At 35.6% G+C, this 57,671-nt stretch carries 50 protein-coding genes (2 of these 50 running past the window's edge); 28 read left to right on the forward strand and 22 right to left on the reverse strand.

Annotated elements, in window-relative coordinates; all coding sequences use genetic code 11:
* Window positions 1–551, forward strand: partial view of a type IX secretion/gliding motility protein PorT/SprT gene (gene porT / locus K350_RS0123480; protein ID WP_051313565.1) — the 3' portion only. The gene continues 172 nt to the left of window position 1, outside the view; the window shows 551 of its 723 coding nt (coding positions 173–723); the start codon falls outside the window, past its left edge; its stop codon occupies window positions 549–551.
* 219 nt (window positions 552–770) lie between these two features.
* Complete coding sequence (locus tag K350_RS0123485) at window positions 771–1,715, forward strand: T9SS type A sorting domain-containing protein (RefSeq protein ID WP_028982001.1); 945 nt, start codon at window positions 771–773, stop codon at window positions 1,713–1,715.
* 57 nt (window positions 1,716–1,772) lie between these two features.
* On the opposite strand, the gene K350_RS0123490 is transcribed toward K350_RS0123485, so the two are convergent.
* The 4 genes from K350_RS0123490 to K350_RS0123510 form a co-directional block, all read right to left on the reverse strand.
* A complete protein-coding gene (locus K350_RS0123490) occupies window positions 1,773–2,036 on the reverse strand; it encodes an alpha/beta hydrolase (protein WP_028982002.1) in 264 nt (87 codons plus the stop codon).
* Window positions 2,037–2,305: 269 nt separating this feature from the next.
* Entirely contained in the window at window positions 2,306–3,964 is a 1,659-nt protein-coding gene (locus K350_RS0123500) for a zinc-dependent metalloprotease (RefSeq protein ID WP_028982003.1), read from the reverse strand.
* Between the two features lie 5 nt (window positions 3,965–3,969).
* Window positions 3,970–4,812 (reverse strand): hypothetical protein, encoded by an 843-nt coding sequence (locus K350_RS31625; protein WP_051313566.1) that lies wholly within the window; start codon window positions 4,810–4,812, stop codon window positions 3,970–3,972.
* A gap of 327 nt (window positions 4,813–5,139) precedes the next feature.
* Complete coding sequence (locus K350_RS0123510; protein WP_028982004.1) at window positions 5,140–5,787, reverse strand: alpha/beta hydrolase; 648 nt, start codon at window positions 5,785–5,787, stop codon at window positions 5,140–5,142.
* Between the two features lie 356 nt (window positions 5,788–6,143).
* Between K350_RS0123510 and K350_RS0123520 the strand changes: the two genes are divergently transcribed.
* On the forward strand, window positions 6,144–7,472 hold the full coding sequence (locus K350_RS0123520; RefSeq protein WP_028982006.1) for a saccharopine dehydrogenase family protein: 1,329 nt from the start codon (window positions 6,144–6,146) through the stop codon (window positions 7,470–7,472).
* 8 nt (window positions 7,473–7,480) lie between these two features.
* Here K350_RS0123520 and K350_RS0123525 read toward each other — a convergent pair whose 3' ends face one another.
* From K350_RS0123525 to K350_RS0123540, 4 genes are all read right to left on the reverse strand, one after another.
* The gene (locus K350_RS0123525; RefSeq protein ID WP_156027166.1) at window positions 7,481–8,134 is read right to left on the reverse strand and encodes a tRNA1(Val) (adenine(37)-N6)-methyltransferase; all 654 of its coding nucleotides are present in this window, start codon (window positions 8,132–8,134) and stop codon (window positions 7,481–7,483) included.
* 77 nt (window positions 8,135–8,211) lie between these two features.
* On the reverse strand, window positions 8,212–8,685 hold the full coding sequence (gene rnhA, locus K350_RS0123530) for a ribonuclease HI (protein ID WP_028982008.1): 474 nt from the start codon (window positions 8,683–8,685) through the stop codon (window positions 8,212–8,214).
* Window positions 8,686–8,687: 2 nt separating this feature from the next.
* Window positions 8,688–9,749 carry an aminotransferase class V-fold PLP-dependent enzyme gene (locus K350_RS0123535; protein WP_028982009.1) on the reverse strand — a complete coding sequence of 354 codons (1,062 nt, stop codon included), beginning with the start codon at window positions 9,747–9,749 and terminating at the stop codon, window positions 8,688–8,690.
* Window positions 9,749–10,174, reverse strand: coding sequence for a type II 3-dehydroquinate dehydratase (locus K350_RS0123540; RefSeq protein WP_028982010.1), 426 nt, complete (start codon window positions 10,172–10,174; stop codon window positions 9,749–9,751). Before K350_RS0123540 ends, K350_RS0123535 begins: the two co-directional genes overlap by 1 nt.
* Before the next feature lie 29 nt (window positions 10,175–10,203).
* Here K350_RS0123540 and xerD point away from each other — a divergent pair, with 29 nt between their 5' ends.
* Entirely contained in the window at window positions 10,204–11,103 is a 900-nt protein-coding gene (gene xerD / locus K350_RS0123545; protein ID WP_028982011.1) for a site-specific tyrosine recombinase XerD, read from the forward strand.
* A gap of 51 nt (window positions 11,104–11,154) precedes the next feature.
* Here xerD and K350_RS0123550 read toward each other — a convergent pair whose 3' ends face one another.
* The 4 genes from K350_RS0123550 to K350_RS0123565 all read right to left on the reverse strand — a co-directional run bounded on the left by K350_RS0123550 (window position 11,155) and on the right by K350_RS0123565 (window position 14,065).
* Window positions 11,155–11,529, reverse strand: coding sequence for a hypothetical protein (locus K350_RS0123550; RefSeq protein ID WP_028982012.1), 375 nt, complete (start codon window positions 11,527–11,529; stop codon window positions 11,155–11,157).
* 72 nt (window positions 11,530–11,601) lie between these two features.
* Complete coding sequence (locus K350_RS31630; RefSeq protein WP_051313568.1) at window positions 11,602–12,036, reverse strand: helix-turn-helix transcriptional regulator; 435 nt, start codon at window positions 12,034–12,036, stop codon at window positions 11,602–11,604.
* Window positions 12,037–12,386: 350 nt separating this feature from the next.
* Window positions 12,387–13,274 carry a hypothetical protein gene (locus tag K350_RS0123560; protein ID WP_028982013.1) on the reverse strand — a complete coding sequence of 296 codons (888 nt, stop codon included), beginning with the start codon at window positions 13,272–13,274 and terminating at the stop codon, window positions 12,387–12,389.
* A gap of 77 nt (window positions 13,275–13,351) precedes the next feature.
* Window positions 13,352–14,065, reverse strand: a complete 714-nt coding sequence (locus K350_RS0123565) for a YqjF family protein (protein WP_028982014.1) — start codon at window positions 14,063–14,065, stop codon at window positions 13,352–13,354.
* 145 nt (window positions 14,066–14,210) lie between these two features.
* Between K350_RS0123565 and K350_RS0123570 the strand changes: the two genes are divergently transcribed.
* The 7 genes from K350_RS0123570 (at window position 14,211) to K350_RS0123605 (ending at window position 22,804) form a co-directional block, all read left to right on the forward strand.
* Entirely contained in the window at window positions 14,211–15,248 is a 1,038-nt protein-coding gene (locus K350_RS0123570; RefSeq protein ID WP_028982015.1) for a quinone-dependent dihydroorotate dehydrogenase, read from the forward strand.
* An 85-nt stretch (window positions 15,249–15,333) separates the two neighbouring features.
* Window positions 15,334–17,856: an FtsK/SpoIIIE family DNA translocase gene (locus tag K350_RS0123580; RefSeq protein WP_028982016.1), complete on the forward strand. Its 2,523-nt coding sequence runs from the start codon at window positions 15,334–15,336 to the stop codon at window positions 17,854–17,856.
* 20 nt (window positions 17,857–17,876) lie between these two features.
* Entirely contained in the window at window positions 17,877–18,521 is a 645-nt protein-coding gene (gene lolA1, locus K350_RS0123585) for an outer membrane lipoprotein periplasmic chaperone LolA1 (protein WP_028982017.1), read from the forward strand.
* An 18-nt stretch (window positions 18,522–18,539) separates the two neighbouring features.
* Window positions 18,540–19,184 (forward strand): outer membrane lipoprotein periplasmic chaperone LolA1, encoded by a 645-nt coding sequence (gene lolA1, locus K350_RS0123590; protein WP_028982018.1) that lies wholly within the window; start codon window positions 18,540–18,542, stop codon window positions 19,182–19,184.
* A gap of 194 nt (window positions 19,185–19,378) precedes the next feature.
* Complete coding sequence (pyrF, locus tag K350_RS0123595; RefSeq protein WP_028982019.1) at window positions 19,379–20,194, forward strand: orotidine-5'-phosphate decarboxylase; 816 nt, start codon at window positions 19,379–19,381, stop codon at window positions 20,192–20,194.
* Between the two features lie 76 nt (window positions 20,195–20,270).
* Window positions 20,271–21,569 (forward strand): DUF2851 family protein, encoded by a 1,299-nt coding sequence (locus K350_RS0123600; protein ID WP_028982020.1) that lies wholly within the window; start codon window positions 20,271–20,273, stop codon window positions 21,567–21,569.
* Window positions 21,545–22,804, forward strand: coding sequence for a hypothetical protein (locus K350_RS0123605; protein WP_028982021.1), 1,260 nt, complete (start codon window positions 21,545–21,547; stop codon window positions 22,802–22,804). Before K350_RS0123600 ends, K350_RS0123605 begins: the two co-directional genes overlap by 25 nt.
* On the opposite strand, the gene K350_RS0123610 is transcribed toward K350_RS0123605, so the two are convergent.
* Both K350_RS0123610 and K350_RS0123615 read right to left on the reverse strand, forming a co-directional pair.
* The gene (locus K350_RS0123610) at window positions 22,751–23,902 is read right to left on the reverse strand and encodes a hypothetical protein (RefSeq protein ID WP_028982022.1); all 1,152 of its coding nucleotides are present in this window, start codon (window positions 23,900–23,902) and stop codon (window positions 22,751–22,753) included. The two genes, K350_RS0123605 and K350_RS0123610, sit on opposite strands and share 54 nt — an antisense overlap.
* On the reverse strand, window positions 23,899–24,297 hold the full coding sequence (locus K350_RS0123615) for a hypothetical protein (protein WP_028982023.1): 399 nt from the start codon (window positions 24,295–24,297) through the stop codon (window positions 23,899–23,901). The genes K350_RS0123610 and K350_RS0123615 overlap by 4 nt, the downstream gene beginning before the upstream one ends.
* Before the next feature lie 28 nt (window positions 24,298–24,325).
* On the opposite strand from K350_RS0123615, the gene K350_RS0123620 reads away from it, so the two are divergent.
* Together K350_RS0123620 and K350_RS0123625 are read left to right on the forward strand one after the other, a co-directional pair.
* On the forward strand, window positions 24,326–26,014 hold the full coding sequence (locus K350_RS0123620; protein WP_028982024.1) for a hypothetical protein: 1,689 nt from the start codon (window positions 24,326–24,328) through the stop codon (window positions 26,012–26,014).
* 90 nt (window positions 26,015–26,104) lie between these two features.
* On the forward strand, window positions 26,105–26,740 hold the full coding sequence (locus K350_RS0123625) for an acetyltransferase (RefSeq protein WP_028982025.1): 636 nt from the start codon (window positions 26,105–26,107) through the stop codon (window positions 26,738–26,740).
* 55 nt (window positions 26,741–26,795) lie between these two features.
* On the opposite strand, the gene K350_RS0123630 is transcribed toward K350_RS0123625, so the two are convergent.
* A complete protein-coding gene (locus tag K350_RS0123630; RefSeq protein ID WP_028982026.1) occupies window positions 26,796–27,203 on the reverse strand; it encodes a response regulator in 408 nt (135 codons plus the stop codon).
* A gap of 367 nt (window positions 27,204–27,570) precedes the next feature.
* Between K350_RS0123630 and K350_RS0123635 the strand changes: the two genes are divergently transcribed.
* The 8 genes from K350_RS0123635 to K350_RS0123670 all read left to right on the forward strand — a co-directional run bounded on the left by K350_RS0123635 (window position 27,571) and on the right by K350_RS0123670 (window position 38,164).
* On the forward strand, window positions 27,571–28,671 hold the full coding sequence (locus K350_RS0123635) for a complex I subunit 1/NuoH family protein (RefSeq protein WP_028982027.1): 1,101 nt from the start codon (window positions 27,571–27,573) through the stop codon (window positions 28,669–28,671).
* Window positions 28,672–28,684: 13 nt separating this feature from the next.
* A complete protein-coding gene (locus K350_RS32140; RefSeq protein WP_081671118.1) occupies window positions 28,685–29,974 on the forward strand; it encodes a NuoI/complex I 23 kDa subunit family protein in 1,290 nt (429 codons plus the stop codon).
* Window positions 29,964–30,488 carry an NADH-quinone oxidoreductase subunit J family protein gene (locus K350_RS0123645; RefSeq protein ID WP_081671119.1) on the forward strand — a complete coding sequence of 175 codons (525 nt, stop codon included), beginning with the start codon at window positions 29,964–29,966 and terminating at the stop codon, window positions 30,486–30,488. Before K350_RS32140 ends, K350_RS0123645 begins: the two co-directional genes overlap by 11 nt.
* Window positions 30,485–30,787, forward strand: coding sequence for an NADH-quinone oxidoreductase subunit NuoK (gene nuoK, locus K350_RS0123650; RefSeq protein ID WP_028982029.1), 303 nt, complete (start codon window positions 30,485–30,487; stop codon window positions 30,785–30,787). Before K350_RS0123645 ends, nuoK begins: the two co-directional genes overlap by 4 nt.
* Window positions 30,788–30,794: 7 nt before the next feature.
* Window positions 30,795–32,849, forward strand: a complete 2,055-nt coding sequence (gene nuoL, locus K350_RS0123655; RefSeq protein ID WP_028982030.1) for an NADH-quinone oxidoreductase subunit L — start codon at window positions 30,795–30,797, stop codon at window positions 32,847–32,849.
* Between the two features lie 52 nt (window positions 32,850–32,901).
* Window positions 32,902–34,656: a complex I subunit 4 family protein gene (locus tag K350_RS30145; protein WP_081671120.1), complete on the forward strand. Its 1,755-nt coding sequence runs from the start codon at window positions 32,902–32,904 to the stop codon at window positions 34,654–34,656.
* Between the two features lie 91 nt (window positions 34,657–34,747).
* The gene (locus K350_RS0123665; RefSeq protein WP_028982031.1) at window positions 34,748–36,241 is read left to right on the forward strand and encodes an NADH-quinone oxidoreductase subunit N; all 1,494 of its coding nucleotides are present in this window, start codon (window positions 34,748–34,750) and stop codon (window positions 36,239–36,241) included.
* Between the two features lie 30 nt (window positions 36,242–36,271).
* A complete protein-coding gene (locus K350_RS0123670; protein WP_028982032.1) occupies window positions 36,272–38,164 on the forward strand; it encodes an amidophosphoribosyltransferase in 1,893 nt (630 codons plus the stop codon).
* A gap of 88 nt (window positions 38,165–38,252) precedes the next feature.
* Here K350_RS0123670 and K350_RS0123675 read toward each other — a convergent pair whose 3' ends face one another.
* Window positions 38,253–38,579, reverse strand: coding sequence for a HesB/IscA family protein (locus K350_RS0123675; protein WP_028982033.1), 327 nt, complete (start codon window positions 38,577–38,579; stop codon window positions 38,253–38,255).
* 121 nt (window positions 38,580–38,700) lie between these two features.
* Between K350_RS0123675 and mce the strand changes: the two genes are divergently transcribed.
* The 4 genes from mce to K350_RS0123705 all read left to right on the forward strand — a co-directional run bounded on the left by mce (window position 38,701) and on the right by K350_RS0123705 (window position 48,322).
* Window positions 38,701–39,111 carry a methylmalonyl-CoA epimerase gene (gene mce, locus K350_RS0123680; RefSeq protein ID WP_028982034.1) on the forward strand — a complete coding sequence of 137 codons (411 nt, stop codon included), beginning with the start codon at window positions 38,701–38,703 and terminating at the stop codon, window positions 39,109–39,111.
* A 339-nt stretch (window positions 39,112–39,450) separates the two neighbouring features.
* A complete protein-coding gene (thiL, locus tag K350_RS0123690; protein WP_028982036.1) occupies window positions 39,451–40,482 on the forward strand; it encodes a thiamine-phosphate kinase in 1,032 nt (343 codons plus the stop codon).
* A gap of 286 nt (window positions 40,483–40,768) precedes the next feature.
* Window positions 40,769–47,062 (forward strand): HAMP domain-containing protein, encoded by a 6,294-nt coding sequence (locus K350_RS0123700; RefSeq protein WP_028982037.1) that lies wholly within the window; start codon window positions 40,769–40,771, stop codon window positions 47,060–47,062.
* Between the two features lie 30 nt (window positions 47,063–47,092).
* Window positions 47,093–48,322, forward strand: coding sequence for a sensor histidine kinase (locus K350_RS0123705; protein ID WP_156027167.1), 1,230 nt, complete (start codon window positions 47,093–47,095; stop codon window positions 48,320–48,322).
* 12 nt (window positions 48,323–48,334) lie between these two features.
* Here the strand turns inward: K350_RS0123705 and K350_RS0123710 are convergent, their stop codons facing one another.
* Together K350_RS0123710 and K350_RS0123715 are read right to left on the reverse strand one after the other, a co-directional pair.
* Entirely contained in the window at window positions 48,335–48,721 is a 387-nt protein-coding gene (locus K350_RS0123710) for a response regulator (RefSeq protein WP_028982039.1), read from the reverse strand.
* Between the two features lie 90 nt (window positions 48,722–48,811).
* Window positions 48,812–49,720, reverse strand: a complete 909-nt coding sequence (locus tag K350_RS0123715; RefSeq protein WP_028982040.1) for a T9SS type A sorting domain-containing protein — start codon at window positions 49,718–49,720, stop codon at window positions 48,812–48,814.
* Between the two features lie 114 nt (window positions 49,721–49,834).
* On the opposite strand from K350_RS0123715, the gene K350_RS0123720 reads away from it, so the two are divergent.
* The 3 genes from K350_RS0123720 to K350_RS31650 all read left to right on the forward strand — a co-directional run bounded on the left by K350_RS0123720 (window position 49,835) and on the right by K350_RS31650 (window position 54,042).
* Window positions 49,835–50,875, forward strand: coding sequence for a cytochrome-c peroxidase (locus K350_RS0123720; protein WP_037576726.1), 1,041 nt, complete (start codon window positions 49,835–49,837; stop codon window positions 50,873–50,875).
* Between the two features lie 12 nt (window positions 50,876–50,887).
* Window positions 50,888–51,679: an MbnP family protein gene (locus K350_RS31645; protein ID WP_028982042.1), complete on the forward strand. Its 792-nt coding sequence runs from the start codon at window positions 50,888–50,890 to the stop codon at window positions 51,677–51,679.
* Between the two features lie 179 nt (window positions 51,680–51,858).
* The gene (locus tag K350_RS31650; RefSeq protein ID WP_051313578.1) at window positions 51,859–54,042 is read left to right on the forward strand and encodes a PAS domain-containing sensor histidine kinase; all 2,184 of its coding nucleotides are present in this window, start codon (window positions 51,859–51,861) and stop codon (window positions 54,040–54,042) included.
* Here the strand turns inward: K350_RS31650 and K350_RS32145 are convergent.
* The 4 genes from K350_RS32145 to K350_RS0123745 form a co-directional block, all read right to left on the reverse strand.
* Complete coding sequence (locus K350_RS32145) at window positions 54,021–54,650, reverse strand: sensor histidine kinase (RefSeq protein WP_081671131.1); 630 nt, start codon at window positions 54,648–54,650, stop codon at window positions 54,021–54,023. The genes K350_RS31650 and K350_RS32145 overlap by 22 nt on opposite strands.
* A gap of 230 nt (window positions 54,651–54,880) precedes the next feature.
* Complete coding sequence (locus K350_RS32930; protein ID WP_245598691.1) at window positions 54,881–55,132, reverse strand: response regulator; 252 nt, start codon at window positions 55,130–55,132, stop codon at window positions 54,881–54,883.
* A 262-nt stretch (window positions 55,133–55,394) separates the two neighbouring features.
* The gene (locus K350_RS30165) at window positions 55,395–57,545 is read right to left on the reverse strand and encodes a sensor histidine kinase (protein WP_037577129.1); all 2,151 of its coding nucleotides are present in this window, start codon (window positions 57,543–57,545) and stop codon (window positions 55,395–55,397) included.
* 4 nt (window positions 57,546–57,549) lie between these two features.
* On the reverse strand, window positions 57,550–57,671 hold the end of the coding sequence (locus K350_RS0123745) for a hypothetical protein (RefSeq protein ID WP_028982043.1). It continues 568 nt past the right edge of the window; 122 of the gene's 690 nt are visible here — the last part of the coding sequence; its start codon lies beyond the right edge, outside the window; the stop codon is at window positions 57,550–57,552.

Here is a 57,671-nt window from a genome sequence, read left to right on the forward strand (position 1 = left end):
TTACCAAGTTTGATGTGGTACATTCCGACTATTATTTTCAGCTGGATTCCATTACACAGGCAGCTCCTGGAAATAACGGAGCCCTAACAATAGGATTTATTGTTAATTTAAAATTGCATGATCACTGGGATTTAAGACTTTTACCTAATTTTTCTCTGTACACAAGGAATGTGGCATATGAATTCAGGAACAAGTACAAATCAGATCAGATTACCGAATCTTCGTACATTAACTTACCACTTCTTGTGAAATTCAAGTCACAAAGAAGAAAAAATGCCAGAATGTACATACTCGGAGGGATAAACCCAGGTATAGAGGCAGGGGCAAAGAAAAAAGAAAAGAAAGAAACGGATCTTCGGGTTCAGAACACAGATTTGAGAATAGATTATGGATTTGGTTTTGACATTTATTATCCGCTGTTTAAATTTTCACCGGAATTAAGATTCTCTCATGGTATAAAGAATATGTTGATCCATGACGACAATATTTATAGTAAAAGTTTAAAAAAGGTATTTACTCATACGGTTACTTTATATCTTAATTTTGAATAAATAATGTTAAATATTCTTGAAATTGTACTATAATAGGTGTTATTACACTGAAATTTAATTACTTCTGGAAATATGTAATTTTTCTAATTTAAAATTTATACAAGAGCTAAAATATTATTTCAAACTATTGTTATTGTCAGGCTTTTATTATTACATTTGTATAGTTTGATAATAAAAAATTAAACTTAATCTAAAAAAAATTCAATTAAACTTAATTCTATGAAAAAACTATTACTTTCAGGACTTTTAGTTGCAAGTCTTTTTTCTGCGAAAGCACAAACTATCACTGGTGCTACTGATAATTTCAACACTGTTAAAGAAGTTGGAGATATCAATGGTGGTGTTTACTGGTTTAAAGATGATGCATATCCAGATAGCTATACTTTAACAAGAACTGGTTCTGCATTAGAAATTGCTGTTAACAAGGCGGCTGGAGAATATTCAGTAATCGGAATCGGTTTTGGTGATTCTAATGGCGAAGAAGCAGGTGGAGTACCTACAACACTTGATATCTCTGAAAATCCAATCTTTTCTCTTAATGCAGTAGCTACGGAAGCAACTACTGTTGATCTTCAGTTAGAGGATTTAGACGGAACAAAAATTGAATTAGCTGCTCAGAATAACGCAGAAGGAGGAGCTCCTAAATTAACTATGTATGTTGGTACAACTGCTGAAACTTTTACGTTTGATTTAGAAGGTGCAAGAGTTGTTGCAAACTGGAATTGTACTCCTGAGCTATATCCTGCTGATTGTCCTACTGTAGATACAGAGGCAGACTTTGATTATACTAAAGTTGCTAAAATTGTATTCTTAATTGCTGGTGGACAAGAGTATGTTGGAACAGTTACTTTTGATGATTTCAAAATCGGTGGTGGAGCATATGTTCTTTCAACAACTTCTGCAAAAGGAGCTATCTCTTCTTCTAAACTTTATCCAAACCCTGCAACTGAGTCAGCTTCTATCGAGCTTTCTCTAAAAGAGTCTTCTGATGTTAAAGTAACTCTTTCTGACCTAATGGGTAGAGAAGTTGCAGTTATCGCTAACGAAAACAATGTTGCTGTTAACAAATCTTTCAGCACTTCAAACCTTGCAAAAGGAATGTATACTGTAAATTACTTCATCAACGGATCTCCTGCAAAAGCAGAACTTCTAATGGTTAAATAATTTCAGATCACATAAATCTGATTATAAAAAAGCTCCCCGATTTTCGGGGAGCTTTTTTTATTGTTGCAATTCTTTTAACACCTGCTCATTAATCTCATGTCTTCCATTAAAAATGATCACTTTTAAATTCTCAAACTTAGAACCAAGTAATTCAATTTCCTTTATATGCCCTTCTTTTAAAAGTGGATCTCTGTCACCATAAACAATATAAACTTCCTTTTCCTGAAAGGTTTCCATACTAAACTGAAAGGCAATATTCAGATCCGGGGGAAAGATACCGGCCCAAAATACCAGCTTATCAAAGTTGTTTTTTTTACTCACTGCCTATCTGCATACCATTGCTACATTTTGTTTAAAGCTCAATATGAGAAGTTTAAATTGGTTTGCAGGATAACTTTTCATATGGTATTGTGACCAGCGACCAACACATTTTAATGATTGATAATCAGTTCGAAAGAGCAGCCATCTTGGGAACTCATAGTGCTGGTTGCTCTCACTCTAAAAAACATGAATCTAAAAAGAATGGAAAAAAAAGTGGCTGCCTTTTGAGACAGCCACTTTAAATCTATTTCCCTTAAGGAGTTTTGAGATCAGTATTTAACAACCTTTTTGAATTGTTTGCTTTGGTTAGAGTTTATGATGAATACATAGGATCCAGCTTTTAATTTTGAAAGATCAATATTGAAAGCTTCATTATTTCCAACATGTTTATCTGTTTTTAAAACTTCTTCTCCCATATTGTTAAATACCTGAATCTGAATATCTCCTTCTTGTTGAGACAACACAGAAACATAATCTGATGCAGGATTGGGATATAAAGTAAACCCATTAGCTGCTTCATTTACCAGACTTTTCCCTTCCTCATGAAATACATAGTTACTCTCTCTGGTTAAACTTCTGCCAGGATCACAGCTAAAGGCTGGATTTGTAAATGCTCTGCAAGATGATCCGGAAGCTAGTTTTGTACCTGGCTTAAATGAAATAGATTCTCCTGCTGTAAAATAGGCTTTTTTGCCTGAAGGAACTACAAAATCTCCTTGAGTTTGAGACAGATTTACAGCTTTGCCTACTTCAATAAAGCTTGAGGTTTGATATGTTTGGTTGGATGTTAAAGTAGTGTTTTGGAGATATAATGGATTTGAGTTAAGATAATAGATGTAATAAGTTTCATCATAGAAATTTCCACAAGTAGAGGTACCAAAGGAAAGTTTTACCCTATATAATTTTCCATTAGTTCCAGTACTAAAACTATAAAGGGTTGACAAATTAATATCACCTATCTGTCCAGTGAAGTTTTGAGTCCAGTATCCGGAAAGTATATTGGTACTATTAATTTGGTCTGTTTCATAAATTTCAATAGAATAGGTATTTTCCAGTTTATTGGTTCGATAATTACCATATAACCAAACAGATTCCCCTGCACAATAATTAGGCTGGTGCATTTTAGGCAGAACAACATATTTTTTAAATTCTGGTAAGGTTAAATTGGTTGTTATTTTACTCAACTGGCAAGGGGTATAAGCATTTGCGGCGCAGTTATAATCCATTACGTTATTGCTTCCAGTTGCAGAGCACCATTCATTACTGTTATTTGGGGTATCAGAACATCCGTCATCAGGGTTAGGATTAGTGCTAGTCCAAGTATGTTCTAATCCAAGAATATGCCCCATTTCATGATTCAGCTCATTATATCCAACATCCACAGATCCTAAAGTATATCGATACCAATGGCCACCTAAAGCTACTGCCATTACCATCCTATCAGTTACTCCCACTATCGTAGGATTATTCGTAATAAAAACATTTACTTCTGAAGCTACATTAACTTTATATTCATTATATAATTCATCAGTATATTCTTTATCAAATTCGTATAGTGAGCTATTATTGTGAAAGTATACACCTTTAAGCTCATATCTAAAATTGGTTGAACATACAGGGGTTGTATTTCCTAGTGGAAGAATCATAGCAGTATTATTAGCTAATTTAGTATTTGTTGCACTAATCATATCCTGTGCATATAAATAACCATTGTAGGAAGAATTGCCATTGCCATCATCTGTTTCTCTGAAATTTCCTGTATGATCATCCTTAAGAATAAAGTGTATATTTAATCTGATATATTTTGGAAAAGCACAAGAGGGTAAAGGACAGCCGGTTTGCGCACTACTATTTGTTATTATGGCAAAGAATAATAAAATGAATAGTAGTGAAGGCTTTTTAGGAATTTGAATAATAAAATTTCTCATGCCGATTAATTAATTTTTTTCTTCAATTCCAAGTATAATTTTTCTAAAGCTTCATTCTTCTTTTCAAGCTCATCATTCTTTTCTTTTAATTGGAATAGATATAAAGTCAGCTCTTCAATTTTGGCCATTTGGAGGCGACTCATTTCAGCCAAAGAAATTCCATTATTTTCAACTTCTTTCGCCGATGGGATTTCTGGTAGGTGGCGCTCCGACTCTACAAAAAGCTTTAGGCTATCAAGAGGTCTTAAATTGTATGTTTTGTCAAATACATAGTCAGGCCAGTCTTCTGACATTTTAACATCGATTTCCTCACAAATAATTTTTCCATCGACTGCTAATTTATAGCCAGAAGGGATTGTATTTGATGTCCCTACACTAAGCCCAGTTAAAAAATATCCAGTATAAGTTCCGAAATTATAACTTCCAGCAACAGGCGAAATAGATACTCCTAATTTTGCTAATGTACTTGTAGAATATCCATCAATAATATTTATTTCTGGGGAGATAAATTTAAGTACAGAGTTGGCATAAATAAATGATCCATAAGTTCCACTTCCGATACCAATATTAAGCTTTGAAGTTTGTCCATCGCTTGAAATAGATACAATTGGGGAAGGTTCATAACCACCTGTGATATTATTTCCACTTATCCCTTTGATTTGAAGAACAGAAGTTTTGTTAATTCCAGAATTTTGAACAGGAATTAAGCCAATGCCAACTTTTCCTGCCGGAGAAAGGCTGTAATTAGTGTTGTAAATGTCATTGCTGTTTGTACTCCATTGGCTAAAAGCAAACTGACTTGATAAACTAAATAAAAGCAAAAAGCTTGATTTGAAGATTTTTTTCATAAAATGATGTTTAGGTTTAGTAGGACTAATTTAGGTATTTTGTCTAAACTTTCACATGTTTAATGCTTAAATTGTTACTTTTGTAGATGAAAAATAAGGCATTGTGAGTTAAATTGTTGATTTATAGTGTAAAACTTATTTTTGTATTCCGTAAAAAAAAATGATAATACAAGATATGAATGGAGTGGATTATTAAAACTTAAGAGTTAGATTTTTTGGAGAAATAGGTTTTATGAAACAGTCGGTTGGTTTATACAAATTTATACCTTTGCTTAGGCAAAAAGATACATAGTTTAATGATTCACAGATAAAAAAGTTTAATGATATTTAAATATTTATCTGCTTTAACACCTGCTCATTAATCTCATGTTTACCATTAAAAATGATCACTTTTAAATTCTTAAACTTAGAGCCAAGTAATTCTATTTCCTTTAAATGCTCTTCTTTTAACAGTGGATCTCTGTCGCCATAAACAATAAAAACATTCCTTTCCTGAAAGGTTTCCATGCTAAACTGAAAATCCGTATTCAGATCCGGAGGAAAGATTCCCGCCCATAAGACCAGCTTGTCAAAGTTCTTTTTCTTACCCACTGCCCATCTGCATACCGTTGCTACTCCTTGTGAAAAGCCTAATATGTTAAGTTTAAATTGACTTGCAGGAAAACCTTGGGTTATTTCAATATATAGCTTTTCAAGATACTCCACATAATCTTCAATATCTCTTTCACGCTCTTCTTTAGTCATCCAGGTTGCACCAACTCTTCCGCTGAAACCTTCAAGATAAAACCTTGATAAGGCTTCTGGAGCTACTATCAAAGTTTTACCGTCATCCAATGCTTTAAATTTATCAATAAAGTAAGGAGCCAGCTGACCATAACCATGGCATACAATCCAGATACTTTTGGTTTGCTCATTCATCTCTCCGAGTGTACAATAGCGAGCAGTTTTTTCAACTTTAAGAAAATGCGTTTTCATAGAATTCCTTCCCTGTCCAAACAAAAACTGAAGATTAATCTGAACTGGGATTTATGGGATAATAGGATCGACAGGATTATCTTGCAAATAATCCTGCATCACCCTCAACCTTTAAATCCAGGATCATACATTGCTCCTGATATAGGTTTAAACAATGTCAATTCTCAAACATGATTAATAGAAAAAAGTATATTTTCAAGGAGCTTGAATAAACTGTCAATCATTTCAAGTAATCCTGTCTATCATTTAATCCCCCAAATCCCAGTTCAGACAATTTTTTAACTGTCCAAACATAAAAATTTATTTTCTATTTTTAGAGCAGACTCGTATATCCGAGCTAGGCAAATCTGTCAGATATGAAAAAAATATTGGTACTAGGAGCTGGAAGATCATCTTCTGCATTGATCGCTTATCTTTTAAAAGTCTCTGCAACAAATGGCTGGAAGTTAACAGTAGCAGATGCTGATGAAAAACTGATCAATGGGAAATTAAAGAATCATCCCTCTGGCATTTCTTTAATTTTTGATATCAATAATGAAGAGCAGAGGAAAAAGGAGATAGGAAGTCATCATCTTGTGATATCACTACTTCCTCCGCACCTACATATCCTTGCGGCCAGGGAATGTCTAAATATGTCGGTTCCGTTTATGACAGCTTCTTATGTATCTCAGGAAATACAAGCGCTTGATAAAGAAGCAAAAGAAAGGGGTTTGTTAATACTGATGGAAAGTGGTCTTGACCCAGGCATTGATCATATGTCTGCAATGGAAGAGATTGATAAAATTAAAGCTGAGGGTGGGTCACTTATTAGTTTTAAGTCCTATACAGGTGGCCTGGTTGCTCCTGAATCTGATACCAATCCGTGGCACTATAAAATAAGCTGGAACCCGCGCAATGTTGTCCTTGCCGGACAAGGTACTGTAAAATATCTGGAAAACGGAATCTATAAATATGTCCCCTATCATCGTCTTTTTTCAAGAATTGACAATATTGAAGTGGATGATGCCGGAAGGTTTGAGGGGTACCTGAACAGGGATTCGTTAAAATATATAGAGCTCTATGGCTTAAGCGGAATAGATACTTTTATCAGAGGTACACTCAGGGGAGAAGGGTATTGCAGCGCCTGGGATTGCCTTGTTCAGCTTGGTCTTACGGAGGATTCATATACAATTGATCTGCCGTCAGACGCTGCTTTTACAAATCTGATGGAGTCATATTTGCCGGCAGGAACAGGTAGCGTAATAGACAGAACAATCAAGTACCTTGGTTTGCCTCTGCAAAGTAATGAGATACAACTAATGAAATGGCTTGGTTTGTTTGATCCGGGTAATAAAATCAAACTTTCAAATGCTACACCTGCTCAGCACCTACAGAGCCTGCTTGAAGAGAAGTGGAAGTTGGAAACAAATGATAAAGACAGAATCGTTATGATTCATTATTTTGAATATAAAATAGGAGGTGAAATATTCCGTAAATCTTCTTCTTTGGTGGTAAATGGAGATGATCAGATAAATACTGCGATGGCCAAAACTGTAGGTTTACCTCTTGGTATAGCGGCTAAACTTTTAATGGAAGGGAAGATCAAACTTGCCGGAGTGCATGTACCTACAAGTAAAGAATTATATTATCCCATCCTTCGGGAATTGGAACAGGAAGGAATCAAATTTAAAATGAAAGAATTGTAAAACTATCTTTAAAGAAAAAGATAATAGGGACGAAGCAGGTCAGAAAATTCAGAGGTGTACTGGCCTTCAGAATTTTTGATAATGAAGGATTTATTAGATGCAGTTGCAGGTGTACTGCTATAACAATCAATTACCCGTATTATTTTTCCTTCACTCTTATCTTTAATCTCAAGTCTATGTTGAAGAAAAAGTTTTACCTCTTTAAGAATCTCTTCAAATAGAGAGGCCTCATAAGGTGGAAGTAAAACATAAAATTTCCCTTGAAATGACAAAAGACTAGCAACAGATTCCGAAAGGTCCGTCAAAGAAAGGGTTGTATTGTGGATAGCTTTATTTAGTTTAGGATTGGGCGATAATAAATGATTGGTGAAAAAGGGGGGATTTGAAACAATGAGATCATATTTCTTCATTGCAGATGCACTGAAGTTTTGAATAGACGAAGAGAATATGTGAAGCCTGTTATTCCATTGGCTGTTTTTGAAATTTTCTTCGGATTGCAAAGCTGCATCTACATCTATTTCAACTGCGTCAATTTCTGCAGATGATTTTTGCGCAAGCATTAGTGAAAGTAAACCTGTACCGCTTCCTATGTCCAGTATGTTTTTAGCATCACCAGGATCAATATAAGCACCGAAAATGCATGAGTCGGTGCAGACTTTCATACCTGTTTTCTCCTGGTTGACTTGAAACTGCTTGAATCTGAAATAAGAATTCCCCACTTTAAATAAAATAAATTATATTAAAATAAGCTATCCCTGCTGTTAGCACTTCTTTCGTAGCCTTCGTCAATTAATAGCTTCGGACCTTCTGCGCTTTTTACTGCAAGTCTGTCACAGATTTCATTTTCTACATTCCCTGCATGACCTTTCACCCATTGAAATTTGACTTCATGTTTCTTGTAGACTTCAATGAACTTTCGCCACAGGTCTTCATTCTTTTTGTCCTTAAAATTCTTTTTTACCCAACCCCATATCCAGCCTTTTTCCACAGCATCAACAACATACTTAGAGTCTGAGTATATTGTTACCTGTTGCCCCGGTTCCTTTAAAGCCTCAAGTCCTTTTATCACGGCAAGAAGCTCCATTCTATTGTTAGTTGTAAGTCTGAATCCTTCAGAAAGCTCTTTTCTATGTTGCTTGTATTTAAGCACAGTGCCATAGCCTCCTGGTCCAGGATTTCCTTTTGCAGCGCCGTCAGTATAAATGACAATCATGTTTATCGCAATGTGTTTTTGAGGAAAGTTTTCAATTGTCTTATCTCCTGTTCTTCAATAGCAGGAAAATTGGCAATCCTGAAAGTGTCGGATTTCCATGTTCCATAGCCATTGCCAAGAGTGATGCCGGCTTTTAACGACTGCTCTTTTATATTTTTTATAAATGAAGGATCACCCTTTACGGTTATAACTGTATCTGAACGCAATTGATTTTCTGTTACCAATGGTTTCACAGACTGAAACCCACGCAGAAAATTATACCATTCGTCTGATTGCATTTTTATTCTTTGATTAATATTGCCGATAGGAGGTACACATTCCAATACTTTCTTTAATAAAACTATATCAAGGATGTTAGGCGTATGCGTTGTCTGATACTTCAGCATATTTTCGTGAAGATTCACAAAGCTGTTGTAATGTTTGTTGTGGCCAAGCTCCAGACCTTTGGTAACAGCTTTTGGAGAGCATATCAATAGTGCGAGACCTGAGGGGAGGCCAAAACACTTTTGTACTGAAGCATACCAAATGTCAGCAATAGAGAAGTCCAGATAGACACCACCCATAGATGAAGTTGCATCTACAGCTATTAGCTTTTCGGGAAAAGAAGATCTGATTTCAGAGAGTTGGTCATTCCGGATTTGAGTTCCATTTGACGTCTCGTTTTGGGTTAAAGCTATCAAATCACATACTAAACCGTCTTTCAACATTTCAGCATGAACAACTTCATTTATATTAAATCTATAGCCAATTGTTTTTAGACCCAATTTACGGTTAGTATCCAGCCATTTTTCACCAAATGCTCCATTGTATAAATGGAAAGACTGTTCTTTGATAAAAGATTGCGCAATAATTTCCCAGCATTCTGTCGCGGAAGAAACAAAATAAACAAAGTAATCTTCCGGCAACAAAAGTTTGTTCCTGATCAGTTGAGCACAGTCTCTATAAAGTTCCATAAATCCGGAACTTCTGTGGTTCATACTTAATATTCCCGAATCAAAAGCTTCATTCAGAAAGTCTTTTACCTGTTTGTAAATTTTCGAAGGTCCGGGATAAAAGGTAATCATTATTTTTTGAGTGAAAGGAATTGATAAACAGCAAGACGATAGCTGTCCATTCCAAAACCAGAAATCACGCCTTTACAGTTCTTTGCCAGCATACTTTTATGTCTGTAATCTTCTCTTGAATATACATTAGAGAGATGTACCTCATATACTGGCGTTTTAATACCTGCAATTGCGTCAGAGATGGCAATAGAGGTATGAGTATAAGCGCCTGCATTCAATACGATTCCGTCATAGGAGAATCCAGTTTCATGAAGTTTATTAATGATTTCTCCTTCAACATTTGATTGATAATATTCCAATCCAGCTTGAGGAAATTCAGCAGTTAATTTTTTAAAATAGTCTGCAAATGATTCGGAACCGTATATGGAAGTCTCGCGGATGCCTAGCAAATTTAAATTTGGTCCGTTTATAATAATGATTTTCATGAATCCTTTATTGCTGTTAAATTTATAATATGAATTGGGATCTCCTGCTAAAGCAATTTAAAAATTACCTTAAGTTAGAGAAGTCGTTATCGATAAATTCTATTGATGCGTACGTGCATGATGTTGTAAAACTAAGACAGTTTTTAGAAATCTCCAATAAGGAATGTAACCCTGCCCGGCTTACTTATAATGATCTGGTAGACTTCCTTGTTTTTCTCTCGGAACTTGGGATGTCTCCTAATTCACAGGCGAGAATTATTTCAGGAATAAAAGGTTTTTACAGGTTTCTGATGATAGAAGAGATTGTCACAAATGATCCATCCGCACTTCTTGAAAGTCCCAAACTAGGAAGGAAACTGCCAGATACATTGAGCTTTCCGGAGATAGAAGAATTACTTAATTCTATCGATATGTCAACCATGGAAGGAACAAGAAATCGAGCAATGCTGGAGACTTTGTACAGCTCAGGTCTTAGAGTTTCTGAGCTTGTAGAGCTCCGGCTTAATAATGTATATGCAGATCAGGGTTTTTTAAGGGTAATAGGTAAAGGAAGCAAGGAAAGACTGGTGCCAGTAGGCAGAGAGGCGTTAAAATTCATCAATATTTATGTAAAAGAGGTACGCTGCCACCTGGTAGCTAAACCGGGTTCAGAAAACCATGTATTTTTAAACAGGAGAGGAGCAGGCCTTACCAGAGTAATGGTATTTACCATTATAAAAAAACTGGCGAAAGATTTAGGAATGAAAAAAAGTATTAGTCCCCATACTTTCAGACATTCTTTCGCAACCCATTTGATTGAAGGGGGGGCCGATTTAAGAGCAGTCCAGGAAATGCTCGGTCATGAGTCCATCACAACTACAGAGATTTATACCCACCTGGACAGAGATTATCTAAAACAAATTATTAAAGATTTTCACCCTAGAAGTTAACCACCCAAAGACTAACGCAAAGATTTGTTTGCAGGAAAGCAGTTATAATTATTAGTTGAGACATTGCATACTTAAAACTATTTCCATAGGAACTATAGAGAAAGACATCTTTTCTACAAGATGTAATTCATTATAGTCAGATTTCAGCATAAACTGAACCTGATGCGAATCCCTGTCTACCACTAATAGATAGAGGAAATTAGCTTTTAATAAATTGTGAAATGCCTGAAGAAAATTATCCGCGTGAGTAGGCATTTTTTCTCTTACCAAATCATACAATGTGGTAAACTGAAATAATGGCTTTTGCGTCTTTATTGTAGAGCTCAAATGGGAAATCACCTTGGATTTTACCAGTATTGAAAACATATTTTCATGAATCTGATCCTGAATCGCTCTGAGGTTTTCAATATTCTCCTGTCTTCTCATATTAAAATAATAGAGAAGCGATTCACAATGTTTTCAAGAAATATATTTCAATAAGAGAATTTCCGTAAGTTCCTATTTTCTAACCTTTTTGGCAGTTTTTTTAGCGGATACTTTTAAGGCAGGCTTAGCTGATTTTTTACCAATCTTATTCTCTAATAATGTGTTAATTTTTTCAAGATATGAGATCTCCCTCCGGGCAATGTCCAATTGCTTTTTAATGTCTTCAGAACCACCATTTACCTTATCCCCTTTTTGCTTTTTCTTGTACATTACTCCGTCTTCATGTACTTCTGCTTTTGCAAGCTCCTCATTTGCTGCAAGTAAAGTGAAGAAGTTGAAGTTTAATACCTTTGAAATTTGCAGGAGAAGATCTGTGTCCACACTTTCTCTCTTAAATATATCCTGCACATTCTGTCGCGATTTGTTTATTCGCCTTGCGAATTCGCTCTTATTCATTCCAAGCTCAGCAAGTCTCGAAAGAATCAATTTTCCAATATGTTTTGCCATTTAGCAAATTTTATTAATTAAATAATTTCTTGTACAAATCCCTGTATCAAAAAATTTTAAGTTTTTATTATTTTTTTGAATATAAAGTAAAATAATAGGAGATTAAAATTTTCTAACCTCAGTTTTTTTGAGGGTTTTCCCCTATTTTTTAATTAGTTACGAAATGAACTCCGTTGGTTTTACCTGATAAACAACGGAATTTATAAATACCCCTAGAAATGATGAATTGCAGTTTGCTAAAATAACTAACGTATGTAATACTTTAGTGTATTTTGTATAAAATTTAACAATTTTTTAATAAAAAATATAACTGAGTTGTCAAAAAAAATAAAAAAAATACAATCGAGAGATCAATCAAGAGTATAAACAGGCATGATCCACCTCTTCTTTTTAAGTTTTTGGATGGTCTTAGGAAAAAAGCTAAGACTTTCATAATGCATTTTAGGCTTTATAAGCATTTTAGGATTTATGATATCAATTTTAGTTAATATAAATTGATAAGGTTTGCCAGAATAATAAGTAAAAAAGTTATCAAGCACCGCTCTGAATTCCTTAAAATTCCAATAATGGAAAATGTCTGATTCCGCCTCAATGATTTTTTCTTTTGAATGTTGATTCAGTTTATAAGAAAAAGACAGTTGTTCCATACAATGATTCCTTGCATGATCATATAAGATATCTGTCTGTTCCAAAACTTCATCCACGACATGCTTCAATGAAAATGGGATGCCTAAAACTCCGGCATTATACATATCAGTCTTAGACGGGAGGGGAGTTTTGCTCTGAAGATTTTGATCGTTGAGAATTCTTTTAAGCTTCTTAAAAATGATATTCGAACCTGAATCAATCAAGCCTTCTTTTCTGTGCATTACAAAATTTCCGGAATCTATCTGAGCAAACAGCTCGTCTGATTTAGAAAGAAACGTTGTATCTGTATCTGCATAAAGTAATGATGAACATTGATTATACATGAATACATCTTTCAGCATTTCAATTTTTACTCTGTGTACAAATTTATTCGGGCCACTCCACTTATCGATTAGAGGTCTGTTAATTTCTTTGTATTCAGTGTATTCTGGTAGGAATTCTTTCAGATACTGAATGTTATCTGTGTAGATGATGATTCTATAAGGAGGTTGCTGGCCATCATATTGTCTGATCAATGTATAAATGGAATAAATCAATTCATTTAATACACTTTTATGGCCGTAGGCCTGATAAACAATACAATGATTCATATACTCAACTTCAGAGATAAAAATGAAGCAGCAATATATATATATAATTATTAAATATAAAGGACCACATCAGTAAGCTAAATTTGATTACCATTAAGCACAGAGATTTCCGAACCTTCAGCAAGAAAAACGCTGTTAGGTACTTGATTACCTAGGCAAGCAAACTCATTGCCATAAATTTCTTTGCAATTAACTTCAATTTCATAGGATTCCACCGGGAATACATTCCACCTGGGATGCTCCACTCCATATTCAGCGGTTTTATTCTCTTTAATCTTTGTATAGCCCCAATAATGTTCAGTTATAAATTCCTCTTCCGAGCCTGGAGCAAAGGTTGTAGTTTGGTTATCAGCACTTACTTTTAACCGATTCCAGGAGTTTTGAAATTTCCATTCGTATGCTACTTCAAACTTGTTTCCATTTTTCCACAAATGCCTCATGGGCATTGTTTCATAGTTTTCATTGTAAAGTGTATTGGCAACAAGCGTAATAGCGGGCTTTGGAACGATCTCTTTTATGAATACAACACCTCGCTTCCATTGACCATCCTGCGACTTATATTTTACATAAAACCTCAGGTTTACTTCCTCAAAATCTGTGTGAAATGGAATTTTTAATCCTTTGACTTTTGTATTGCAAAACTTAAACCCTACCAGACTTACAAGACATTTTTTATTAAAGAACTCTAGCTCAGTTTTATGCGGAAGAAACTTTTTTAAATCAGCAGGATCGAATTCGTAATTGGCAAGGATTAGATTTCTCCACTGAGCTTGCAGAAATATATTTTTCATATGTTGAAATGAACAGAACCCACAATAAATTAGTGATAAAAAATCCTTTTTCCAGTCTTTTCTAAAAAAGTTTTATGAACCTGTTAAGCTTGCTTTTATAATCCCTTTCTCTGACCTAAATTTGATAGAAAAAAGCAAAATAGTTTTGTATAAAAAAATTCTACGCCCGCTCCTTTTTCAAATCGATCCTGAAAAAGTTCACCATCTGACATTCGATCTTGTTCGTTTTTTCTTTAAAATTCCAGGCATATCACTGTTGTTCAAGTTACTTTATCGGGTAAAAGATAAAAGACTTGAGCGTAAGGTATTTGGCATTACATTTCCTAATCCGGTCGGGCTGGCAGCCGGATTTGATAAGGATGCGAGGTTGTTTAATGAATTGTCCTGCATGGGATTCGGATTTGTAGAAATCGGGACACTAACTCCTAAGCCTCAGCCAGGTAATGATAAGCCACGTTTATTCAGATTGAGAGAAGATGAAGCTATTATAAACAGAATGGGCTTTAATAATGAAGGGGTAGAGGCAGCAGTTGCAAGGTTGAAAAATAGGAAGGAAAAAGTAATTATAGGAGGAAACATTGGTAAGAATAAAGTTACTTCCAATGAAGATGCAGTAAAAGATTATGAATATAGTTTTGAAGTACTGTTTGACTATGTAGATTATTTTGTGGTGAATGTTAGTTCGCCTAATACACCTAACTTAAGAGCACTTCAGGATAAAGAACCTCTTACTCAATTATTGAGAACTCTGAAGGAAAGAAACTTAAAAAAGTCTTCACCTAAGCCAATTCTTCTTAAGATAGCTCCAGACCTTACCAATGAACAGCTGGATGATGTTATATCTATTTTAAAAGAAGTTAAAATTGAAGGTATAATAGCTACAAACACTACTATTTCAAGATCAGGTCTTAAAACCGAGCAGGCAGTTATAGATGATATCGGCACTTTGGGAGGATTAAGCGGAAAGCCTTTACATAAAAGATCTGTAGAAGTGGTTGAATATTTAGTGCAAAAATCAGGAAATACCTTTCCTGTCATTGCAGTTGGCGGGATTCATTCTGCTGAAGATGCTATGGATATGTTCAGAGCAGGGGCAGCCCTGGTACAGTTGTATACAGGTTTTATCTATGAAGGTCCGGCTCTGGTTAGTTCAATCAATAAGAAATTACTCAAAGAAAAATAGGATTTTTATTAGTAAGACCTTCTCACATTTTAAACCGATTCTTTGGTAAAAATTCTTAATTTTGTAATCCATTATTTCAAATACCATGGCTGAAAATACCTATAAGAAACCTAATAAAAAGAAGGAAAAAGAAAGCTCTGGAAGCAGGCTTCCTAAAATTAATTTAGGTTTTCTGAAAGACAGGCGATTTTTGCTTGCTTCAGGATTCACTTTATTGGTATTTTCTCTTTGTTTGGTCATTGCTTTTATCTCTTTTCTGTTTAATGGTACTGAAGATCAAAGTGTCGTAGAGGCGTTATTTTCTACAAATGTTCAGGAGTCTGGGCTAGAGTCCAGAAACTGGCTGGGGTTATTTGGATCAATATTATCATATTGGTTTATATTTAAGTGGTTTGGAATCGCATCCTTTCTGTTTATTCCACTAGTTTTCCTGATAGGTTTTAAATTGGTTTTTCAACAGGACCTCTTCAATTTCAGAAGGGTATTTATATTCTGTACCTTTTTTATATTCTGGATATCAATTACCTCCGGTTATTTTGTATTTGCTATTGATAACCAATCTGTCCTTGGTTTTTTGAGCGGGGGGATTGGCTTCGAACTTGCATTTATCACAAACGCCATGATTGGCTGGGGAACTCCACTTGTGATGCTTCTCACTTTAGTAATTTTCAGCATATTCTATTTTAATATCACTACCATTTTGGGGGCTAAAGAGGTGATTGCAGAAAATGTTGCGGATGCTAAAAACCATTTGAAAGAAATTGCTTCTGAAGAGGAAGAAACTGAAGAAGAAATTTCAGATGAAGATTGGCTTGTGAAGGTTGTGGATGAACAAGAGGAGACAGCTGAAGAAGCTTTAGAAGAAGAAGTAGGGGAAGAAGTTCCAGCTGAGGGGCAAGAATATGAGGAAGAAGAATATGAAGAAGAAGTTGGCGAAGAAGATGGTATTGAGGAAGAATATGAATATGATGAAAATTCCGGGGAGGAAGAAGAGGTTCATGAATACATACCTTCTAATGAAGAAGGAGGGATAGGCTTGATGGTTGCTAAAGCACCGGAAGAAGAAATTATAGAAGAAGGTATTGCTGAGAATTATGATCCTACACTTGATTTATCTTCATATAAATACCCTACTCTTGACTTACTTAACGAATATGAAGGAGCCAAAATTCAAGTTAGTAAAGAAGAACTGGAAGCAAACAAAGATAAAATTGTAGAAACGCTTTCTCATTACAATATTGGTATCAGCAACATCAAAGCGACCATTGGACCGACTGTTACATTGTATGAGATTGTTCCGGATGCTGGTATTAGGATTTCGAAAATAAAAAACCTTGAAGATGATATTGCATTGAGCCTTGCAGCCCTTGGTATAAGGATCATAGCACCTATTCCCGGAAAAGGCACGATAGGTATTGAGGTACCAAACAGCAATAAGGAAACAGTTTCTATTCGTTCTGTGCTATCTACAGAAAAGTTTCTAAAGAGTGATAAAGATCTTCCTGTTGTGTTTGGTAAGACCATTTCCAATGAAGTGTTTGTCGGTGACCTTGCTAAAATGCCGCACTTACTGATGGCTGGAGCTACAGGACAAGGTAAATCTGTCGGCTTAAACGTGTTGCTGGCTTCATTGATCTATAAGAAGCACCCATCTCAGTTAAAATTTGTATTGGTCGATCCTAAAAAAGTAGAGCTTTCACTTTTTAATAAAATAGAAAGACATTTTCTGGCAAAACTTCCTGATACTCAGGATGCAATTATAACTGATACAAAAAAGGTAATACATACTCTTAATTCCCTATGTATGGAAATGGATATGCGTTACGATCTTCTCAAAGATGCCAATTGCAGAAATTTAAAAGAGTATAATAAGAAATTTGTTGAGCGTAAGCTTAATCCGAATAAAGGACACCGCTTTATGCCATATATCGTGCTTGTTATAGATGAGCTTGCTGACTTAATGATGACAGCAGGAAAAGAGGTGGAAACTCCAATAGCCCGTCTTGCTCAGCTTGCCCGTGCCATTGGTATACACCTGGTTGTTGCAACACAGAGACCATCTGTCAATGTAATCACGGGTATAATAAAAGCAAACTTCCCGGCCAGATTATCTTTTAAAGTAACTTCTAAAATAGATTCAAGAACAATTTTGGATGCTGGAGGCGCCGAGCAGCTTATTGGGCAAGGGGATATGCTATTTTCAATGGGATCTGAACTAATTCGTGTTCAATGTGCTTTTATAGATACTCCGGAAGTTGAAAAAGTCTGCGAATTTATTGGAAATCAAAGGGGATATGATTCAGCATATATGCTTCCTGAGTATGTCGATGAAGAAGGAGAGGGAGGCGATAAGGGAGAATTCAATTTTGCAGAAAGAGACAGTCTTTTTGAAGAAGCAGCCCGGATTATTGTTACACACCAGCAGGGAAGTACTTCACTATTACAAAGAAGATTAAAACTGGGATACAATAGAGCAGGTCGTTTGATAGATCAGTTGGAATCTGCAGGAGTTGTTGGTCCGTTCGAAGGAAGTAAAGCCAGAGAGGTGCTTGTAACCGACGAATATAGTTTGGAACAATTATTGAATGAGTTAGATAAGAAAAAATAGGAATACGAAATTTTATTTAAATGAGAAAAATTGCAAGCATTTTAATAATCCTTTTGGTTAGTCTTTCAAAAGCATCTTTTGCTCAGTATGATCCTAAAGCAGCAGCGATACTGGATGCAATGAGTTCGAAGTATAAAAGCATGCCTGCATTTAAGGCAAAATTTGTCTATACATTGGAAGCGCCTAATAATGTAAAAGAAACTGCTGAAGGAGAAATTGTTGTAAAAGGTTCTAAGTTTACATTAAAACTTGATGGCCAGGAGATTATTAATAATGGCTCGACCGTTTGGACATATATTAAGGATGCCAACGAGGTAAATGTTTCAAATTATGAGCCGGATGAAAATGATATGAGTCCGACGAAGATCTATACTATGTATAAAAAAGGCTATAAATATACCTTCTTGGAAGAAAAAAACGAGAATGGCAAGACTTACGAAGTCGTAGACCTGATTCCTGAAGACAGAAAGCCTCAGATTTTCAAAGTTAGAATGGAAATAAATAAGAAAGATAAAACTCTGAAAAGCTGGAAAATATTTGAGAAAAACGGAAACAAGTATTATTATACGGTAAAAGAATTTATTCCAGATTATAAAGTGGAAGACAACTATTTTAGTTTTGATGTTTCAAAACATAAAGGCGTTGAAGTGATTGAATTAAGATAGAGAGTCAAAAAACAGACAATGAAAAAAATCGCCCTGGGGCTTTTAGCAATTTGTTTAAGTTTCCGAGCAGTTTATGCTCAACAGGATCCTAAAGCCGCCGCAACGCTTGACGCTGTAAGTAAAAAATATCAACAAATAAAATCCTTTAAGGCAAAGTTTACCTATTCATTGGAAAGTCCCACTGCGGGAATCAATGAAACCTCTGAAGGAGAAATTATAGTTCAGGGGCCCAAATTTAACCTGAAATTAAGTGGTCAGGAAATCATTAATAACGGTACTACCGTTTGGACCTATCTTAAAGAATCCAATGAAGTGAATATCACAAATTATGAACCTGGCGAGGAGGATATCACTCCTTCAAGAATCTACAGCATTTACAAGAAAGGGTACAAATATGCTTTCCTGGAAGAAAAACAAGAAGGAGGAAAAGTCTACGAAGTTATTGATCTCATTCCTGAAGATAAGAACAATCAGTTCTTTAAAGTCAGATTGGAGATTAACAAAAAGGACAAGACCATAAGAAGCTGGAAAATATTTGAAAAGAACGGTAACAGATACCTTTACACTGTAAAAAACTTTTTCCCTGATTTTAAAGTAGACGAGTCATTGTTTTTATTTGACAAATCAAAATATAAAAATGTAGAAGTGGTCGATTTAAGATAATTGATTTTAAAATATAAAAGAAGCCTGAAGTCTAAAATGAAAATTAGCTTCAGGCTTTTTTCATTTCTATAAACTTATTAATATGGTATTGGTCAACTTTCCGCTTTTGGCTTTCTGCTTTCCGCTTTCCGCATTCAACTTTTTACTTTCAACTTTCAAGTTTCCGCCTTATTTTTATGCATTCCTGATTTATGATGAAAAGAGAAGAGCTGGTAAAGCAAATAAAGTCCAAAGAATCTTACCTGTGTATTGGCCTGGACACAGATCTTAAAAAAATTCCGGCAAGCCTTCAGAAATTCGAAGATCCGATTTTCGAATTCAATAAAAGGATAATTGATGCAACCCATGAATATTGTGTTGCTTATAAACCCAATATCGCCTTTTATGAAGCTATGGGTTCAAAAGGATGGGATTCTCTCGAAAAAACATTAGAATACATACCTAAGGAAATATTTACAATTGCAGATGCCAAAAGAGGTGATATCGGAAATACTTCAGGATTATATGCCAGAGCTTTTTTTGACAACATGAATTTTGATTCTGTTACTGTTGCTCCTTATATGGGAGAAGATTCTGTTACTCCTTTTCTTGAATTCAAAGATAAGTGGGTTATTCTGCTTGCTTTGACATCTAATTCAGGTAGTAAAGATTTTCAAATGACGAAACTTGAAAACAGTAAATACCTTTATCAGGAAGTCTTGGAGAAAAGCAGTAAGTGGGGCAATGCATCAAATCTTATGTACGTTGTTGGGGCAACTCAGGCAACATTATTAAAAGAGATAAGGAAAATAATTCCTGATCATTTTCTTCTGGTACCGGGCGTTGGTGCTCAAGGAGGAAGCTTAGAAGAAGTCTCTCAGAATGGAATGAATAAAGACTGTGGCTTGCTTGTAAATGCTTCCAGAAGCATTATATATGCTTCATCAGGTGATGACTTCAGTGTAAAAGCCAAGGAAGAGGCGATTAAACTAAGAGATGAGATGAAAGTCTATCTCAGCAAATATTTATAATTTTAATACGGGCTGTCTTAGTGAATAAGACAGCCCTATGATTTTTTACCAGAAGTTCAACCAATTTTTATAAGCTATGAAAGAAGATTTACTCCATTTTATATGGCAGTACCAGTACTTCCATAAAGAAGGACTTCAAACCACAGATGGAAAACCACTACATGTGCTTTTTCAAGGTCATCTCAATACAGATGCCGGACCTGATTTTTTAAACGGTAAAGTCAGAATTGACGATGTGGAGTGGATAGGAAATATTGAAATACACGTCAATAGCTCTGCCTGGAAAGACCACCATCATGAGCAGGATGAGGCATATAATTCTGTGATTCTTCATGTCGTTTTTTCTAATGATGATAATGTGTACAGGCAGGATGGAACAATGGTGCCAGTACTTGAACTGAAGGGAAGAATCTTTCCGGAAATAATAAAAAAGTACAGAGCTTTCATTCAAGATGAAGGAATTCCTTGCCTTTCCCGATTTGCAGAAGTCCCGGAGATGATTAAGCTCAGTATGCTGGACTCTGTGTTATCAGAACGTCTTGAAAGGAAATCACAAAAGATAATTTCAGAATTAGAACGAAACAACAATGACTGGGAAGAAACTTGTTATCAGATGTTGGCTTCTAACTTCGGTTTTAAACTTAACAATGATCCTTTTTTAAGGCTAAGCAAAGTCCTGCCATATAAGATTATTAATAAATGTTCTGGCAATCATTTCCAGATTGAAGCTTTGTTATTTGGAATGGCAGGTCTTTTGAAGGGACATTTTGAAGACGAATATCCACGGGCATTGCAAAAGGAGTTTAATTACCTATCCGTGAAGTTTTCACTGCACAATAAACAAATGTCTGGTGCTGAATGGAAATTTCTCCGGGTCAGGCCAGCAGGATTTCCAAGTATGAGAATTGCTCAGCTTGCGGCTTTGCTGGTTCGTCACCAAAAGCTGTTTTATAAGTTCGTTGAAAGTGGATCCCGTAAAGAATTATATTCAATATTTGATATTGCAACAAGCCCATATTGGATAAATCATTACACGTTTGATGTTTTATCGGATACGAAGCAAAAAAAACTTGGCAAAACTTCTATACATAATCTCATTATTAATTCGGTAGTACCTCTCTTGGCTGCTTATGGAAAGCAAAAGGATATACCTGGTTTAGTAGATAAGGCAATTGAATTCTTAGAAGCATTGCCTGCAGAGGAGAATTTCATTACTCAAAAATGGAAAAAAAATACGCTGAAGTTAAAGTCAGCATTCGATACTCAGGCTTCCATAGAACTTTATACTAATTTCTGCTTGAAAAAACAGTGTTTGAAGTGTAAAATTGGAGTAAATATCCTGAAGGAAACATGTATCAGTGGGGCATCCATTTAATTTTACTTTCGGTAATCGGCTTTTTTTATTACAGAAACACCAGAAATGCTGCGCTTGCCGGAGTATTTCTTCCTGCTTTGGTACTAAAATTACTTTCCGGAATATGTCTTGGGCTTGTCTTTCTAAAAATTTATAATGGAACCGGAGATACTTTTAGCTTTTTTGAATATGCTGTAAAGTATTCCAAATTGATAACAACTGAACCTGGTGCGTTTATCAAGTTTTTCTTTGGAAATATTACCAGCGATACGTTTTTAAACTCTCAACCACGTGTCTTGGCTTTTGTCAAATTCGCATCGCTGATAACTTTTATCTCTTTTAATAACTATTGGATTGCTACAGTATATTTCTCTCTTATTTCTTTTTGTGGCTTCTTTTATTTCGCCAATAAAGTGGCATCGGCTATGCCAGAGTCTAAGTGGCATATGGCTATTGCTTTTTTATTTTTTCCTTCTGTCGTATTCTGGAGTTCGGGATTTATAAAGGAAAGTATTGTAATGTCTGCAATGCTTATTATAACTGGTAATTTTTTTTCATGGTTATATGAAAAAAAAAGTATTAAATTATTACCAGTTATTATTACTGTGCTGATGTGCGGACTTGTTTTCTTTATTAAATTCTATTATGCGGCTGTACTTATTCCTGTTTTGATAGCATTGGTAATTACACAGTATTTAAGCCGAAGAGCAGGGCTTAAATCATCAATGCAAGTGACAATATTTTTTACCCTTTTATTTAGCCTCTTTATTGCAGTATCGTTTATGAATCCATATCTCTCGATCAATACTTTCCTTCAGTCTGTATATCAAAATAATGTTGCTACAGTTCTTTTATCATCAGATGAAAAGCTTATTCATTTTTATAAGTTTACTCCTGCGATCACTTCATTTTTGATAAACCTTCCCATTGCATTATTTGCCGGCCTTTTCCGACCCCTGATATTCGAGGCCAAAAACGTATTTATGATCATAACAGGAATCGAAAACACCTGTCTCATAATTTTAAGTTTTTTTGTCTTTTTTAATCAGAAAAAGAGCAAAGGAAACACAGATATTTTGCTTGTAACAAGCGGTGTGTTTTACATAGTATTGCTTGCTTCTTTACTAGCATTCTCATCACCTAACTTAGGCACACTGGCAAGATATAAGATAGGCTTTTTGCCTTTCTTTGTTTATCTTTTATTATGGTATTCTCCTTTTGAAAAAATAATCAATAGGTTTAAAAAGCCTCTTTAAAGGCTCTATTTCGCTCCATTGGATAAAGAATATGTACGTGAAAATCCATGGATTTATAATGGATGAAATACCCAAAAGTACCACCGTTCCTAAGTGAAATAATATTCCTGCAGGAAGGAAGATCCACTTTAGTTTTTCATTCCAGAGAATGCATATAAATCCAAGTTGGAAAATCATGGCAGCAATAGACAATGCAGCGCAGAGTGCAGGATAATTCAGAATTTGCATGCCTAATGGCGCTTGATGCAGATATAAATAACTTTTAAAAGTTACCGGTGATAACCATACACCTTTGGATATAAATAATTTCTCAAGACCAGCTAGAAGGTAACAAAGGCACAATGAAAGTTTAATGAGTTGTAACGGCCAGTCAGGAAGAAGTAGAGATCCACGATTAACATTCTTCTGCTGCTGGTAAAGAAGGAAAGGCATTACAAGTCCGGCATAGTTTAAAGTTGTATAGCCATGATCGATTTTTTCAAAACTAAAGAACACAGCCTGGAAATATATGAAGGTTACCACGGCTGTGATAGCTGTAAAAACAGGATAAATGTTCAGGATACACAGTATACAACTGAGCAATAAAATTACATATAAGATCAACCCTGGTAATTCAGAAGGAAATCCGAAACCGGTTATTTTTAGTAAAAATACAGGTTTAAAGAATACTTTGATGGATGATAAAAGAATAAGATCATTATAAAATTCAAGAGAAAAATATAGCAAGGTACAATAGAATAAAGTCCTGAGGATGTTTATTTGCTGGTATTCTGTATATCCATTGAAGAATTGTCTTGTGAATTTTCTGAAAGAAATAAATTTTTCTTTTAGAAAAAGGAAAGTCGCAGAGCACGATAGTACAAAGGAAATACGGACAACCACTTGCAGAGCTTTTTCTTCAAAGAATGAAACTGGAAAACGGTTTCGCTCTGTTGCCATTCTTGGGTAAATATATTCAACCAATGAGCTAAACCAACCAGGAGCTGAACCATTAAAGTATTCTTTTACCAATGGGTTAAAGTATGTCAGATAAATTGCAGGTATAGTAAAGGCTGCAAATAGCAAAAAGAAGATCAGTACCTTGTCTTTTTTGCTCATCTTGTTTTTAATATTTCAATGATGACTGTATCAGATTGTTGAAGATTATCTCCGGGAATCTGTATTTGCTTTAATCTCCATGCATAAATAGAAGTATCAGGAATGGCTCTGCTTAATTTAAAGAGAAATTCTTTCGACTGATTTCTGTAGAAGTAATTGCCAGCGAGGTACATAAAGGATCCTGATGCCATATTAAAGTTTTTAGCATCCAAATTATGCCATTGGTGATTCTGATAATAATCTGCTTCAAATATCTTAAAAGTATCTGCTGGGCTGACAGGTTCAGCAAACATTCCAAACCTTGCAAAAGGGAAAAAATCAGTGATTAAAATAAATGGAAGAATAAGTGCTGCAATAAATCCTGTAATGATAATATTTTTTAACTTTATCTTCATTGAATACACGTACGGGAATGATCGCTAAATGAATCCTAAAAACCAATACTTTTTTTCTTCAGTTATAAAGTTACTATTTCTTACAGGATTATTAGTAGTAATCGCGATTCCTTTTTTCCTCTGGACTATGGGTTATTATGATTTTATGCATTCTATAATATTGCGCTACAATATTCAGGATAAGGAATTTGCATTAAGGCATAAATATCTGACCCCGGCTACCTTTAAGGCACTTCGCTATTTTAGCTTATTTGTAGCTTTAGTTTATGCTCTGTTTTTATCAAAACTGATTAGAAAATCAAATTCGCTGGCAAATTTAATTTCTACAAAAACCTTTAGTCTATACATAGTCATAAAAGAAGAATTATCTCTTTTAAAGAGAGGTGAAGTGATTGCATTTTCCTTTATTACACTGTTTTCCCTGCTTTTGAAACTTTGGTATTTCTTTAAAGTTCCTTTTTTGGTAGATGAAGCCTTTTCATATGTGTATTTTGTAAGTAAAGGATTTCCTGTTACAGCTAGTTATTATCCTGCTCCGAATAATCATATACTAAGTAATTTGTTGTCTTGTATAGTTCAGCTTTTTACTGACAATCCATTATTGATAATGCGCTTGCCATCTTTTATTATTTCATTATTGCTAGGAGGAGTCTTATTTCTGTTTTATAAAAAACATTTTTCTTTTTTTACGGCCATTACTGCCTATTTATTTTATTCTTTAAGTTTTGAAATGAATTTTTATGCAGTGCAAGGTAGGGGCTATTTGTTGCTGACATTGTGTGTATTCATCCTGACTATAGTTTGTTTCAAGTATACAACCACTCAGAAGGGTGCATATATTTGGATTTATACCCTTATTTCTATTGCTGGTTTTTATACAATTCCGACGTTCCTTTATCCGTTCGTCTCTTCAATGATCTTTCTTCATATTTATTTTTTTCTGAATAAAAATATTGGTCCTTTGTTTAAAATATACACTGCAACTTGTGCTGTTCTAGCAGGAGTTTTGCTGCTTTATGCGCCAGTATTTTTGGTAAGCGGAGTTTCTTCTGTAGTTTCTAACAGCTGGGTAAGACCTCTGGAATTAAGCAATTGGATCAGGGAGAGCCCTTCATATCTGGGCGACTCGATAAACTGGTTATTAAATATCGAAATGGGAGGAGGGTTATTACTGATGTTTATTATGATCTGTAATATTTTTATGCATCCCCAAAGGTCTGCAAGGAATTTTCAATTGCTGTCAATAGTTCATTTCCTTATTCCTATACTACTGATTGGAGTTCAAAGAGTATTACCATTTTTCAGAATCTGGATATATCTGATTCCAGTTGTAAGTTACTGGATCGGTGGCATATGTTCAGGCTTGAGAAAGAGCTACCTGAAGTTGACTTATATTGTAGTCTTAGTAGTAGCACTGTTATTTTCAGATCTCAGGGCGTTTAAAAATGATTTCGAATTTTATGATAAAATGAATCTGGCCCTGTCAAAAATATTTGAAGTTATTCCCCAAAATGTATATTGTGAAGAAGATACATATTATGTCTTTTTAAACTTTTATGGAATAAAGCATCATGTAGCTTTGAATGTAGATGATAATTTTGAAGCATTCATAGATTATGATTATTTGATATTAAATCCTCAAAGCAATTTTTCTCATAAAGGATATAAATTACTTGTTGAAAACCAGTATGTTGAAGTATATGTGAGAAGTAATTGAACTTTATCAGAGTTCTTAAATGTTACTGGATCGTTAATTCTTTTCAGAAACAAACTATTTTACATTTATATTTGGTAAAAAAATATGAGCATGGATAATAATCCTGTAATTATCTTCGGAGCAAAGGGACTAGGAAAAGTTGCTCTGGATATTTTTCAAAGTAATAATGTTGTTACCTATTGTTTTTTAGATGACGATGATAAACTGCACGGCAAGGAAATTTGCGATGTTGCTGTTCTTGGCCGCACAGATGATGATGGCTTTTTAAAGTACCTAGGGAAAAAATGCTCAGCTTTTGTTGCCAGTGATGATAATAAACTAAGGCAGAATCTTGTGCAGATGCTTAAGGAGAGAAGAAAGATTATGCCTGTAAATGCTGTGCATTCCAAAGCATTTATATCCGAATATTCCTTTCTCGGCTATGGCAATATGATCAATGCGGGAGCAATCATTAATAGCAATGCAAAGATCTCTAATCATTGTATTATCAGTTGCAATGCATTGATAGATTTTGATGCCCAGATTGATGATTTTGTTCAGATTGGGGCCGGAAGTATTATTAATTCAGGTGTCAAAATTGAAAAAGGAGCATTCATAGGTTCCGGAGCAATAATTATTTCCGGAGTTACTGTTGGTAAAAATGCCAGGGTGGGAGCCGGTTCTGTAGTAATTAATAATGTTAAAGACGGAGAAACAGTATTTGGCAATCCAGCAAAAGTTGTTTAGAAAAATAATCCGCTAAAATATTGGCTGTGCAATTTGTACAGCCTTTTTTATTTAATCAGTTAGTTACAAAATGCTCATTCAGAATACTGGAAAACTTTTCATCCGTTAGCGGTTTGTTCACATAACCAAAAACCCCTGAATCGTTTAATTTTTTAATATCCAGTGGATTTGTGGAAGTGGTAAGCATTACTATAACTACAGATTTTTTATCCGGAAAATCAAGAGATTTATATGCTTCAAGGAACTCGAATCCATCCATAACCGGCATATTAATGTCTAATAAAATCAACTCAGGACATTTCTGACCAGAATTTATTATTTCCTGAAGAAGGTTTAAGGCTTCCTCCCCATTAAGCACTATTTTTACCTCGTCTGCTACATTCAGCCTTTTAATTAGTTTTTCATTGATGAAATTATTGATACTATCATCGTCAACTAATAAAATGCTTTTGATTCTTTTCATGGCGGTATGAAATCTATTTTATTCTTTAGAGAAAGTAGGCTCCTCCTTCTTTAAAGGTAAATCAAAATTTGTGTAAGATTAATCTATTTTTTAAAAAAAATGAGAAGATTTTTTTAAAAAAATCTACAATATTTTTAAAATATTAATAATCAGTAATGTATGGTTTTTGTTAAAATGTACTTTTTCCAGGGCTTACTGTTACTCATTTTTTCCTTAAATGGTTAATCCTTTTAAGAGGAAAAAAGTATCCTCCGTTTTTTGATTTTTTTTTAACAGGATTGTTGATAAATGTCTTTATTGAATTATATGTTTTTGGTTTTTATTATACTTTCAATGCAGTAACTTTACTCCTCTGGTTTAAACATTAATGATATTAATTCCGGTATTTCTGTCAATCATCCTTGTCTATACTGTATTTGCAGTGTATGCAGAACGAAAAATCTCAGGGTTTATTCAGGATAGATACGGGCCTATGGAAGTGGGACCTTATGGAATATTGCAGACAATTGCCGACCTTATCAAGCTTCTGATTAAAGAAGATATAGTTCCCAAATCAGCTGACAGAAAGCTATTTATTGCGGCTCCTGCTATTATATTTTCTGCAATATTTGCTGGGTATGCTGTCCTTCCTTTTGCTCCAGGTCTGGAAGCTTCACGTGTTTCAGTCGGAGTATTTTATTTATTGGCAATCATTTCATTAGATGTAATAGGCTTATTAATGGCTGGTTGGGGGTCCAACAATAAGTTTTCATTGTATGGCGCCATCAGGGCAGTGGCTCAGATGATCTCTTATGAAGTGCCATTGAGTCTTTCCGTTCTGGCAGTTGTTATGACTTGTCAGTCGCTTGACTTGCAGGAAATAAGTTACCAGCAAAGTTTATGGATTGGCGATTATTCAAAAATATCAGATTCGAATTATTTATTTGGCATTCAAAGTTTAGATATCAATATCACAGAAGTGGGAGGATTTCTTACCTGGAATATTTTCAGAAATCCGGCATTGATGTTAAGTTTTATAGTATTTTTTGTCGCTTCACTTGCGGAATGCAATAGAGCCCCTTTTGATATTCCTGAGGCAGAATCAGAGCTTGTTGCAGGCTTTCATACAGAATATACCGGTTTTAGATTTGCAATATTATTTCTTGGGGAATATGCCATCATGCTGCTTGTATCTTTTCTTGCCTCCATATTATTTCTTGGAAGTTGGAATAGCCCTTTTCCTAATATAGCCTTTTTAAGACTTGCAGACTGGACAAATGGATATCCTGGTACTTTTTCAGGTATTGCCTGGGGAACCTTCTGGTTAATTTCAAAAGCTTTTTCTTTAATTGGTTTACAAATGGTAATCAGATGGACCTATCCTAGGCTTAGAGTAGACCAGCTCATGTTTTTATGCTGGAAAGTTCTCACTCCACTAGCATTGGTTATTATTTTAATTTCTGGTTTCTGGCGACTCATGATGAATTAAATGGAGGAAATGCATGATGACTAAAAGCCACATAAATAAAGGAGCTAAAAATACATACTGGGGAAGTATTGCAGAGGGCATTGTTTCACTTTGGACAGGTATCCTGTTAACATTGAAACATTTATTTCAGGCCCTGAAATTTAAAAGAGAACCTATAGGAGTTGAGAATAAAGATTATTTCTCCTTTGATAAAGGAATTGTTACGCTTCAATATCCGCATGAGGCCATTCCGGTTCCGGATAATGGCAGATATCGTCTACATAATGAAATAGATGATTGTATCGTCTGTGACCTTTGTGCAAAGATTTGTCCTGTAAATTGCATAGAGATAGATGCAATAAAATCGACAGAGGAAATAGGCAAAACCTCTGATGGTTCTACTAAAAGGATTTACGCCGGCACCTTTGATATTGATATGGCCAAATGTTGCTACTGTGGTTTGTGTACTACAGTGTGCCCTACAGAATGCCTTACAATGACTAAAACTTACGATTACAGTGAGTTTGATATCAGAAATATGGTTTACCATTTCACCAATCTAACACCTGATCAGGCGGAAGAAAAGAAAAAACTTTACGAAGAAAAGCAAAAGGAAAAAGTTAAACCAAAGCCTCAGGAGGCAGCAAAGCCTTCTGCTACTGAGAATGCATCAGATGCAGGAGAAAAATCAAGTTCTCCTAAACCTGCATTTAAACCTACTATAAAACCACCAGTTTCGACACCTAAGCCTGCAGAGGAAAGCATTGTGAAACCAGAGGACAAGACTGGAACTTCTGAATCAGGAGAAGTGAAGCCGGAGGAAAAGAAAGCTGCGAAACCAGTATTTAAGCCAGTAATAAAAGTTCCAGCTTCAACACCTAAACCTTCAGAGGAAGGTGACAAGAAACCAGAAGCCAAAGCTGAAACCTCAGAATCAGGAGAAATAAAGTCAGAAGAAAAGAAAGCTCCAAAGCCAGTGTTTAAGCCGGTAATAAAAGCACCGGGCTCAACTCCAAAACCTTCCGAGGAAAACAGCGAAAAGCCAGAAAACAAGATAGAGGCTTCAGAAACAGAAGAAGTGAAGGCGGAAGATAAGAAAGCTCTGAAGCCGGTCTTTAAACCGGTTATTAAACCTCCTGTTCCCAAAGCTCCTCAAACCGGGGAAACACAAGGTGAGCAAGAGAATAAGCAAAATACTGCTGAAGAAAAGAAAGAAGGTTCAGATGAATCCAAATCCGAGGAAGTTAAGAAACCGGTCAAGCCGATATTTAAACCTGTAATTAAGCCAAAACCTAAGCAGGAAGGAGAGCAAGGTGATCAATAATCCTGAAATTTACTTTTTCTATTTCTTTGCCAGTATAATCGTGGGCTCAGCTTTGTTTTTACTTATTACAAAAAATGTAGTTTACTCTGCCTTTGCCTTACTGAGTACTTTGTTGGGAGTTGCCGGATTATTTGTACTGGCATCTGCCGACTTTCTGGGTATCATGCAAATCGTCATCTACATAGGCGGAGTGTTATTGCTTTTTATGTTTGCGATCATGTTTGCAAATAAACTTACAGGCCATCATTATATCATTACAGAGCATAAAAACCTTCTTTCTGGAATTATCCTTGGCATTGTGGTTTTTATTATTTTTGCCACAGCTATTTTAAATGCAGGGTATAAAGAGCATCTTTCATATTATCCGAATAAAAGCACAATTTCAGGTATAGGTATTGAGCTTATGACAGCATATGTCTTACCATTTGAATTTGCAGGAGTGTTTCTTTTCGTAGCATTGATTGGGGCTTCCATTGTAGCGGGGTATTTAATAAAAGACAAAATTAAAAAATGATTCCATCAACTCCTTTTCTGATAATTGCAGCTTTCCTTTTTTCTATAGGTATCATAATACTTATAATAAAAAGAAATGCAATTGCAGCATTGATGGGAATAGAGTTGATGCTCAATGCGGTGAACATCAATCTTGTCGTTTTTAGCAATCTGAACAAACAGATGGACGGACAAATGTTCGTAATTTTTGTGATAGTGGTTGCTGTGGCGGAAGCTGCTGTGGGATTAGCTTTGTTACTTCAGGTGTATAAAAGTTATAAAACTTCAGACCTGGATAAAATTACTAAATTAAAAGGCTAGGTCAGACATGAATTCATATTTAATAACAGACCTTGACAACCTCGTATATTTCTCCCTGATTGCGGCATTGTTACCGCTAAGCGCTTTTTTTATTCTGTTTTTTTTCGGGAAAAAATTGCCACGCAAAGGTGACTGGCTTGCTACATTATTGATAGGTTTTTCTTTTATTCTCTCATTACTTATTTTCTTTTCTGTGTGGGAGGGAAGGGCAGGTTCCATGAACTTCAAATGGATATCTCTGTCCGGTATTTCTGAAAATGCATTTTCTATATCTGTGAGCATTGATAAGTTATCAAGCTTTATGATATTGACGGTTTGTCTCATTTCATTGTTGGTGCACTTATACTCAATGGAGTATATGAAGGGGAAATTGAATTATACCCGATACTTTCCTTATCTGTCGATATTTACATTTGCAATGCTTGGCCTGGTTATCTCAGATAATCTTCTGATTACTTTTATGTTCTGGGAATTGGTTGGCTTTACATCTTATTTATTGATTGGCTTCTGGTTTACTAAAGAAGAGGCTGTTAAAGCAAGTAAAAAAGCCTTTCTTTTCAACAGGATAGGAGATCTTGGCTTTTTACTGGCTTTAATGATTATATGGTCATTTGCTGGTACTTTTGAGTTCCAATACCTGGGTGATAGTTTTGAAGATCAAAGTATATGGTTTACCATTGCAGGATTAGGTTTGGTGCTTGCATGTATAGGTAAGTCAGCTCAATTCCCTTTGTATGTTTGGCTTCCGGATGCAATGGAAGGGCCGACTCCAGTGTCAGCATTAATTCACGCAGCTACAATGGTTGCAGCTGGTATATTCCTTCTTGCAAAGGTATTCTTCCTCTTAAGTGAAGATGTGCTTACAACAATAGCGACAATAGGATCCACTACTATGTTAATGAGCGCTCTCCCTGCTTTGTTTCAGAATGATATTAAAAAAGTACTTGCTTATTCTACAATTTCTCAATTAGGATATATGTTTGTTGGGATAGGGGCAGGAGTGCCAGAGGCTGCTTTATTCCATTTATTTACCCATGCTTTTTTTAAAGCAGGTTTGTTTCTTTCTGCCGGTGCAGTTATTCACTATATGCATGATATAAAACATATATTGTTTCATGAAGGTGTTTATAATGATTTTGACGCACAGGATATGAGACTTATGGGTGGGTTAAGGAATAAATTACCACTTGTATTCATTGTTTTTATAGTATGTTCTTCATCTTTGGTCGGATTGCCATTGTTATCAGGTTTTCTTTCAAAAGAAGCAATTATTGGAGCGGCGTTTAACTGGGCTGATTCATACAGTAATGCCAATAATAGCCTTGTTTATTATCTGATTCCATTATCTTGTTTGGTAACCGCATTTTTCACTGCTCTTTACATGATAAGACAGCTTATTATGGTTTTTTTCGGGGATTTCAGACTTGAGAACCTCATACCATATCTAAGTGCAAAGCATGAGCATCACCATCAATCACTTTTGATTTCATTGCCTTTGGTAGTACTTTGTTTGTTATCCTTTGCACTACCATATTCTTTAAATCCATTTTCACCTCAATCCAGCTGGTTCTTAAAGGAATTTAACCAAATATTTGAAAGTAATCTTGAGTTTGCCCATTGGGTAACATACACTACTGTATTATTGGCTTTGGCCGGAATTCTGCTGGGTATATTTATATATAGAAATAAAGTTTATATATCGGATAAAGTAGAAAAATCAGATGTAACGGAATTGTTCGGGCAAAACTGGTACCTTGAAAAATTCTATTATAAGGCAATGGTTGTACCTGGCTTTCGATTGGCCTTTTATACAACCAAAATTGATTATCTGATTGACAGATTATTGGAAGGCGCAGCTATCACATATGTAGTACTAAGTCATATTATGGCATGGTTTGATAAAAACATTATTGATGGCCTTATTAGGTTGATGGCAAACCTTGCAGCCTTTATTTCGGGATTTTTCAGGAATTTACAATCCGGAAAAGTTCAACAGTACTTTGTGTATACGCTTGCTACAGTAATGATATTAATTTATATCTTTTTCAATTGGACGAAATAGCAGGCTATGAATAATGAATTAAAATATTTGCTGAAATAATTTATTACCCATCGTGACTGAAAAAGTGTTAAGTATACTGATATTTTTACCTCTTGTAGGTTTAATCCCTTTACTGGTACTGCCGAAAAGCAAATCCGGTATTTATAAATACATTAACCTGGCGGTATGTTTATTACAAATCGTACTGGCGACTTTTGTTTTTTGTATTTACTCAAAACCAGGCCTTGTAACAGATCCTATCTATGGCTTGTTTAAACTGACTGAGCGACTTAACTGGATTACCATAGACCTTGGAAATGTAGGACGCCTTTCAATAAATTATTTCATTGGTCTAGATGGATTAAATGTTACGATGGTATTATTGTCTGCTATTGTAATGCTTATTGCAGCAATATCTTCCTGGTCAGTAGAAAAGCATCTTAAGGGATATTATGCACTTCTCCTTATTCTGAACACATCAGTTTTAGGTTGCTTTCTTTCTCTTGACCTGTTTTTGTTCTTTCTGTTTTTTGAATTTATGCTTCTTCCGATGTATTTCCTTATTGGAATATGGGGAGGGCCGAGGAGAGAATATGCTTCAATAAAGTTTTTCTTATATACACTTGCAGGTTCGTTATTGATCCTGGCTGTAATTATCGGATTATATTTTTCTGTTGCAGATCCAGTGGAAACCTCTGTCAGATTAGGATTGGCAGAAAACATAGAAGCCGTTACTGTAAATGATGTTTCGAATGTACAAGGCATGCTTCAAAGCAAGCAGATTCCAAAAAGAGCAGTCGTGCATTCATTTAATATACCGGATATGACCAATCCTAAAAATTTTATTCCGGGATCTGTCTTTCACGTATTTACTAAAATCAACTTTATGGGGCTGCCAATTCGTATGGCAGCATTCCTCGCATTGTTATTAGGATTTTTGATTAAACTACCGGCTGTTCCCTTTCATACATGGTTGCCGGATGCTCACGTAGAAGCTCCGACTCCTGTATCAGTTATTCTGGCCGGTATTCTGCTAAAAATAGGAGGATATGGTCTGATACGAACTGTATTGCCGGTATTTCCTGAAGGATTAGTTTATTTCGGTTGGCTCATTTCATTTCTGGCAGTATTGTCTATAGTTTATGCAGCAATGAATGCATTGGGAATGAAAGATCTGAAGAAAATGATCGCATATTCATCTGTATCGCATATGGGCTTTGTTCTGCTCGGTATTGCCAGTGGTACACCTGAAGGTATCAATGGTGCGATTTTTCAGATGTTCAGTCACGGGATTTTATCAAGCGGGTTGTTTCTTGCTGCAGGGGTACTTTACGACAGGACACATGACAGAGGAATTGAAAATTACAGAGGACTTGCCTCTAAAATGCCCGTTTATACAATCGCAGTAACAATACTATTTTTCGCATCTCTTGGATTACCTGTGTTTTCAGGTTTCATAGGAGAATTGTTTTCATTGTTGGGAGCATTTCATTCTTCAACCACTAATGGCCTTGTTCCATATTGGATGTCAATAACAGCAGTTCTTGGTATTCTGATCGGAGCAACCTATTTCTTATGGACTTTACAAAGAATGTTCTTTGGAAAATTCTGGATTTCAAAAAATATTACATACAATAATAAATTTAATGATCTGGATTCAAGAGAAATGATCATGCTTGTACCATTGATTGTAATTACTCTGGTACTTGGTGTTTTTCCTGGGATTCTTCTTGAACCCGTTTCTGATTCAGTAGAGGTTCTAATAGGACAGATTTTCAGCTCAGGGCTGGATCATCTGAAAACTATGCAAAATTTCAGGTCTCTGTAATACTAGAAAAATACAAAATTTAACAAATGGAAAATGGCGATTTGTGTATTAAATAAGTTGTCGGTTTTTCAGATAAACAAATACTAAAATAATGAAAGAACAACTCTTTCATATTCTGCAAAGTACCGGATTTATAGGGCCGGAATTATTTCTGGTTTCCCTGTTTGTATTACTATTAATTATCCAGATTATATATCCCAAAACAGGACAAACTGTTTTTGCCGGTATGAGTTCGTTGGGTTTTGTAATATATTTAAAACTTGTTCTGGATCAGCTGCTATTAGTGCAATTGGAGGGTTCGAGAGAGATTTATTATGAAATGCTTTCATTAGATAAATGGTCTCTGTTTTTTAAATTCCTTTTTGCAATAGCTGGATTAATTACCTCCTTTTTCTCAATAGTTTCGCTGGATACAAAGAAGATGGAATCTGGAACAGGAGAATATAATTCATTTATAGTAATACTTATTGCAGGCCTTTCATTTCTTGTAATGGCAGATAATTTCCTGATTATTTATCTTGCAATAGAGCTTATTTCAATATCCTCTTTTGTACTTACCTTTTATGGTAAAAAGGAAAAGAGTGCTGAAGCGGGTTTTAAGTATTTTATCTTTGGTGCATTCTCTTCAGCATTAATGCTTTATGGAATTTCTCTTGTTTATGGACTTACAGGGTCTTTGATATTTACTGATTCAATATTTATAGAGGGAGTTAGAAAAGCACAGGAATTTCCACTGTTTCTTGGATTTATATTAATCCTTTCCGGCTTCCTTTTTAAAATCGCATCAGTGCCATTCCATGAGTGGACCCCGGATGTATATGAGGCCGCTCCTTATCCGGTGGCAGCTTTATTTTCTATTGCCCCAAAAGCAGGAGCAATGGCTGTTCTCTTTAAATTTTCATATACATTTTTTAAAATTTCGCCTTTCCATTACAATTGGAAAGTAATGATAGCAGCATTTGCCATTCTAAGTCTTACAGTTGGAAATTTTGCTGCTTTATTTCAAAAAAATGCAAAGAGGATGCTAGCCTATTCCTCAATTGCACATACAGGATTTATACTTTTAGGTTTATTTGCATTAAACCAGTTGGCAGTGAAAGCATTAATGTTTTATCTGTTAATTCTATTACTTATGAACTTCGCCGCTTTTTTATTGGTTGAAAAATTAGCAGGATATACCGGATCAGATGACATATCTGGTTTTAACGGAGCAGGAAGAAAATTACCATTTATCGGAACCTTAGCAGTAATTATAATGATATCATTGACAGGATTGCCACCTACTGCAGGATTTTATGCGAAATTCTTAGTTTTTTCAGCCCTTTGGGAAAGTTATCAATCATCCGGAATAACATTAAATCTTGTGATTTTGATGGCTGGTTTGCTCAATACTGTGCTGGCACTTTTTTATTATTTGCGAATACCATATTACCTGTATTTCCGCAAAGCAGAAAATAATAACCTTATACTTACATCGACCATTTCTGCATCTGATATTTTCGTATCTTTATTATCGATTCCATTGCTGGTTTTATTCTTCAAACCGAACTGGTTAATTAATCTAGTAGAAACGTTTTTGAATTGATCTAATACAGGCAGCTTACTAAGCTATTATATGAGTGACGCAATAAAACACGAATGCGGTATCGCTTTAATCAGGTTACGTAAACCTTTTTCTTATTACATAGAAAAATACGGAACCCCGATGTACGGCATCAATAAGCTGTACCTCCTGATGGAAAAACAGCACAACAGAGGCCAGGATGGAGCCGGCGTTGCAGCTGTAAAAATAGGTGTTCCTGAAGGAAAAAGGTACATCAGCCGTTACAGGTCTGTTGATCCTCAACCTATATCTGTGATTTTTAATAAAATCAACAGAAAATTCAGAAAAGCTCTAAGAGATAATAAAGATAAATACCTGGATGCAGATTGGATTCTTGAAAATACTGCATTTGCCGGTGAAGTTTTAATGGGGCATCTCCGTTATGGAACTCACGGAAGCAATGAAATTGAAAACTGCCATCCGTTCCTAAGGCAAAGTAACTGGAGAAGCCGTAACCTGGTAGTGGCAGGAAACTTCAATATGACCAATGTGGATGAGCTTTTCAATAAACTCGTTGAACTTGGCCAACATCCTAAAGAAAAAAATGATACAGTTACAGTTCTTGAAAAAATAGGACACTTCCTTGATGAAGAAAATCAACTGTTATTCAATAAATTTAAAAACCAGCATAGCAATCACGAAATTTCCTCTTTAATTGAAGATGAACTTGACCTTCAAAGAGTTCTGATGCGTTCTTGCAAAGATTTTGATGGCGGATATGCAATGGCTGGAATGACAGGCTATGGCGCTTCTTTTGTTGCAAGAGACCCTGCCGGTATCAGACCTGCTTATTACTATGCTGATGATGAAGTGGTTGTTGTAGCATCAGAAAAGCCTGCTATTAAAATTGCTTTCAATATCAACTATGATCAGATAAAAGAAATTGAGCCAGGTCATGCTCTTATAATAGAGAAAAATGGTGACTATGCTCAAAAACAGTTTATAGATCAGTTAGAGAAAAAATCCTGCAGCTTTGAAAGAATATATTTCTCCAGAGGCTCTGATCCTGAAATTTATCAGGAAAGAAAAATGCTGGGTAAATTACTCGTACCTCAGGTCCTTGAAGCTGTTAATTTTGATTTAGAGAATACAGTATTTTCTTATATTCCTAATACAGCTGAAACAGCCTTTTTGGGTATGATGGAAGGTATAGAGGATTATCTGACTCAGTACAGAAAAAAGGTAATTCTTGAAGGCAAGCCAAATGGGGTTGATCCTGAAAAAGTATTGTCTTTAAAACCAAGAGTTGAAAAGCTTGTAATAAAAGATGCCAAACAAAGATCATTCATTGTTGCAGACAGTGAGCGAGATAAGTTCGTAACAAACCTTTATGATACTACTTATGATGTAATCAAAAAAGGTAAAGATACCATTGTCATCATTGATGATTCAATTGTTCGCGGAACTACTCTTGAAAGAAGCATTATTCAGATGCTTGATAAGCTTGGACCTAAAAAGATTGTAATAGTTTCTTCATCACCTCAGATAAGGTTCCCTGACTGCTACGGAATAGATATGTCCAAGATGAAAGAGTTCGTTGCTTTCCGCGCTGTGCTTGAATTGTTAAAAGAATCGGGAAGAGAATTTCATCTGGAAGATGTATATGAACAATGTAAAGGAGCTATCCAGACTTTAAGTGGAAATATGGAAAATCATGTGAAGAATCTTTACGCTCAGTTTTCATATGATGAAATCTCTCAAAAAGTATCTGAGATCGTAACTCCTAAAAACTGTAAAGCAAAGGTTCAGGTCGTATTTCAGACAATAGATAACCTTCATAAAGCCTGTCCGAAGCATATCGGTGACTGGTATTTCACCGGTGACTATGCAACTCCTGGCGGAAACAGAGTAGCTAATAAAGCCTACATGTTCTTTATGGAAGGAAAAACTGTTAGAGCATATTAATAAATAAGACTTTATATTATTGATAATAAAAAAAGAGCAGTTAAGTTGCTCTTTTTTTATGTCTTTTTATTAAATTTTTTTTGATCACTTAAACAGCGAAGCTCTCACCGCAGCCGCAGGTTCTGCTTGCATTAGGATTAATAAACTGGAAACCTTTTCCGTTTAATCCATCAGAAAAATCAAGAGTTGTACCCAAAAGGTAAAGAAGGCTTTTTTTGTCAACAAGAATTTTTATTCCTTTATCTTCAAAAACCTGATCTGCCGGGTTAATCTGATTATCAAACTTCAGATCATACATTAAACCTGAGCAACCCCCACCATTAACAGCTACTCTGATATTGTAATCGTCTGTATAACCTTCTTTTTGTTTCAGGTCATAGACATGTTCTTTGGCTTTTTCTGTAATATTAATCATGATTAGAACATTTTTATGGTTAAATCGGAAACACACTTATTTTAGAATAAGTTCATTTCAAAACACCTAAATTTACTAATTATTACTAAAAATCCTGATAATTGGCGAACCTTTAATATTTATGAAAAACCTCGAACATATAGGCATTGCTGTAAAAAGTATTGAAGCATCTATTCCGCTTTTTTCTAAGCTATTAAATACAGAACCATATAAAGAAGAATTTGTAGAAGGTGAAAAAGTAAGAACCCTTTTTTTTAATTGTGGAAATGTCAAGATAGAGCTTTTAGAGTCAATATCAGAAGACGGGGCTATTGCAAAATTTATTGAAAAGAGAGGTGAGGGGATTCATCATCTGGCATTTGAAGTAGAAGACATTCATCAAGAAATGCTGAGGATGAAAGAGGAAGGTTTTACTCTTTTAAATGAACAGCCGAAAACTGGTGCGGATAATAAACAGATTTGTTTTTTGCATCCCAAAACCACCGGGGGTACTCTTATTGAGCTTTGCCAGGAAAATAAAAAGGGATCATAACGATCCCTTTTTAATAATTTATTATCCGTTTTATCTTAAACGGTCATAGACCAGTGATAGGAGAAATCAGAAGAAAAAGATAGATTTACATCTTAATTTGTCCGCTTTTTCTCATTTTGTTTACCTTCTTAGCATTCTTCTTACACTTTGGATTAGCTCTTACACAAGAAGTTGCTGAAAATGAGAAAGCAAAAAGAACAAGGAAAATTGAGAGTATCGTTGCTTTTTTCATATTAATATGTTTTTCGATTGATTGATGCTTGGCAAATTTAAATGAAATCTTAGATAAAGTAAATAAATAAGATTTGCAAAACTTATACAATATACAAAAAAAATCTGATGGAAAATAGTAAAAGGACGGAATTAAGTGATTTAGGAGAATTTGGATTAATTAATCGTTTAAAAGAAAAAGTTGTTTTAAGGAATCCTGAAACTCAAACAGGCATTGGAGATGACGCAGCTGTTATTGAAAACAGGAATGAATTGACATTAGTGTCTACAGATATTCTTGCCGAAGGTATTCATTTTGACCTTACTTATACTCCATTAAGACACTTGGGGTATAAAGCTGTTGCAGTAAACGTTTCTGATATAGCTGCAATGAATGGTATACCAAAGCAAATTGTGGTAGGGATTGCACTAAGTAACAGATTCTCTCTTGAAGCAATAGAAGAATTGTACATGGGAATTAATCAGGCATGCGAAGATTATAAGGTGGATCTGGCTGGTGGAGATACTACCTCTTCAAGGTCTGGTCTGGTAATTTCAGTAACGGTGCTTGGCGAAGCAAAAAAAGAAGAAGTGGCATATAGATCAGGAGCTCAGGTAAATGACTTGATATGTGTGACAGGCGACTTAGGTGGTGCTTACATCGGATTACAATTGCTAGAAAGAGAAAAACAGGTATTCAAGCAGGATCCTGAAATGCAACCCCAGCTTACAGATAAGGAATATGTGGTAAGAAGACAACTGAAGCCAGAGGCGAGAATGGATGTAACCTATGACCTGAAAGAGCTTAAAATTAAACCTACCTCTATGATTGATATTTCAGATGGATTGGCGAGTGAGCTTCTGCATATATGCAAGGCATCTACTGTCGGTGCCAGAATCTATGAGGATAAGCTTCCGGTGGACAGCATGACCTTTGATACTGCCAGAGAGTTCAATCTTGATCCTACTACGGTTGCGCTTAATGGAGGAGAGGATTATGAATTGTTGTTTACTGTAAATCAAAGTGCATTTGATAAGATTAAAAATCATCCCGATATTACAATCATTGGCCATATCACTGAGCATTCGGACGGAGTGCAACTGATTACCGGAGGAGGTAATATCTTCCCTATAAAAGCTCAGGGCTGGGCACATTTTTAACAATCTTTAAACCATAATCTGAGATGGATAAATTTCAGATTATGGTTTTACATGAATCTGGCAGGGAATATTATGCCTATAATTTTCATTTTTTTTATTTTTTAATCCATATGATAAGCAATATATTGCTTTCAAAATAGGATCTATTTAAGATTACGTTTAAAACATTTCCTATCCTTTCGGGTTTGCTCTTTGGTAAAAAAGTATTATTTGCCAATTGAAGTATGTTATCAAATTTCCAATTAGGAAAAATAAGTCCAGGTAAATTTTTCAGAGTAATTGATTTATGAAAGTAAAAGCTGCTACAAAGGAAGTCTCTTCTTTAGATGAAGAGTTGCTCAGAGTTTTGACCGAAATTAAAAATGGTAACTTTTCAGCCAGGATGGCATTGGATCAGACAGGTATAAAAGGAAAAATTTCCGATACCATGAATACCATTGTCGAAATGAATGAGCGCTTCATGGAGGAGCTCACTGAGGCTGCTATCATAATAGGTAAAAACGGACAACTTGAGCACCGGATCTCATTTACTGATGGAAAAGGAGCCTGGAAAGAAGGTACTAATTCTATTAATGCACTAATCACCGATTTAGTGCAACCAACTATAGAAATTGCTGATGTAATCAGTTCAGTTGCCAAAGGTAATCTTTCCAATACAATGCCTCTGGCAGTCAGTAATCATAAGCTGAAAGGAGAATTTTACAGGATTGCTAAAGAGGTAAATGACATGGTGAAGCAGCTGAACCTCTTTTCAATGGAAGTTACCCGTGTGGCAAGGGAAGTGGGGGCGGAAGGAAAATTGGGGGGACAAGCTAAAGTTAAAGGTGTAGCTGGGGTTTGGAAAGATCTTACGGATTCTGTAAATCTGATGGCCGGTAACCTTACTGACCAGGTAAGAAATATTGCGGAAGTTACCACTGCTGTTGCTAAAGGTGATTTGTCAAAAAAAATCACTGTTGATGTAAAAGGAGAAATTCTTGAATTGAAGAATACCATCAATACCATGGTGGACCAGCTTAACTCTTTCTCTTCGGAGGTAACCCGTGTGGCTCTTGAAGTGGGTACAGAGGGAAAGCTAGGCGGACAGGCGCAGGTGAAAGGGGTGGCGGGTACGTGGAAAGGCCTTACAGACTCCGTGAATCAAATGGCCAGCAACCTTACCGCTCAGGTGCGTAACATTGCAGATGTAACCACAGCCGTTGCAAAAGGAGACTTATCAAAAAAAATCACTGTTCAGGTAAAAGGCGAAATTCTTGAGTTGAAAAATACCATTAATACCATGGTGGATCAATTGAACTCATTCGCATCAGAAGTAACTCGGGTGGCTCTGGAAGTAGGTACTGAAGGGAAACTAGGTGGACAGGCCAAAGTAAAAGGAATTGGTGGAGTCTGGAAGGATCTTACTGATTCTGTAAACCAGATGGCGAGTAACCTTACCGCTCAGGTGCGTAACATTGCTGATGTAACAACTGCTGTAGCCAAAGGAGACTTATCAAAGAAAATCACTGTAAATGTAGAAGGTGAAATCCTTGAATTGAAAAATACCATTAATACGATGGTGGATCAATTGAACTCTTTTGCTTCAGAAGTAACCCGCGTGGCATTGGAAGTAGGTACAGAGGGTAAACTAGGCGGCCAGGCAAAAGTGAAAGGAGTTGGTGGGGTATGGAAAGATCTTACAGATTCTGTGAATCAAATGGCCAGCAATCTTACAGCTCAGGTACGTAACATCGCAGATGTAACAACTGCTGTAGCAAACGGAGATCTTTCCAAGAAAATTACAGTAAATGTCGAAGGGGAAATTCTTGAATTAAAGGAAACCATTAACACGATGGTGGATCAGTTGAACTCCTTTGCTTCCGAGGTAACCAGAGTTGCTGTGGAAGTGGGTACTGAAGGTAAACTTGGTGGTCAGGCTAAAGTAAGGGACGTTGGAGGTGTATGGAAAGACCTTACAGATTCTGTAAATCAGATGGCCAGCAATCTTACAGCTCAGGTGCGTAACATTGCTGATGTTACTACAGCAGTGGCTAACGGTGATCTTTCAAAGAAAATTACAGTTAACGTAGAAGGGGAAATTCTTGAACTTAAAAATACCATCAATACGATGGTGGATCAGCTAAACTCCTTCGCATCTGAAGTTACGCGTGTGGCTTTGGAAGTAGGAACAGAAGGGAAGCTGGGAGGACAAGCTAAAGTGCGCGATGTCGGAGGTGTTTGGAAAGACCTTACTGATTCTGTAAATCAGATGGCGAGCAATCTCACCGCTCAGGTGCGTAACATTGCGGAAGTAACGACTGCCGTGGCAAAAGGTAATCTTTCAAGGAAAATTACCGTGGATGTTAAGGGTGAAATTCTTGAATTGAAAAATACCATTAATACCATGGTGGATCAGTTGAATGCATTTGGTTCTGAAGTAACCCGTGTTGCCCGTGAAGTAGGTTCTGAAGGAAAGCTGGGCGGTCAGGCTTATGTACCTGGTGTGGCTGGTACCTGGAAAGACCTTACTGATTCTGTAAATAAAATGGGAGGCAATTTAACTGCCCAGGTAAGAAATATCGCAGAGGTAACGACTGCCGTGGCAAAAGGTGATCTATCAAGGAAGATTGAAGTAAATGTAAAAGGAGAAATCCTTGAACTTAAAAATACCATCAATACAATGGTGGACCAGTTGAGGGCCTTCGCATCTGAAGTAACCCGTGTGGCAAGGGAAGTAGGTACGGAAGGTAAACTGGGTGGTCAGGCAAGTGTGGAAGGGGTTGGAGGAGTTTGGAAAGACCTTACAGATTCTGTAAACCAGATGGCTGGTAATCTTACTGCTCAGGTACGTAACATCACAGACGTTGCGATAGCTGTGGCAAATGGTGACATGTCTAAGAAAATTACCGTTGATGTGCGTGGAGAAATCCTTCAGCTGAAAGAAACCATCAATACAATGGTGGACCAGTTGAGAGCATTTGCATCTGAAGTAACCCGTGTGGCTAGGGAAGTAGGTACTGAAGGAAAACTGGGCGGACAAGCATTCGTTCCTGGTGTTGCAGGTATTTGGAAAGATCTTACTGATTCTGTAAACCACATGTCCGGTAACCTGACTTCCCAAGTGCGTAATATTGCGGAAGTAACGAAAGCTGTGGCAAGTGGCGACCTTTCTAAAACCATCATGGTGGATGTAAAAGGTGAAATTCTTGATTTGAAAAATACCATCAATACCATGGTGGATCAGCTGAACTCCTTTGCATCTGAGGTAACACGTGTGGCAAGGGAAGTAGGTTCTGAAGGTAAACTGGGCGGACAGGCACAGGTAAAAGGTGTAGCAGGTACATGGAAAGATTTAACAGATAGTGTAAACTTCATGGCATCTAACCTTACCAGTCAGGTGAGAGGTATTGCTAAAGTTGTAACTTCTGTAGCTAAAGGTAATCTGAAACAAAAATTAAATATTAATGCATCAGGTGAAGTATCTCAGTTGACAGATACAATCAACGAGATGATTGATACACTTGCTATTTTTGCTGATCAGGTAACAACTGTTGCGAAGGAAGTAGGAGTGGAAGGACGATTGGGCGGGCAGGCTAGTGTGCCTGGGGCTTCAGGTATCTGGAAAGATCTTACTGAAAACGTAAACCAGCTTGCAGCAAATCTTACTACTCAGGTAAGATCTATTTCAGAAGTAGCATCTGCTGTAACCAAAGGAGATTTAACAAGAACCATCAGAGTAGAAGCAAGAGGAGAGGTTGAGGCGCTTAAAGATACCATCAATCAGATGATTGCTAATCTTAAGGAAACAACCCTTAGAAACCACGAGCAAGACTGGCTCAAATCCAACCTTGCTAAATTCACTCAAATGCTTCAGGGGCAAAGAGACACGAATACTGTGGCTAAGAAAATCCTTTCAGAACTTGCTCAGGTTGTTGTGGCTCAGAAAGGATCATTCTATATCTTGAATGATGAAGGAGATCAGGTGAAGCTGAAACTATTCGCTTCCTATGCAGATGACACTACAATTCCAAGAGAATTTAATATTGGTGAAGGTCTTGTTGGGCAGTGTGCTCTGGAAAAAGAAAAGATACATCTACAAAATGTTCCTGTAGATTATCTTAAAATAAGCTCAAGCCTTGGAGAAGCAAGTCCTCTGTCAATTATAGTGCTTCCGGTATTGTTCGAAAATCAGATTAAGGCGGTAATTGAACTGGCTTCTTTTGATACATTCTCCAGTACTCACCTTGATTTCCTTGATCAGCTGACAGAAAGTATCGGTATAGTAATTAACACTATTGAAACTAATACAAGAACTGAAGAACTGCTTATTCAGTCTCAGTCACTTGCAGACGAACTTACCAGAACAAACGAAGAGCTTCAGGATAAAGCCTTCCTGTTGGAGAAACAGAAGCAGGAAGTAGAAGAGAAAAACAGAGTTATTGAAGAAGCAAGAAGATCTCTGGAAGACAAGGCTGAACAGCTTACTCTGACTTCTAAATATAAATCTGAGTTCTTGGCAAATATGTCTCATGAGCTGAGAACTCCACTTAACAGCTTGTTGATACTTGCTCAGCAACTGTTTGAGAATCCTGAAGGAAATCTCTCGGATAGACAGGTTAATTATGCTCGTACCATATATTCATGCGGAGACGACCTAATCCAATTGATTAATGATATTCTTGATCTTTCTAAAATTGAATCAGGATATATCTCTATTCAGGTATCTAAAATTCCTATCAGTGAAATTACAGGCTTTGTTGAGACAACATTTAAGCCTGTTGCTGAAACTAAAAAAGTTAAGTTCAATATTTTAGTTGAAGACCTTACTGAGTCAATTGAAACGGATATGCAGAGGCTAAATCAGATATTAAAAAATCTGCTTTCCAATGCATTTAAGTTTACTGAAAAAGGAGAAGTCAGATTAAAAATATACAATGCTGAGAGATCCTGGAAACAAAGAAACAGACAGCTTGAAAATGCAGATAAAGTTATTGCCTTTGCAATTTCAGACACAGGTATCGGTATTCCGATTGACAAACAGAATATTATTTTTGAGGCCTTTCAGCAGGCAGAAGGATCTACTTCAAGAAAGTATGGTGGAACAGGCCTTGGGCTTTCGATTTCAAGAGGTCTTGCAGAGCTGTTAGGTGGAACTATAGAACTTGAAAGTGAAGTAGACAAGGGTAGTACATTCATACTATATATTCCTGTAAAATCTACTCCGGAAGATTTGAAGATAACTAAGGTGCCGGAGACAAAAATTGTTTCACTGGATACTGTTAATTCCGGAACAGCTAAAACATTGGGAAGTTTTCTAAATCCTTCTGAAGGGGGAGGTCTGGATATTGAGATTCCTGACTTTGAGTTGCTGTCTGAAATGTTTCCTGATCCTGGTGATGATAGAAATACACTAAAGCTTGGAGATAGTGTGATTATGATTGTTGAGGATGATCAGAGGTTTGCAAAGATTATTCTTGATAAAGCCCATGATTATGGTTTTAAAGCAATTATTGCTGCGAGCTATGGGGAAGTCTTTGAAATGGCCATTACCTATAAACTGGCTGCTGTTACTTTGGATATCAAGATGCCAGGTGTAAGTAGTGGATGGCGGGTACTTGATCTCTTCAAAAATGATCCTAACCTTCGTCATATTCCTGTGTATATGATTTCAGGGGAAGAAAATGCAGATCTGGCATACCATAGAGGCGCCAGAAGCTTTTTGATGAAGCCAGTGAAAAAAAATGTACTCGATGAGTTATTTAGGGATATCCAGGAATTTCATTCAAGAAAGACCCGAAATCTCCTCGTAGTGGAGGATAATGAAATTGATTCTTCAAGAATTAAAGATCTTTTTTTACAGATTCAGACTATCAATGTGACGGTTGTTTCTACAGGTAAAGAAGCAGTGAGTGAGTGGTATGCAAACGGTTTTGATGCGATAATACTGGATTATAAACTGCCAGATGTTGAAGTGAAAGACCTTATAAGTCAGTTTAATGATAAGAAGCAACTTCAGTATACGCCGGTGATATTATATACTGCTAAGGAGTTTTCTCCGGCAGAAGCAAATCAAATAAAAAAAATAACCAAAAGTATTCTTTTAAAGGATGTAAATTCGCTGGATAAATTGCTTGAGGAGGCTATCATTCATATGCATATTTCATTTAATGATTTACCTCTGGATATTAAAAACCGAATAATAAAAATACAGCGAGAAGAAGATATTTTAAATGGAAAGAATGTTTTAGTGGTAGATGATGATATCAGGAATCTTTTCGCTTTAACCACTGTTTTTGAAAGATTAAATATCAATTCCATTACTGCTGAAAGTGGTAAAGAAGCAATAAATATCTTAAATAGCAACGATAAGGTTGATCTGATTCTAATGGATATAATGATGCCTGAGATGGATGGATATGAAACAATTCAAAAGATCAGAAGAGAAAATAAGAATTTTAATCTTCCTATAATTGCTGTCACTGCAAAGGCCATGAAAGGCGACAGGCAGAAATGTATTGAGGCCGGTGCTTCGGATTATATTACTAAACCTGTTAAAATCGATCAGCTTTTAGCTTTGATGCGAGTATGGATGAGAAAATAATTAAAGTGAATCTTTAAAATTATTAAGGAATTGGAAACCAGGCCCGAGATTAAAGTATTACTAGTAGATGACCGGGAGGATAATTTGTTCTCAATGAGCACTGTCCTTGAAAGGGATGGGTATGTAATCCGCACAGCAAGGTCGGGAAGGGAAGCGTTGAAGATTCTTTTGAAAGAACATGATTTCACCCTCATCTTGCTAGATGTGCAGATGCCGGATCTCTCCGGATATGAAACTGCTTCTCTGATCTATGAAAGAGATAAGCTCAAGCATATTCCGGTTATTTTTGTAACTGCTCACAGCTATAGTGATGAATATGTCTATAAAGGCTATCAGGCAGGGGCGGTAGATTATATTTATAAACCAATAAACCCTGAACTTTTAAGGGCTAAGGTGAATGTTTTTGCTGAATTATACAGGAAAACCCATTTGCTTGTAGCTCATGAGAAGCAACTCAGGGAAATGAACAATGAACTTGAGGATCGTGTAAGGCAAAGAACAGAAGAACTAACGGATAAAAACGTAGAACTGGAGAAAGCCAACTTCGAATTGAAGAAGGTAAACAATGATCTCGATAGCTTTGTATATGCGGCCTCACACGACCTGAAAGCTCCGGTTTCAAATATTGAAGGACTATTGGCTTCTCTTACGGATTTCTTTTCTCCGGATATGCTTGATGATGATAATGTGAAAATGATCATTGGTATGATCAATGAATCTATATCTCGCTTTAAGGTAACGATTCATGATCTTACTGAAGTAACCAAAATACAGAAAAGTATTGAAGAAGATGTGAATACTATTGATATTTTGGAGGTCATTGAAGATGTTAAGGTCGGCATAAGGGACATGATTGAGAACACTGGAGCAATTCTGAATATAATTCACGATGGGGATACGAAAGTCAGTTTCTCCAGAAAAAATCTTAAAAGTGTATTGTACAATCTTATAAGCAATGCAATAAAATACAGGTCCTCAGAAAGAATTCCTGAAGTGGAAATCAATATTGGAAGGGTAGAGGAATATATCATTATCTCGGTTTCTGATAATGGTTTGGGCTTTAACCCCAATGATAAAGAAAAAATCTTTACCATGTTTAAACGTCTCCATGACCATGTAGAGGGCACAGGAATCGGCCTTTACATAGTGAAGAAAATAGTGGAAAACTGCGGAGGGAGAATAGAAGTAGATAGTGAACAGGGTAAAGGTACCACCTTTTCTGTCTTTATCAGAGTTAATCCGGAAATCGTTCTTATTTGATCAGAAAAGATTTTACTCTGATGTTAATTGTATAATGTCCAATGGTTTGGTAAGGTATTTGGAAACAGATTTAAAGCTGAAAGCTTTTCTTATATCTTGTTTATCGTCCGATGATGATATGATAAAAAGCTTTGCTTTGAGAAGTTCCGGTCTTTCAATTTTTTCAAAAGCTTCCACAAATTCAAATCCGGTCATTTCCGGCATGTTTATATCTACAAAAATTGCATCTGGTGTTATTTTTCCCTCTGTCAAGTCTTTAATTGCAACTGTAGGACTATTATAAAGCTGAATGTTTTGAGAGTAGTTATATTTTTCAAGGATAATTTTGTTCAATAAGTTATCCATTTCATTATCATCAATAATCATTACTGATTCTAATTTTACAAATGTAGATGCCATTAAAAAACTAAATTCAAAAATTTAATTAAAACCCTAATTTAGACAATATTCTCTTAATCTATAATTCAAAAACGGATTTAAAAGACTTTATTATCCTTTTATAAATTTGTAAACCTGACAGGAAAAATCCGACTCAACACTTAACATATATATTCCGGCAGGCAGTTCATTGACATTAATATTCTCATGATATAGTCCGGGAGATTTCCAACCGAGATCTATATACTTTATTTCCTTCTGATCTAAATTGGTAATTTTTATTCTGACTTTCGATTCAATTCCAATAGAAAAAGAAACAAGTGTCTCATCTATGCAAGGGTTGGGATAAGCTGACACGAAGCTAACCGCATCCTGATAATTTATATTTCCGGCAACCGCATTGTATCTTACAATTGGAAAAAGCGCAAGATGGAATTTATATCCTAGTCTACTATACAAATCTTTCCAATTGGAATGATGAAATCTTACAGCATTGGTTCCGGTATTGGAAAGATCACTATCGGGGCGAGAAGCGTCAAGAGAAGTCAATATTGCAAGCGTATCAGTGAAGGGCTCATGAGCATAAAGCAAAAAATTACAAGCTACAAAGAATGAATCTTGTACAGGTACAGGCTCATAGAAAAGCGTTTGAACAGGGTTTCCATAAACAAGAATATTTCTGTAGCTCATAAATCTTCCACCCAAGGAGTCGGCAGGAAGATGGTCCGTACCAACAGACCATATATCAAAAGTCAGCTGTCGGTTTGGTTTATTTAGAAAACCTTTATGATAACTTATAACCCCAATAACCTCAGCAGATCCTTTTATTCTGTATTTTTCGGCATAATTTTCCGAAAACCAGCAGTTCTGCCCGGTAACATATCCGCAAGTATAACCATAATAATCAGACCTGTATGCTGTCATTTCTTCATCCGAGCCTATATGCCTAAGCGTATCCTGGCAAAATACAGAAATTGAAATAACCAGGAAAATCAATAGAAATAATAGCTTTTTTACCATATTTATGGAAAGTTACCAAAAAAATATAATTCTGAAAAAGTGAGTCTATTCCTTTTTACCTATTAAAGAAAAGCAGGAAGAATGAATACCCGATTTTGAATTAAATTTGTCACAATGAGTATTTCCAATATAAATTCGTTTGCTGGCTTGTTATTATTTCTTTTTGTAGTGTCAATTTCTGGATGCAAAAAAGAAGGGAAAAAAGAAAATTCTGTTGAACCAGCCTATGAGTTAGTAATCCCTGAAGGATTTCCTCAACCGGAAATTCCTGCAGATAATCAGCTTACAAGTGAAAGAGTCGCGCTCGGTAAAATGTTGTTTTTCGATCCGATCCTTTCAGCCGATTCTTCCGTTTCATGCGGGTCTTGCCATCATCCGGCCATTGCCTTCAGTGATATGTCAGCAGTGAGTTCAGGTGTAAACGGACATTTAGGAAGCAGAAATACGATGCCTCTCATAAATTTAGCCTGGTTTGATTCATTCATGTGGGATGGTGGCATTCCTTCCCTGGAGTTGCAAGTATTAGCTCCAGTTACAAATCATTTAGAAATGAATTTACCTTTAGAAGAAGCTATTGCGCGCCTTAAAAAACATCCTGTCTATCCTTCTTTGTTCAAAAAAGCATACAATAGAGAACCCGATGATTTTTCATTGTTCAGGGCTATTGCTGCATATGAAAGAACCCTTATCAGTGGCAATTCAAGGTATGACCAATATTTTTATCAGAAGAAAGAAATATTTTCAGAGTCAGAAATAAATGGTATGAATCTTTTCTTCAGCGACAGATTGCATTGTGCGTCTTGTCATAGCGGAATAAACTTTACTAATGGTACATTTCAGAATACAGGTCTGTATGTTGTATATCCCGATCATGGAAGATATCTGATTACCGGTGATGAATCTGATAAGGGAAAATTCAAAGTGCCCACGCTTAGAAATGTAGAATTGACAGGACCTTATATGCACGATGGGAGCATCGCAACGCTGGAAGAAGTGCTGGAACATTATTTAAGAGGAGGGAAATTCAATACCAATAAATCACCTCATGTACATTACCATGAAGAAAGTCTTACCGATCAGGAAAAAAAAGATGTGATTAACTTTCTCAAAACTCTTACTGACACTTCTTTTGTGAATACTCATAAAAAGAGATAAATTCTTATTTCTATGAAAAATTTAGTTTTCGGGTTATTTCTGATTCTATTTATAAGTGCCTGCAAAAAAGACAAGGGGGCATTACCAGTTGCAGCAGATCAGGATAAAGGCAAGGTCGAACTGATTTTTATGTCTGTAACAGGAAGCGATAATTTGTTTATGGATTCAATTTACACAAGTGGAGCAGGAGAACAGTATAGGCTAACCAAACTAAAGTTTTTTGTGTCAGATATTGGTTTTGCTGCCGGCAACTCAACCGAAGAGGCCGCGGAAGACAGTTCAGGTAGGAATATATTTCTTGTGAATTTCACCTCTTTACCGAATAGCGAGAAACTATACTTTGATGTGAAACCAGGGGAATATAAAGGATTACGTTTTAATATAGGGTTGCCAAGGGATGTAAATCATGCGGATCCTACAGTTGCTTTGAGACCATTAAACCTGGCCCAATCAGACATGTACTGGAGTTGGAATTCAGGATATATATTTTTCCTTGCTGAAGGGAATGGTCCGAATGTTTATCAGAATAAGTTTCACTTTGGTATAGGAGAAGACAAAAGAATCATGCCTTTTTCCTTTGGAAATGTGCTTAGCCCTAAAACTTCGTTTAAGATTGAAAAAGGAAAAACTACAAGAGTAGTTTTGAAGTTTGATTTTCAGAAAATACTTGTAAACGGAGATGGCTCCTTTTACTCCCTTGCAAAACAGTCATCAACTATGGTACATGGGGGATATTTTGCGGACCTTTTAAGTGCCAATATTTCCAATACCATCGAGCTGGTCTCTTCAGAGATTATAGATTAAATTTTGGCTTGAGAATAACCCGATTTTTGTCGGATTTTTTACGCCTTCTAATTTTTAAAATCTGATTATTTATAGAAATAATAGTCTCCCTGACTTAATGGATTCCATAATCAATTACTGTAATAACAAACAATTCTAGGTATACCCTGTTTTTTCTTTTGATAGGCAATATCAAAAGGATGAAAACTACAAGTTTTATATTTAACCATTTTAAGGAGTTTGCTGAGTTTTGTTTAAGCAATGTTTTGGATAAAATTTGTGAAAGTTATTTTAATAATATAAAATCACTTGATTTGCCTTTGATCACTTTGTTTCGGGATGTTCCGGAAAAAGTGCTGATGACATTTTTTAGAGAGAGATTCATATTATTTTTAAATGATGCTATTGCCGACAGGTGCCTGGAGGAGATATTGCAGCTTACCGATCGGTGGAAGCATGGAGCATTGCCTTATGAGGTGAATAAATATTCAGTACAACCTTCTGATTTGCTTATAGGATTTGGAATCCGAAAAGATGTTTTACTTCAGTTTTTACCGGAATTTACAAAAGATGTAAGAACGGCTCTTTCCATTGTTCAGGAATTAAATGATTATCATTTGCATATAGAAGAGCTTATTTTAAAGCTTTCTTCAGACATTAATAATGATATAATAAGAAAGAAAAACGAAGAATTACAAATCTCTAATGAGCTTCTGATTAGGGAAATCAGGGAAAAAGAAAAAGCTGTGAAAATTGTAGCCAGAGAAAGGAGATTTAAAGATACCTTGATCAATAATGTGAATTTCGGAGTTCTTTCTTTTGACAGAAATTTCAGGATTACTACTTGGAACAGATTATTAGAAGAGCATAATAACCTGAAGAAGGAAGATGTGATAGGACGGCACCTTTTTGATTTGTTTCCGGAATACAAATTTTCAGGTGAAGAAGTGTTCTTTAGGAATGTACTGGAAGGCGTTATCATTAACCTTGAAGATTTAAACCGCAATGGTAAAAAAGGTTTTTTCGATGCGGTTCTGATTCCACTCAAGCATGAGGAAAAGAAAATTACAGGCGGGATTTGCATTGTCAATGATATTTCCGAAAGAAAGGTTCTTGAAGATAGATTGAAAAATAGCCTTTCGGAATTAAAGGAAGTGCAAGAAATAGCCAGGTTGGGAATATTTGAATGGAATATTAAAACCAATAAGTTGAAATGTTCTGAAGAGATTTTGAAACAATTCCACCTAAATAATACCGGTGATTTAACATTTACAAGTTTTAAGAGCTTTATCGATCCTGATGATTGTGAAATATTAGAAAATCTCATTAAGGAATCAGTTGAAGGAAATAAGCCATTTTCAACAGAGATAAGAATAAAAGATAAAGATCTGTTCTTATTTATTAAGGGAAAGGTTATTTCAATTCATAATCGGCCTTATAAGCTTAAAGGTATCATTCTGGATATATCTGAACGAAGAAGAATAGAAGAGGAGATAAGAGCAAAAAATCAGGCTTTGTCAGAGAAAAACGATGAACTCAAAAAGGCTGAAGAAGCATTGATTGTGATCAATAATGAATTGGAGGAAAGGGTAGAAGAAAGGACATTTCAGCTATCTGTGTTAAATGAAGAGCTTCAAAAGGAAGTAATTGAAAGGGAGAAAGCTGAAGAAGAGTTAAAGCAGCGAAATGAAGAATTGCTGAGAATTAATGACGACCTTGACAACTTTGTGTATAGTGCTTCTCACGATCTCAAAGCTCCGATTTCAAATATAGAAGGGCTTATTTTTACTCTGGATGCTGAGCTTAAAACCGGCAATGGCAATACTACTCCTATGATAATGGATTTAATACATAGGTCAATTGCTAACTTTAAAGATACCCTGCAAGGTCTTACAGACATAGCCAAAATAAGTGATGCTTCATCCGAAGATCAGGCAGTAATTGCAATAGATCAGGTTGTTGATGAAATCAAGCAAAATATTAAAGAAATGATTTCTTCCTGCAATGCAGAAGTAATCACAGATTTCTCTAATTGTCCCAATATCCGCTTTTCCCGCACGAATCTAAAAAGTATTTTATATAACCTTCTGTCCAATGCTATCAAATACAGATCACCATTTAGAACACCAAGTGTTGTGATAAAGACAGGCTGTGAGAATGATTATATATATTTTGAAGTGAGTGACAATGGAATCGGATTTGACCCAAGTCTGAAAAATAATATTTTTTCTATGTTCAAAAGATTACATTTTCATGTGGATGGAAGCGGAATAGGTTTGTATCTGGTGAAAAGAATAGTAGATAAAAATGGGGGGAGAATTGAAGTGGAATCAGCTCCTGATAAAGGAACAACATTTAAAGTTTATCTCAAAGCAGCTGCCTGAAGAGAGGTAGCAAAGCTGTTTGGAATTTCTATCATAAATCTTGTAAATTTTCCTTCTTCAGACTCAACTTTGATAGAACCATTAAGCTTATCAATAGCTTCTTTGGCAATGTATAATCCTATACCAGAACCATCGCTATAATGAGTACCTCTGAAAAACATTTTAAAGATACTTGGAAGATGTTTTTCCTGAATGCCAATCCCGTTATCAGCGATAGATATTTCTGCTTTTTCGGGAGTTGTATGGATTTTGATTTCTATCCTCTTTTCAGGATTGTCTTTTTTCTGATATTTGATTGCATTAGATAAAATATTGTTGAGAATTACCTTAATCCTAAAATCATCACTCTTAAAAGGGGAAGGGTTGACAATATCGATTGCGAAATTAATACCATTTAAGCCCTCAAAGCTTTTAATATTTTCATCAAGTATCTGGTCAAAATTGATTTCTGAAAGTGTTTCTTCTATCCTGGAGTTTTTGTAGTAGTTAACAATGTTTCTTACAAAAAGATCAAGGTTTTTAACAGATTTTTCGATCATGCTGAGATACATGTCGTCTGTTTTATTCTGATCCATATCCGCCACTTTCAGGACCCCGATAATTGTCATAAGCGGGGCTTTCAGCTCATGTGATGCACTGTATACAAATCTTGTGAGTTCTTCATTGGCCTTTTGAAGGTCCTCAGTTCTTTTTTTTAACAGTTTTTTGGTAAGATATATTTCCCCTGCTTTTTCAATAGCCAGTTTGATATCTGTTTCGTTCCAGGGTTTTTTGATATAATAAAAAATCTTTCCCTTGTTTATGGCATCAATAACCGATTCTATGTCACTATATCCTGTTAGTAATATTCTAATGGTTTCCGGATATTGGCTGATAAGGGATTCGAAAAACTGAACACCTGAACACCTGTCACCTCAGGCATTTTCTGGTCAGCAATGATTACGTGAATTTCATTCTCTTTAAGAATTTCCAGTCCTTCTTTTGCTGATTTCGCAAGAAAAATTTGATAATCAAATCGAAAGGAAGCTTTGAACACTCTCAAGTTGTATTCATCGTCATCAACATACAAAACCCTGATTTTATCTTCCATAAGGTGCTGAAAATTATTCTATTTCAAAGTGTTTTGTTTTTTTAGTAAATATAATATAAAATTTATACCAAATACTTTATTCCCGGATTACTTATATTTTCCTCCCTTTAAAAAGTTGAATAGTACCAAAAAAATATGGCATAAATAGTAAGGAAGGGGTAAATCTTTGTTTCCAGGCTGACGCCCAAAATATGAACGAATATTTTATACTGAAAATCTTTTAATAAGGTTTCCATTTTCAATGTATAAACCTTTCAATTGCTTACTTCAAAGATTGGAGATTTTTAGGAAGGTATAAGATAAATTCTGTTCCAATGCCTTCCTCCGAGTGGACTTCAATTTTTCCTTTATGACTTTCTATGATGGTATAAACGATGGATAGTCCTAAGCCTGTGCCTTCTCCAACATCTTTTGTAGTAAAAAAAGGCTCAAAAATTTTCATCTTAGTTTTTTCTGACATTCCGATTCCATTGTCTTTTATCGAAACTCCTACAGACTCATCTTTTTCAAACGTTGAGATTATAATTTCCCCATCTGAAATGTTTTTTGCTTTCACTGCCTGAATAGAGTTGGTGAGGATATTCATAAATACCTGATTGATCTTTCCTGGGAAGCATTCAATAGCCGGAATGTCATTGTAGCATTTTGAAACTTTTACTTTCCCATCCATGCTGTTGTTTAGGAGCACTAATGTAGAGTCAATACCCAGGTTTAGATCGGAAGGTTTTAAAGCGTCCTCGTCAAGTCGAGAGAAGTTTCTTAGACTTTTAACAATTTCAGCTGTTCTGGTGGCCCCTTCTGCGATTCCGCTGAGCATCATATCTATTTCTTCTATCAGATAATCATATTCAAGGTCTTCTTTTAATCTTTCAATCTGTTTGAGATTAGCGTTCTGTGGCTCCTGCTTATGAAGTTTTTCATACTCTTCAAGAATCTGCATCAGTCCCTGTATATCTCTTTTAAGTGGATTTATACTTGAACTTACAAAATTAATCGGATTATTAATTTCATGTGCAATACCGGCAGTTAGCTGACCTAGTGAAGCCATTTTCTCCGCATCCACAAGCTGTGATTGAGCCTCCTGTAAGTTAGTCAATGCTTTGTTAAGGTCCTGATTGGATTGTTGAAGTTCTGAAGTACGCTCTTCTACTTTGGATTCCAGAATTACGTTTTGTTCTCTTATAATTCTGTCATTCTCTGCCATGGCTCTGATAGCTTCAGCCTGAGAAATTTCTTTTTCTTTCTTCAAAATATTTATTCTGTCTGCAAGGGCAAATGAAAGAAGGATTACTTCAAGCGCAGAACCTAGAGTCATGGTATAGCTTGTAACAGTGTTATAAGGGAATATACCAAAATCCCTTAAAACAAAGAAAACAACCCCGATAAGAAATATTGTCCATGCGATTAGAAAGAACTTCGCAGACTTATAACCTTTAAGGTTTATTTTATAAGCAATGAAAAGCATGTATAGGGCCAGGAACATGGCATTCAGCTCTATTATTAAAAAGCTTGCATTGTAATAAGTAAAAAAGGCAAGAATGATTGAAATAAAATAAATCCAGTAAAAAATATAAAAGAATTTATCCAACTTAGGCTCATGCTGTGAAGTATTCAGGAAGAACCTCATAAACTGTGCCGCTGAAATTCCAACAAGTGTACTAAGAATATATGTGCCATTAATAGATAACCATGTGTTTCCAGGAGTTAAAAATCTAATGTTGTAGCCTAGAAAATTTGTTTGGGTAAGTCCTACAATGATGATGTAAAAAACGTAAATTAAATAGATCTTATCTCTTACAGAAAAATATATAAACAGATTATAAAAAACCATCACCAGGATGATTCCCACATAAATTCCGGTAACCAGATCAAATTGGAGAAGGCTTTCGTATAGCGGAGTTTGTGTGCCAACTTTTAGAGGAATAGATATCTGTTCACCTGTCCTGATTTTAAATAAGTAGGTTTTAATTTCTTCCTTTTTAATTTGAACTGGAAATATATAGTTTTGATTTTTAAATTTTCGATTGTAATAAGGAATGATTTCTCCTGTGCTTTCAATTAGTTTTGCATGTCCGGATTCAATTTCATATAGAGAGATTTCATCAATGTTGGGCTGAAGCACGGAGAGGAAAATAGAATTTGATTCAGTAAGATTTTGTATGTGAAACTTTACCCAAATATTTTTGGATGAAACCCCTAATGTTGGAACATCCTGATTACTTTTTCTAAAGTAAGATAAATTTCCTATAACAGACGGGTGAGAATTTTCCGATGAATCTTTGAATAAGTATAGATATTTACCTGCTGATTCAAACTTGTCGGCATTTTTATATTGAAAGACTAATTCATTTCTTTGCCCTAGTGATTGAAAAAATGTAAAAGCAAATAAAATGAATGTTAATAGAGATTTCATCAGATTAATGATTTTTAGGAATAACCAGTTGGTAATTAATTTCAAGAAGTCCTTTGGATCCCTCTTCATTGAAAAACTGGTTCGGTTTATCTCTTAAGCCAAGAATGCGGTTTCTATCCAATTCCT

The sequence above is a fragment of the Sporocytophaga myxococcoides DSM 11118 genome, from assembly GCF_000426725.1.
GTDB lineage: Bacteria > Bacteroidota > Bacteroidia > Cytophagales > Cytophagaceae > Sporocytophaga > Sporocytophaga myxococcoides.

Excerpts from the sequence above, each read along its gene's own strand:
- K350_RS0123485 (WP_028982001.1), top strand. The coding sequence starts at position 771 with ATGAAAAAACTATTACTTTCAGGACTTTTAGTTGCAAGTCTTTTTTCT.
- K350_RS0123500 (WP_028982003.1), bottom strand. The coding sequence starts at position 3,964 with ATGAGAAATTTTATTATTCAAATTCCTAAAAAGCCTTCACTACTATTC.
- K350_RS31625 (WP_051313566.1), bottom strand. The coding sequence starts at position 4,812 with ATGAAAAAAATCTTCAAATCAAGCTTTTTGCTTTTATTTAGTTTATCA.
- K350_RS0123510 (WP_028982004.1), bottom strand. The coding sequence starts at position 5,787 with ATGAAAACGCATTTTCTTAAAGTTGAAAAAACTGCTCGCTATTGTACA.
- K350_RS0123520 (WP_028982006.1), top strand. The coding sequence starts at position 6,144 with ATGAAAAAAATATTGGTACTAGGAGCTGGAAGATCATCTTCTGCATTG.
- K350_RS0123525 (WP_156027166.1), bottom strand. The coding sequence starts at position 8,134 with ATGAAAGTCTGCACCGACTCATGCATTTTCGGTGCTTATATTGATCCT.
- rnhA (WP_028982008.1), bottom strand. The coding sequence starts at position 8,685 with ATGATTGTCATTTATACTGACGGCGCTGCAAAAGGAAATCCTGGACCA.
- K350_RS0123535 (WP_028982009.1), bottom strand. The coding sequence starts at position 9,749 with ATGATTACCTTTTATCCCGGACCTTCGAAAATTTACAAACAGGTAAAA.
- K350_RS0123540 (WP_028982010.1), bottom strand. The coding sequence starts at position 10,174 with ATGAAAATCATTATTATAAACGGACCAAATTTAAATTTGCTAGGCATC.
- xerD (WP_028982011.1), top strand. The coding sequence starts at position 10,204 with ATGAATTGGGATCTCCTGCTAAAGCAATTTAAAAATTACCTTAAGTTA.
- K350_RS0123550 (WP_028982012.1), bottom strand. The coding sequence starts at position 11,529 with ATGAGAAGACAGGAGAATATTGAAAACCTCAGAGCGATTCAGGATCAG.
- K350_RS31630 (WP_051313568.1), bottom strand. The coding sequence starts at position 12,036 with ATGGCAAAACATATTGGAAAATTGATTCTTTCGAGACTTGCTGAGCTT.
- K350_RS0123560 (WP_028982013.1), bottom strand. The coding sequence starts at position 13,274 with ATGAATCATTGTATTGTTTATCAGGCCTACGGCCATAAAAGTGTATTA.
- K350_RS0123565 (WP_028982014.1), bottom strand. The coding sequence starts at position 14,065 with ATGAAAAATATATTTCTGCAAGCTCAGTGGAGAAATCTAATCCTTGCC.
- K350_RS0123580 (WP_028982016.1), top strand. The coding sequence starts at position 15,334 with ATGGCTGAAAATACCTATAAGAAACCTAATAAAAAGAAGGAAAAAGAA.
- lolA1 (WP_028982017.1), top strand. The coding sequence starts at position 17,877 with ATGAGAAAAATTGCAAGCATTTTAATAATCCTTTTGGTTAGTCTTTCA.
- lolA1 (WP_028982018.1), top strand. The coding sequence starts at position 18,540 with ATGAAAAAAATCGCCCTGGGGCTTTTAGCAATTTGTTTAAGTTTCCGA.
- pyrF (WP_028982019.1), top strand. The coding sequence starts at position 19,379 with ATGAAAAGAGAAGAGCTGGTAAAGCAAATAAAGTCCAAAGAATCTTAC.
- K350_RS0123600 (WP_028982020.1), top strand. The coding sequence starts at position 20,271 with ATGAAAGAAGATTTACTCCATTTTATATGGCAGTACCAGTACTTCCAT.
- K350_RS0123605 (WP_028982021.1), top strand. The coding sequence starts at position 21,545 with ATGTATCAGTGGGGCATCCATTTAATTTTACTTTCGGTAATCGGCTTT.
- K350_RS0123610 (WP_028982022.1), bottom strand. The coding sequence starts at position 23,902 with ATGAGCAAAAAAGACAAGGTACTGATCTTCTTTTTGCTATTTGCAGCC.
- K350_RS0123615 (WP_028982023.1), bottom strand. The coding sequence starts at position 24,297 with ATGAAGATAAAGTTAAAAAATATTATCATTACAGGATTTATTGCAGCA.
- K350_RS0123620 (WP_028982024.1), top strand. The coding sequence starts at position 24,326 with ATGAATCCTAAAAACCAATACTTTTTTTCTTCAGTTATAAAGTTACTA.
- K350_RS0123625 (WP_028982025.1), top strand. The coding sequence starts at position 26,105 with ATGGATAATAATCCTGTAATTATCTTCGGAGCAAAGGGACTAGGAAAA.
- K350_RS0123630 (WP_028982026.1), bottom strand. The coding sequence starts at position 27,203 with ATGAAAAGAATCAAAAGCATTTTATTAGTTGACGATGATAGTATCAAT.
- K350_RS0123635 (WP_028982027.1), top strand. The coding sequence starts at position 27,571 with ATGATATTAATTCCGGTATTTCTGTCAATCATCCTTGTCTATACTGTA.
- K350_RS32140 (WP_081671118.1), top strand. The coding sequence starts at position 28,685 with ATGATGACTAAAAGCCACATAAATAAAGGAGCTAAAAATACATACTGG.
- nuoK (WP_028982029.1), top strand. The coding sequence starts at position 30,485 with ATGATTCCATCAACTCCTTTTCTGATAATTGCAGCTTTCCTTTTTTCT.
- nuoL (WP_028982030.1), top strand. The coding sequence starts at position 30,795 with ATGAATTCATATTTAATAACAGACCTTGACAACCTCGTATATTTCTCC.
- K350_RS0123665 (WP_028982031.1), top strand. The coding sequence starts at position 34,748 with ATGAAAGAACAACTCTTTCATATTCTGCAAAGTACCGGATTTATAGGG.
- K350_RS0123670 (WP_028982032.1), top strand. The coding sequence starts at position 36,272 with ATGAGTGACGCAATAAAACACGAATGCGGTATCGCTTTAATCAGGTTA.
- K350_RS0123675 (WP_028982033.1), bottom strand. The coding sequence starts at position 38,579 with ATGATTAATATTACAGAAAAAGCCAAAGAACATGTCTATGACCTGAAA.
- mce (WP_028982034.1), top strand. The coding sequence starts at position 38,701 with ATGAAAAACCTCGAACATATAGGCATTGCTGTAAAAAGTATTGAAGCA.
- thiL (WP_028982036.1), top strand. The coding sequence starts at position 39,451 with ATGGAAAATAGTAAAAGGACGGAATTAAGTGATTTAGGAGAATTTGGA.
- K350_RS0123700 (WP_028982037.1), top strand. The coding sequence starts at position 40,769 with ATGAAAGTAAAAGCTGCTACAAAGGAAGTCTCTTCTTTAGATGAAGAG.
- K350_RS0123710 (WP_028982039.1), bottom strand. The coding sequence starts at position 48,721 with ATGGCATCTACATTTGTAAAATTAGAATCAGTAATGATTATTGATGAT.
- K350_RS0123715 (WP_028982040.1), bottom strand. The coding sequence starts at position 49,720 with ATGGTAAAAAAGCTATTATTTCTATTGATTTTCCTGGTTATTTCAATT.
- K350_RS0123720 (WP_037576726.1), top strand. The coding sequence starts at position 49,835 with ATGAGTATTTCCAATATAAATTCGTTTGCTGGCTTGTTATTATTTCTT.
- K350_RS31645 (WP_028982042.1), top strand. The coding sequence starts at position 50,888 with ATGAAAAATTTAGTTTTCGGGTTATTTCTGATTCTATTTATAAGTGCC.
- K350_RS31650 (WP_051313578.1), top strand. The coding sequence starts at position 51,859 with ATGAAAACTACAAGTTTTATATTTAACCATTTTAAGGAGTTTGCTGAG.
- K350_RS32145 (WP_081671131.1), bottom strand. The coding sequence starts at position 54,650 with ATGACAATTATCGGGGTCCTGAAAGTGGCGGATATGGATCAGAATAAA.
- K350_RS32930 (WP_245598691.1), bottom strand. The coding sequence starts at position 55,132 with ATGGAAGATAAAATCAGGGTTTTGTATGTTGATGACGATGAATACAAC.
- K350_RS30165 (WP_037577129.1), bottom strand. The coding sequence starts at position 57,545 with ATGAAATCTCTATTAACATTCATTTTATTTGCTTTTACATTTTTTCAA.